This window comes from Zavarzinella formosa DSM 19928, assembly GCF_000255705.1.
Taxonomy (GTDB): domain Bacteria; phylum Planctomycetota; class Planctomycetia; order Gemmatales; family Gemmataceae; genus Zavarzinella; species Zavarzinella formosa.
On sequence record NZ_JH636452.1, the window covers coordinates 116893 to 174161 of the forward strand.

The window sequence follows — 57269 nt, forward strand, 5'->3', positions numbered from 1 at the left end:
GCCGGGCATCATTCCCGGCCCGCCGGGGTTGGTCCCGGTGGTGTCGCCACCGTGTGAATGCAACAACACGCGAATGATCACGTATTCAGCGTGAGCGGCCGCTTGCACCGCCAAGGCGGCAACCACGGCCCAAAGCCATCGTTTCATGAAACACCTTTTCTGTTCGCGCCGAAACCGGCCCGGTTCAAGACTTGTGTGTGATTATCATACACGGATTCTCCCAAGGATCGACGTCCCGCACAAGGGAGAAGTTTGTAACCTGAACAAACAAGGGCGGAATTCTTCCCGACTTGGAAACCGGAACCATTGAACAACGAAAACCGGCAAGGTTCGTTTGTTCGTGTTTTTCGTTCCAAGTGACGAATTCCAAGTCCGGGGTTGGAACGCGATGCTGAAACTCGTGATTTCCGGTGGACAGACGGGGGCGGACCGGGGCGGGCTGATCGCCGCCAAAGCCTGCGGATTGCCGACCGGCGGGTGGATGCCCAAGGGATTTCTCGCCCACGACGGTCGCCGCCCGGACTTGGCCGCCGAGTTTGGATTGCAAGAACACACGAGCGTGAAATACCCGCCCCGGACGCGGATGAATGTCCAACATGCGGACGCGACCATCCGGATTGCCCGGAATTGGGCCAGTTGGGGCGAACTACTGACAATGCGGTTCATCCAACAATATGCGAAACCTTGGTGTGATGTGGACGCGGCCAAACCCGTCACGACGCCCGAAGACATCGCTGAATTTCTCGTCCGGCATCGCGTGGCGGTGTTGAACATCGCCGGCAACTCGGAATCGGCCGCGCCGGGCATCGAACAGTTCGCCGTGGAGTTTCTCGTTCGGGTGTTTCAATTATCGCGGGGCTGAACCCCGGGTGCGGGCCGCGTGTCCCACCCGACCGCTCTTCCTCCAAACTCGGAGTCGTCATGATTTGGGAAATCGGGGACCGTCGCTTTGAATCCTGCAACGTGATTTACAAGGTGGACGGGGAGTACGGCGACCTCTCCAACATGTCCAACGCCCACCCGCTGACGGTCAACGGCGTCATCGTGAAATCCAGCGAGGCGCTTTATCAAGTTTGCAAATATCCATCCCATCCCGACTGGCAGCAGGACATTCTGGACGCCCCGCACGCCATGCAATGCAAGATGAAGGCAGGCAAAGCCGGCCGGCCCAAGGAGATTCGGACGGACTGGCTTCAAGTGAACGTGAGCATCATGCGTTGGGTGTTGCGGGTAAAATTGGCCTGCCACCCGCAGCGGATGGCCGCCCTCTTGCGCTGGTCCGGCCAGGCTCCGTTTGTGGAGCTATCCCGCAAGGATGCCTTCTGGGGGGCCGTCGAAGAAAAAGAAGGAGTGTTGAAGGGGGAAAATCACCTCGGCCGATTGCTGACCGAACTCCGCGAAAACGTCCGAACGAAGTTTGCCGAGGGCAAGGAGGCCGAACTGCTGAAAGTGGAACCCCTCGCCATCCCCGACTTTAATTTGCTCGGCCACCCCATCACCGAACTGGCCGGCACTGGCAGTTTTGGAAGCCCTAAACCCCACCGCGAACCGAAACCAGCCCCGGCCGCCGATTCTCAATCCGGGAAATGATCCCCGCCAGACTGGTTCTTCGGCCCGAAAATCCGAAGAACTAATCCGGACGATGCCTTTCCCCGCCAGCATCAAATCACAGTCTTCATTTCCCACTGCTGAAGCCCCGCCCCCTTTCCGGCGTCTACCATCGGCCCAATCTCTCCTCGACTCGGAAAACAGTCATGCCCTCACGACTCCTGACGGCACTGCTCTTCCTCGGATGCTCCTTCCCCGCTCTCGCCGAGGACTGGCCGCAGTTTGGCCGGGACAAGACGCGAAACGCCGTCAGCCCGGAGAAAAACCCGCCCACTTGGTGGCAGTATCCGGAGAAAGAAGACGGCAAGATCATACCGGGCAAGAACATCCGCTGGGTGTCCGATCTGGACAACCCGTACCAGATCTGCGGCGACCCGATCATCGTGGACGGCTTGGTCTGGGTGGGGGTGCAACACACAGACTGGCGAACAGAAGAAACCCCGAATCGAAAAGAAGACGAACACTTTTCAGCCTTGTATTGTTTGGACGAGAAAACTGGCAAGACGCTTTATCGCCGTCTTTGTCCCACCCAAAGGGGTTACTGGGAGAACGGGGCATGGTGGCATAGCCACACCTCGGTGCCGCTGATCGAAGGAGACACGCTCTGGGTCGTGATGAATAACAGCGAAGTCGTCTGCATGGACATCGGGCCGCTGAAGAAGCGAACAGGGTTGCCCAAGGATAAATGGGTGCTGGACATGCGAAAGGAACTCGGCATCGTCCCTCGCTATTGCCTGCACTTCGGCCGCCGATGTTCCATCGCCGGACACAAGGATTGGATCTATGTCATCACCGGCACCGGTCACACATTTGACAAAGATCGAGAGACTGCCGCAGCCAGGGCGCCGAGCCTTGTCTGTCTTGAAAAAGCGAGCGGCAAAGTCGTCTGGCGGGACGACACCCCCGGCAAAGACATCCGAATGGGCCAGTTCGCCAGTCCGACCGTGATCGAAGTCAAAGGTCAAACCCAGGTCATCGCCCCGCAGGGAGACGGATGGGTGCGCTCTTTCGACGCAGCCACCGGAAAGTTGCTTTGGAAGTTTGACACGAATCCTCACGATGTGCCCGACGAACCCGGTGGTCTTGCCCGGAATCGTGAGCGTCACGAATTGCCTTCGACGGCCGTGTTCCATGACGGACGTCTTTATATCGGCAACGGGAGCGTGTATGACAGCCCCGACCCCACGTCGGCTTGGCTGTATTGCATCGACCCGTCGAAGACGGGCGACATCAGCCCGGAATTCACCAGCGGACCTGACAAGGGCAAGCCGAACCCCAACTCCGGCATGGTCTGGCGGTACGGCGGGTTGGACAACTCAGTAAAGCCGGACAACAAAGAGAAATGGCGGCCGGAGATTTTTCACGGCACCGTGTCCAATGTCGCCATTGACAAGGGATTTCTCTTGGCAACGGACGTCGCAGGCGACGTGCATTGCCTTGATGCGAAAACCGGCCGACGCCATTGGAAGCATGAGACAACAAGCGAAATTAACGGATCGCCGTTGATTGTTGACGACAAAGTTTACGTCGGTTCTTTTGAGGAAGTTTGGGTATTCGACCTCGCCAAGGAAAAGAGGGCAACCACCCAAATCAAGGGCGAGCCTGTCGTGTGTTCCCCTGTCTTCGCCAACGGTGTCTTGTATGTGGCAGCAGGTCATCACCTGTATGCCATTTCGGGCAATGAGAAACAACCGAAGAAGGAGTTACAGCCATGACAGTAGCCCCTGTTCGGCCATTACTTCCCGGTCTAATGTTACTCGCTTTCGTTGCCTCGGCCCCCGCTGAAGACTGGCCGCAATTCGGCCGGGACAAGTCCCGGAACGCCGTCAGTCCAGAGAAGAACCCGCCCACTTGGTGGCAGTATGAGGAGAAGGAAAACGGCAAGGTTGTAAAGACCCAAAAAAACATCCGATGGGCCGCCGAACTGAATCAGATGGGCGGCATGGGGCAAATTTACGGTGATCCCGTCATCGTCGATGGGTTGATTTGGGTGGGCACGAATGAAACCATCTCGCTTGGCGAGGAAAAATACGAGTTTGCCGCCTCATTGGTCTGTCTGGATGAGAAATCCGGCAAGGAACAATACCGCCGTCGTGCCAAGCCGCTTTATGACGACACCGAAGGATTGCGTTGGCTCGGTCACTCCAGTTCGCCGCACATCGAAGGCGACACGCTTTGGGTGGTCAACAACCGGGCCGAAGTTATCTGCATGGACATCGGACCGCTCAAGAAACGGACGGGAAAGCCAAGGGATTTATGGACGCTGGACATGCGGAAAGAACTTGGTGTTCTGCCGCGAGCCGCCCGGCATGGCAATCGCCGATGTTCAATCGCCGCCCACAAAGACTGGATCTATGTCATCACCGGCAACGGAGTCGTTTGGGGCAGGGAAGGCGATATCATTGCGGACAAAGCCCCAAGCCTGCTCTGTCTGGAAAAGACCACCGGCAAAATCGTCTGGCAGGACAACTCTCCCGGCAAGAACATCATTTTTGGCCAGTTCGCCAGTCCGACCGTCATTGAGGTCGGGGGCCAAACGCAGGTGGTGGCTCCCCAAGGAGACGGGTGGGTCCGGTCCTTCAACGCGGCCACCGGAAAGCTCTTGTGGAAGTTTAACACCAACCCGCATGACGCCATTCTTCCACAAGGGACTGGTGATGGAACTGCGAATTTTCTTCCCGCCACCGCCGTCTTCCACAACGGATTGCTTTACATCGGCAACGGTCGTGATGCGGGTCAGGTATCCGGGGATGCATTTCTCTACTGCATCAACCCGGACAAGACCGGGGACATCAGCCCGGAATTCTCGGACGGACCGGAGAAGGGAAAACCAAACCCGAACTCCGGCATGGTCTGGCGGTATGGCGAACGGCGGGCCAGAGACCAATGGAATCGGGACTCGTTCAACCGAACCCTGTCCAATGTGGTCATTGACAAGGGACTGTTGATTGCGGCCGACGCGAGCGGGCATGTGTATTGCCTCGACGCTCGAACCGGCCGGGTTTATTGGAAGCACGACACCAAAAGCCAGATCGAAAACTCCCCGTTGATTGTGGACGGCAAAGTGTTCGTCGGCGCCGTTGGTGACGACATGTGGGTGTTCGAGCTTGCCAGGGAAAAGAAACTGGTGAGTCAAATCATCGGGATGGGAACACAGTGTTCCCCTGTCTTCGCCAACGGCGTGCTGTATGCCTCGGACAGCCAGCGGCTATATGCGATCGCGGGAAACGAGAAGCCACCGAAGCAGGAGTCAAAGCCATGACGCAATCCGCTGTTCGCCCTCTGATTCTCGCCTTGGTGTTGTTCGCCCTGCCCGCTTCGGTCCCAGCCGAAGACTGGCCGCAGTTCGGCCGGGACAAGTCGAGGAACGCCGTCAGCCCCGAGAAGAACCCGCCCACTTGGTGGGAGTATCCGAAGAAAGACGAAGACGGCAAACTGATCTCGCCGGGCAAGAACATCCGTTGGATGTCCAATTTGGACAACCCATACCAGATTGGCGGCGCTCCGATCGTCGTGGATGGCTTGGTCTGGGTGGGAGCGCAGTGTGATCAGGCAAAAGATGGCAGCTTCTCTGTCTTGCACTGTTTGGACGAGAAAACAGGCAAGACACTTTATCGCCGCCTCAGTCCCAACGGAAATTCGTGGGAAATCGGCATGCACTGGCACAGCCACACCTCGGCTCCGCTGATCGAAGGAAACACGCTCTGGGTCGTGATGAACAACAGCGAAGTTGTCTGCATGGACATCGGCCCGCTGAAGAAAGGGACCGGCCCGCCCAAGGACAAATGGGTGTTGGACATGCGCAAGGAACTCGGCATCGTTCCCCGCGTTTGTCTGCATTTCTCGCGGCGTTGCTCCATCGCCGGACACAAGGATCGGATCTACGTCATCACCGGCACCGGCATCACGTTGGAGAAAGACAGGCGGGCCGCTGCCGACAAGGCGCCGAGTCTCGTTTGCCTGGAGAAGGCGACCGGCAAACTTGTCTGGCGGGACGACACCCCCGGCAAAGACATCCGCGAGAGCCAGTTCGCCAGCCCGACGGTGATCGAGGTCAAAGGGCAGACGCAAGTGATCGCGCCGCAAGGAGACGGATGGGTCCGGTCATTCGACGCGGACACCGGAAAGCTGATTTGGAAGTTCGACACCAATCCCCATGACGCCCCCGCCGATCCCGGCTACGGCATGCGGAATCGGGAGCGCAACGAGCTTCCGGCGACGGCCGTGTTCCATGACGGACTTCTCTACATCGGCAACGGGAGCGTGTTCGACAGTCCCCTCAATCATCCGGCCTGGCTGCACTGCATCGACCCCGGCAAGAAGGGTGACATCAGCCCGGAATTCACGACCGGGCCCGACAAGGGCAAGCCGAACCCGAACTCTGGAATGGTCTGGAGGTACGGCGGGCCGGACACGTCTGTCAAACCAAGCAAGAACGGATATTACCCGGATAACTTTCATTCCACCGTGTCCAATGTCGCCATCGACAAGGGATTGCTCATTGCGGCGGACGGTAATGGCGAAGTCCATTGCCTCGACGCGAAAACCGGCAAGCGATATTGGAAGCACGCCACAAGGAATTATGAAATTTGCGGATCGCCATTGATCGTGGACGGAAAGGTTTACGTCGGCACATTTGAAAACATGTGGGTGTTTGACTTGGCCAAGGAAAAGAGGGTGATCAGCCAAATGGAGGGCGACACCATGAGGTGTTCCCCCGTCTTCGCCAACGGCGTCTTGTATTTGGCAGCCGGTCATTACCTGTATGCCATCGCGGGAAATGAGAAACCGTCGAAGAAAGAGTGACCGCCGGTTTCACACAACCTTAACAGATTACGCCAGCGCTTCCTTCACGACCTCCCCGGCCACGTCGGTCAACCGGAAGTCGCGGCCGCCGAAGCGGAAGGTTAGTTTTTTGTGATCCACGCCCATCAGTTGCAGAATGGTGGCGTGCAGGTCGTTCACATGGACCGGGCGTTCGGCGACATTGTAGCCGAAGTCGTCGGTCTTGCCGATCACGGTTCCCTTTTTCACGCCGCCGCCGGCGAGCCACATGCTGAAGCAGCGCGGGTGGTGGTCCCGGCCGAATCCTCCTGACAAATTGCCCTGGCCGTAGGCGGTGCGGCCGAACTCGCCGCCCCAGATCACGAGGGTTTCATCCAAGAGGCCGTTGTTCTTCAGGTCTTGCAGCAGGGCGGCCGCCGGTTGGTCGGTGGCGCCGGCCTGACGTTTGACGCCGCCGGTCACGTCGCCGTGCTGGTCCCAACCACGATGGAAGAGTTGCACGAAGCGGGTGCCGCGTTGCACCAATCGCCGGGCCAGGAGGCAATGCCGGGCGAACGAGCCGGGGGTCTTCACCTCGGGGCCGTAGAGTTCGAGTGTCTTGGCGCTTTCCTTGGTGATGTCCATCAGTTCCGGCACGGAGGATTGCATCTTGAACGCGAGTTCAAAGCTCTTGATGCGGGCCTCGATCTCCGGGTCTTTCACCTCGCCGTGCCGAAGTCGGTTCAGTTCGTTGATGCCACCGACGAGTTCACCCCGCGTTTCGGGGCTGACCCCTTGCGGGTTGGACAGATACAGCACCGGATCATTTCCGGCGAGGAATTGCACCCCTTGATGCTGGCTCGGCAGAAAACCGCTATGGAAATACCGCGACGGAATCGGCTGGTCCATCGGCCCGGAGATCATCACAGTGAACGCGGGCAAATCCTTGTTGACGGAGCCGAGGCCGTAGCTCATCCACGACCCCATGCACGGCAGGCCCGGTTGCGGCCGGCCCGTTTGCATGAAGGTGACGGCCGGGTCGTGGTTGATCGGCTCTGAGTGAATGGAGCGGATCAGGCACAGGTCGTCGGCCATCTTGCCAAGGTGCGGCAACGCTTCCGACACTTCCAAGCCAGACTGGCCGTGCTTGGTCCACTTATAGCCGGTGCTGGCGGTCTTGAAGTGCCCTTGATTGCGGGTCATTAGCGTCACCCGCTGATCGCCGAGGATGCTCTTGGGCATGTCCTGCCCGTGCATCTCCTTCAGCCTCGGCTTGTGGTCCCAGAGATCGACATGGGACGGCCCCCCCGCCATGAACAGGTAAATGACGTTCTTGACCTTTGGCGGGAAGTGCGTTTTCCCCAACGATCCGGGCACCGCCACCGGCTCGGTCGACGGGGCCGCATGACCTTGCTCCGTCAACAAGGAAGCCAAGGCAGCATAACCGATACCCGAAGAAACTTGGGTGAGAAACCGGCGGCGATTTGATTCGGGGGAGAACAACATAAGACACTCGGCTTCCGAAGAAAAAGCATTAACCACAAAGGCACGAAGATCACACAAAACTTCACGAAGAAAACCAAAAACGATCGAGAAGCAAAGGAAGACAAGAAAAGACATCGACCGCAAAGAAAGATTTTTTCAACAAGACTTCAGCCGGGCGTTGGCCCTTTGTGAAACTTTGTGTGATCTTTGTGCCTTTGTGGTTAGTGCCTTTCCTTCTCACTCTCTCGTCAGCGTTTCGTCCAGATTCAGCAACACATTACACACGCCGGTCCAGGCGGCTTGCTCGCTCATATCCAAGTTTTCCGGGCGGGGGGATTGGCCCACGCGGACGACGGCCTCGGCGGATTTCTTGTCCTTCTTGTAGCGGTCGAGCAATGTGGAAAGTTGCTTCTTCAACGCCGCCCGTTCGGCCGGGCTGGGTTCGCGGGTCACGGCCGTGCGGAAAGCCCATGTCAGCCGGGCATCCGTGTCGGCCGGGGCCTTGGTCAAAATCTGTTGGGCGAACACGCGGGCCGATTCCACGAAGGTCGGATCGTTCAGGGTAACCAGCGCTTGAAGCGGCGTGTTGGTCCGGGGACGTTGGGCGGCGCATTCCTCGCGGCTGGGGGCATCGAACAGGGCGAACATCGGATGCAGCGACGTTCGGCGCCAGAAAGCGTAGAGACCTCGGCGATATTGCTCTTCGCCGGTGGCGTTCGACCAAGCCCAGTTTTCATTGCGGCCCTTATAGAAGTCGCCCGGTTGATAAGGCATCACACTCGGGCCGCCGACCTTGGGGCTGAGCAACCCGGAGATGGCCAAGGCGTTGTCCCGCACTTCCTCGGCGCTGATGCGGAATCGCGGCGCCCGGTAGAGCAATCGGTTGTTTGGGTCCACATCGGGGGTGGTCCCGGAGAATGCGGAGGATTGCCGATAGGTGTTTGAGAGGGCGATCTTCTTGAACATCTTCTTCACATCCCAACCAGTCTGGACAAAGTCGGCGGCCAGCCAGTCGAGCAATTCGGGATGAGAGGGGTATTCCCCTTGGGTGCCGAAGTCGCCGAGGGTTTTCACGATGCCTGTGCCGAACATCTGTGCCCACATCCGATTGACGAACACGCGGGCCGTCAGCGGGTGTTCCGGGGAAGCGACCCACTCGGCCAGATCAAGCCGGGAGGGCTGTTTCCAACTCATCAGCCAGTGCTTGGACTTCTTCAGCGGCGGGAACACCGCCGGCACGCCCCGGCCAACTTTTTCGCCTTTTTGGAGAAAGTCCCCGCGAATCAAGATGTAAGAGTCGCGGGCTTTCGGCATCTCCTCCGTCACCAGCGTGTACGGAATCGCTTTTTCGGTGTCGGTGATCGTTTTGTCGGCTTCGTCGAGTTGCTTTTGCAGCGGCTCGAATGTTGGCCGGGTGCCGGAATAAACGAATCGCAGATAGTGTTCGCGGATCGTTTTCAGATGAGCGGGGGTGCGTTTGGCTTTCTCGATTTTGATGGCCGCTTGCACGTCACCGGGGATTTTCGTGTCGACCTTGGCTTTCGTTTCCCACGTTTCCAGCGAGGTCAGGTACCGTTCATCGGCGGCGGTGGTGCGAATCCCGGCGGCATCGTAATTCACCGTGCCGTCGGCTTGGGTGAAGGCGAGGCCGTTGATCTTCGCCCCCGGTTTGAGGCCGACTTGTTCACACGTGACTTCCAACCGCACCCATTCGCCGGTCTTGGGCAACGGCCCGGCCTTGCGGTGGTTCACGCTATCGGGTGAGCCGACGAGGAAGGCTTTGTCCTCCCCCCAATAAGCCCGGTGTTCCCAAGTGCCGTCGTTCCATTGCAGCATGACGGTCTTGGGCGGGTCTTTCGGGTCGAGAAACACATGGCCGAAAAGAATGTCCTTCGCGTTGTTCACCGTCAGCGGTTCGGTCGCTCCGGTGAAGTAATCCTGATGCGTGCCCGGCCCGCTGCGGCGAACCGACATCTTCCCTTGTTTGGCGATGGCGGAAACAAACTGCCACTTCGCGGCCCCATCCCCCTGGGCGGCGGCCCCCTTGGGCAAGCCGTCATCCACCCAGACGATATCCTTCGGTTCCGGCGGCTTTGCCTCGGTCGCCTTCGGTTCCTCGTATTTGGCGCCCGCCAAGGCCGTGGCGATGTCCTTCAGCATCTTTTCCTTCTTCGCCTTGGCGTCCGCGATGTTTTTTTCCTGTTCGGGGGTTGGCAGTTTCAACAACGGGGGAAGCGAGGCCCCGTGGTTGCCGCTGGCCATCGGTTCTTGGATACCGGCGAAGAAGGCGAAGAGTTGGTAATACTCCTTGTGCGAAATCGGGTCGTACTTGTGCGTGTGACACTCGGCGCAGCCGAGCGTGAGGCCCAGCCAGGTCTGGCCGAGGGTGTTGGTGCGGTCCACGTTGTAGCGGATCACGAACTCTTCCGGGTCGGCGCCCCCTTCCTCGTTGAAGCGGGAATTGCGGTTGAACCCGGTGGCGATTTTCTGTTCCGTGGTCGGGTTTGGCAGCAGATCCCCGGCCAGTTGTTCGATGGTGAAACGGTCAAACGGCTTGTTCGTGTTGAACGAATTGATGACGTAATCCCGCCACATCCACATTTGCCGGGTGCTGTCGTAGTGGTAACCCGAGGTGTCCCCGAATCGGGCCAAATCGAGCCACAATTGGGCCATTTTTTCGCCATAACGGGGAGAGGCCAGCATCCGGTCGATCATCGCCTCGTAGGCGGCCGGGGATTTGTCCGCAAGGAATTGTTCCACTTCCTGCAATGTCGGCGGCAGGCCGCGAAGGTCGAGGGAGACGCGGCGGATCAACGTCTGCTTGTCGGCTTCCCCGGCGGGCTTGATGCCGGCCCGGTCCAGCCGGTTCAGGATGAACGCATCAATTTCGCCCTTGGCCCACGCCGGATTGCTCGTCGCCGGAAGCGGGCCCTTTACGGGTTTCACGAATGCCCAATGGCTTTGATATTCGGCCCCGGCGGCGATCCACGCTTGCAGCAGGTCTTTTTGCTCGGCCGACAGCGGTTTGCCATGCGACGGCGGGGGCATGATCTCCCCCTTGTCCGCTGTGCGGATGCGGGCGACCAGTTCGCTCTTCTCCGGCTTGCCGGGGACGACGGCGATTCCCTTGCTTGCCAACGCCTTCATGGCCGACTCGGGGAGGTCCAGCCGCAATCCCGCCTTCAGGGCCTTGGGGTCCGGCCCGTGGCACGCGAAGCAATGGTTGGACAGTATTGGCTTGATGTCCCGCGAATAGTCGATCTTGGGGCGGGAGGTCCCGGCCGAACCCGGTTCCGCGAACAGTGCGGAGCCACAAACGAGGGTGAGACACCCGGCAAGGAAGGATCGCATCATGGGGAGTCTGTCAGACAGTTTTTGGGGTGAGGCCGTGTCAAATCAGGCGATGGCGGGTAAGGGGAATCATAACCCATTGGCCTCCCCACTGTCAAATGAATGGTTGACCGGATCGCCGATATCAGTTCTCGCAAAAGGTTTCACGCCGCAGTGTCAGCCGCTAGGGGTTGGCGCCCGGCGAGTGGTGTGTTTTGACCGGCCGGTGGCCTATGGTTGAGGCGTCCCCCGAACTTTTTTACCTTGGCAGGCATGAGACCGACCCTCTTATCCACCGCTTCCGAACAGGCCCGCATTGCCCAACTGTTCATGCACGTTCGGGACGGGGTGGTGATGCTCGACCCCATCGGCGTGGTCGGGTTCTGGAGCGACGGTGCCGCCGAATTGCACAACCGGCCGGCCCCCGATGCGCTTGGCCGGTGTTACCTCGAACTCATCCCGGCGAGAACAATTGCCATTCAATTGCCGTTGATCCAACGCGCCATCGACGGAGAGGAAGCCTCCGGCGAATGGCAGATGACCCGAAGCGATGGTGTCACCCTGTGGGTCGAGGCGGACTTCCGGCCATTATGTGACGACTATGGCCGGCGAATCGGCTGTGTCATCCTGCTGCACGACGTGACCAAATGGCGGGCTGCCGAGCAGGCGAAAAAGGCCAGCGAAGAACAACTTCGCACCATCAGCGACAACATTCCGGGGGCCGTCTTCCAGTTCCGGCTGGGAAAGGATGGCCGCAAATCGTTCCCGTTCATCAGCCGGGGAGTCGAGGAACTGCTTGAACTCACGCCCGAGGAAACCAACCAGCGGGCCATGCTGGGCGAGTTTCAAGTGATCCCGGAAGACCTGCCCGTCTATTGGGACACGCTGGATGAATCTTTCCGGACAATGATGCCTTGGGATTTGGAGTTCCGTTGCCAGACCGTCAAAACCGGGCAATTAAAGTGGATACGCCTGCGGGCCATTCCCGCGAAACAGGCCGACGGGGGCACGCTTTGGAACGGCGTGATGATGGATGTCAGTGATCGTGTGTTTGTCAACGACGCCCTGCGGGAGAGCGAGGCCCGTTATCGCCTCCTCACCGAGAACGCCACCGACCTCATCAGCCGGATCAATCTGGACGGCGAATATCTGTATGTCTCGCCCGCCAGCCACACGTTGTTCGGAATCGATCCGGAGGAAATGACTGGCCGGCATATCCGGGATTTTGTGTGGGAATCGGATTTGCCGCGAATGGTCGAGATTCTGGAGAGGGTGATCTCGGCCCCGGCGATCCAGACATACGCCCACCGCTCCCTCCGCCAGGATGGTTCTTATGTGTGGTGCGAGACGACCGCCCGAGGCGTGCATGACGAGATGGGGAACGTGATGGAGGTCATCACCGTCACCCGGAGCATTGAGGAGCGGAAACGGCTTGAGGGTCGCATGCAAAACTCCATGAAGATGGAGGCCGTCGGCCGGCTGGCCGGGGGCATTGCCCACGACTTCAACAATTTGCTGACCGTCATCAACGGTTTCAGCGAGATGATCCTCCGCAATTTGAACACCCAAGACCCGAACCGCACGGCCGGACAAGTCCGCGAAATTCGCAAGGCGGGCGAACGGGCCTCGGCCCTCACCCGGCAACTGCTCGCGTTCGGGCGGCAACAAATTCAGGCCCGCGTCCGTCTCAATCTCAATTCGGTGGTGACGGACACCGAAAAGATGCTCACCCGGCTCATCGGCGAAGACATCGAGATCGAACTGGAACTGAACCCTGATCTCGGTTTCGTGAACGCCGACATGTCGCAAATCGAGCAGGTGTTGATGAACCTCGTCGTGAACGCCCGTGACGCGATGGAGGACGGCGGGGATATTTTCATCCGCACCGGCAATGTGACTTTCGACCGGCCGCCTGAAGAAGACGCCAAGGCCGGCGAGTATGTGATGATCGAGGTGGCGGACACCGGTTGCGGCATGGACGAGCAAACGCGGTCCCGCATCTTCGAGCCGTTCTTCACCACCAAGGAAATGGGCAAGGGAACCGGCCTCGGCCTGGCGATGGTGTACGGGATTGTCAAACAGAGCGAGGGAATCATCACCTGCGACAGCGAAGTGGATCGCGGGACGACCTTCCGCGTCTACTTCCCGCGATGCACAGCCCCGACCGCGGAACCGGAGGGCCGAAGTCGCTTTGGCTCCTCGATCATGCTCGGGAAGGAAACCGTGCTGCTGGCCGAGGATGATGTCGGTGTGCGAAACGTGACGGCGGGGATGCTGCGAACGCTTGGCTATCAAGTGATCGAAGCCGCCGGCGGTTTGGAAGCCTTGCGATTATGCCGCGAACACCACGGACCAATTCATCTTTTGTTGACGGATGTGGTGATGCCCCTGATGAACGGCCGCGAACTTGCCGACCGGGTCCGGGCCATCCTTCCGGGCATCCGGGTGTTGTTCGTCTCCGGCTACACGGACGACTCCATCCTGCGGCACGGCGTGCTGGACGAAAATGTGGCTTTCCTGAACAAACCCCTCTCGCACGAATCCCTGAGTCGCAAGGTCCGCGAAGTGTTGGAGCCCGTCAGCCTGCACACGATGAAACCAGCCGGTGTGGCGGGTTGAAGCGAAGAAAAGACTTCATGCAAAGCTCGCAAAGGGGACGCAAAGTTCGCCAAGAGTCAACGAAAAATGATTCTCGAATCATCCGGCCCCGGAGTCATCATTTATTTCGTCGACTCTTGGCGAACTTTGCGTCCCCTTTGCGAGCTTTGCGTGAAGTCTTTTCTTTCTCTTCGCTTCTCTTTTACTGGATAATCGCGTCGGCTTCGATCTCGACGAGGATTTCCGGGGAGATGAGTTTCCGCACTTCGACCATTGCGGTGGCCGGACGAATCTCGCCGAAGAATTCGCCGTGTGCCTTGCCCACCAGTTCCCACTCGGCGATGTTCACCAGAAAAATCCGCGTGCGGACGACATCGGACATCTTCGCCCCGGCCTTGCCCAGCGCGGTCTCGATGTTCTTGAGGATCTGCACCGTCTGGGCGTAGACATCCCCCTCGCCGACAAACTTCCCGTCCGGGCCGCTGGCCGTCGTTCCGGAGACGGCCACAAACTGCCCCACGCGAACCGCCCGCGAATAGCCAATGATCGGTTCCCACTTGCTGCCGGTCGAGATATTCTGTCGTTCCATGTTGGCCCTGATGGTGTTGGAAAGAAGAACATTTTCAAAGATGCGCGGCTGATGTCAACCTCATAGCCTCCCGTTCCAGAAGTCCAAACAAATACAAGAGATAACTGTTACCCCTCACACCGGAGTCGCCCGTTTGCGGATGGCCGTCATCAGGTTGGTGACAATTGTGTCCGTCGAATCGCGGATTTGTTTGGGGTCGGTGGCCGGGTCGGCTTCCAGTTTTTGCAATTGTTCATCCAGTTTCGCGGCCCAGAGGGCGCAGCGTTCCTTCAGCCAGGCTTGGTCGGCGGGGGGGAGGGGTTCGTGGGAGGCCGTCAGCAGGGCGGTGCAGCCCTGGCGGAATTCGCCGATGCGTTTGGCGAGGGCGGCCTTGTCCTCCGGGCGTTTCTTGAACCATTCGTTTGCGGAGTCGGCCAGCCGGTTCAGATATTCCTCGCGGGTGGGAGCCGGGGCGAAGGCGTCCGGCTTTTGCCAGCCCCATGCCGCAGCCACTTCCGGGCCGGTTTGCGATTTGTCCCCGAAGGGTTTCAGCACAAACACGGCAATTAATATGGCGGCGGCCGTCGCGAACACGGAACCGGCCATCACCCACTTCCCGAACCCGGATTTTCCGGCCGGTTTGACGCTTTCCACCGGCGGCAAGGCTTGCTTAAGGCGCTCCCAACCGGCTGCGACATCGTCCGTCATGTCCGGCACGGCATTGAGTTTGGCATCCCAATACGCCCCGCCGTTCATCAATAGATACTTGGCCAGTTCCAACAAATCACCGGGCCGGATCAGCAACCGACGCAGCAGATGGGCCGGGAGTGTTTTCAACCCGGATTGCTCCGCTTGAGGCAAATGGATTTCGTAGGCTTCCAGCGACGAAGACTCCGATACATCGCCGTGAATCACCCGGAGTTCCGAGGCTAGGCGGGCGACGTCCCCGGACACGATGGCGTCTTCAAGCCACCGGGCCAGTTCGACGGGATCGTCCGGGATGGTCATGGCGAACACGATTGGTCCTTTGTCGCTCCGAGACAGGTTTGAAGTTTGGTTTTGGCCCGGTTAAAGGTGGCATACACCTGTTCGGGCGTGATTTGCAACGTGTTGGCGACATCCTGGCTGGACTGCCCCTCCAGCCGCCACCGGACCACTTCTCGTTCACGGTCGGAGAGATCGCCGAAGCAATGTTGCAGTTGCGCGGTGTCCTCGGCGTCCGGCCGCCATTTTTGATCCCGCTCGGCCGGGTCGGCATCGTCGGCCAGCGGCAGGGCCTTGCGTTTCCGCAGCATGTCCTTGCCCGTGTTCTCGCCGATGCGAAACAGCCAGCCTCGAAAGTTCCCCTCGAAGGGATTGCCCTTGCCAAGATGGGTGTACACCTTGAGCCAGGTTTCCTGACTCAGATCCGGGATTGCGGACGGGGAATGATTGAGCGTTTTGAGGAATCCACGCAACCGGGCGTCATACCGGCGATGCAATTCTTCAAAGGCAGACTGGTCCCGGCACACACGGGAAACCAGTTCCTCATCCGTGGGAGGAGTGGCGTTCATCCTGATGAGGATGAACGCCGCAGGGGACATTGTCAAGCTTTGAATTTCACACATGGCGGTTGCTCATTCATACGACCGGCCATGCGAATAAACCGGAACTTGTTTTTGGACCGGAACTTGGATGATCTTGTGCTTCGTCACCGTCACCGTGTACGGGTGGCCGTAGGAGTCGTATTTCACCACGTTGACCGTGTATGGAACCTGCTTTTCCACATAAACGGTGACCGTCTTGTAGGTCACCGCCTTCTTGTACTCGTGCCCGTATTCGGTGGCCGAGGCCGAACCGGTGAAGAGGGCCAAAACCGCCGCCAGAATGATGAACTTTTTCATGATCGTGTCTCCCGTTTCCCGCATTTGGGGAAGTGTGTTGTTGGTTACGGAAGGCACAACGGCGACCGCCGGGAAATCTTCTTTGGTATTTGTGAAAAAATCAGTTCCGGCGAATCGAAATAGCAATTTGCCATCGACACCTTGCCCTCACGGGGCTTTTTCGCCATGATGGGGGCTGACGGTCGTTCTCGGACACAAACTCTTCACCCGTATGGGTTCCCGACGATCCAACCACTCGCTCCCCCGGCTCGCTTTGGAGATCGGAATGGCGTTTTGCCGTTTGTTACCGCTTCTGGGTTTGTTGATCGGCGGCCTCGCTTGGGGCCAAGACCCCGATCCCGCGCGTCTCACACTGGATCGCATCTTCTCCTCGGAGGACTTTCGCCCGGAACCGGGACGGCCGTTTCGGTGGATCGATGCGAAGAGTTATGCCGAACTGGAGCCGTCGACCAAGTTCAAAGGAGCCGGCGAACTGTTTCAAGTGGAGGCGGCGACCGGAAAAAAGACCCTTCTCATCCCCGTGGACAAACTGATTCTGCCGGGGGCGAAAGAGCCTCTGAAAGTGCAAGATTTTGCGTTTTCCAAAGACCTTGATCTGGCGCTGATCTTCACCAACTCGGCCCGTGTCTGGCGCCGAAACACGCGGGGCGATTACTGGACGTTCCGGCGTTCGACCGGGAAACTCGTCAAGCTCGGCGGCGACGCCAAACCCTCCAGCCTGATGTTCGCCAAACTCTCCCCCGATGGGCAAGCCGTGGGCTATGTCCGGGAGAATAATCTGTTTGTCGAACCGGCCGATGGCGGGGCCGCCGTCAAGCTCACGGCTGATGGTTCGGAGGAGATCATCAACGGAACCTTCGATTGGGTTTACGAGGAGGAATTCGACTGCCGCGATGGCTGGCGCTGGAGTCCCGATGGCAAGCAGATCGCCTATTGGCAGCTTGACACTCGCGGCGTTCCCCGCTTCACGATGATCGACCACACCGGCGGGAACTATCCGAAATTGACGACCTTCGCTTACCCCAAAACCGGCGAACGAAATTCGGCCTGCCGAACGGGCGTTGTCTCCGCAACAGGCGGGCCGACCCGCTGGCTCGACGTGCCGGGGGACACCAAAACGGATTACTACATTCCGCGCATGGAGTGGGCGGAGAACCCAACGGAGATTGTCCTGCAACGGGTTAATCGGTTGCAAAACTCCAACGATGTGATGCTGGCCAACCCGGACACCGGGCGGGTGCGGACGGTCTTCACCGAACGCGACGGGGCCTGGCTGGACATGAACGACGACGCTTTGCATTGGATTGATGGCGGCAAGGCGTTCACCTGGATCAGCGAACGCGACGGCTGGCGGCATCTCTATGTCGTTTCCCGCGATGGCAACACCATTCGCCGGGTCACCGCCGGGGCGTTCGATGTGATTCGCGTGCTGAAAATTGATGAAAAGGCTGACTGTGTTTACTTCCTCGCTTCCCCCGATCAGGCGACGAGGCAATACCTCTACCGGACATCCCTGAAAGAAACCGGGGAACCGGAACGGCTGACCCCGGCCGACCAAACCGGCTGGAATGACTACCAAGTCCGGCCGGACAATGACTTCGCCATCTGGACACACTCCAAGTTCGGCGTTCCCCCGCAGACCCGGTTGATCGAACTGGCCAAACACACGCCGGTTCGCCCGCTGCAGACCAACGACAAACTGGCGGCCGCCGTGGGTAAATTAGCCCGAACGCCGGTTGAGTTCTTCAAAGTCGATATCGGCGGCGGTATCCAACTGGACGGCTGGCTGATGAAGCCACCAGGATTTGACGAAACGAAGAAGTATCCGATTCTATTCCACGTCTACGGCGAACCGGCCGGGCAAACGGTGGTTGATCGCTGGGGCGGCAACAACTACCTCTGGCATTTGATGCTCGCCCAGCAGGGTTATTTGGTGGCCAGCGTGGATAACCGGGGAACTCATGCTCCGCGAGGCCGGGATTGGCGCAAGAGCGTCTATCGCAAGATCGGCACACTGGCTTCGCAAGACCAATCAGCGGCGGCCCGCGAACTGCTCAAGCGACCCTACATCGACCCGGCCCGGCTGGGCGTGTGGGGTTGGAGCGGCGGCGGGTCGATGAGCCTGAATCTACTGTTCCGCCACCCGGATTTGTACCACACGGGGATGGCTGTCGCCGCCGTGCCGGACATGCGGTTGTACGACACCATCTATCAGGAACGATACATGGGGCTGCCGCAGGCCAACGCCGAGGATTACAAGGAGGGATCGCCACTGACCCACGCGGCGAAGTTGAAGGGAAACCTGCTGATTGTCCACGGCACCGGGGACGACAACGTCCATTATCAGGGGGCCGAGAAACTGGTCGATCTGCTGATTGCGGAGAACAAGACGTTCACCGTGATGCCTTACCCCAACCGTTCGCATTCGATCAACGAAGGCAAAAACACCTCGCGGCATCTGTACGGCTTGCTGACCCGATACCTGACGGAGCATCTGCCGGCCGGGCCGAAGTCGTGACCGGCACGAATGTCGGTTCAACGGGGCAGGACAAAACACGACAGATGGCCCTCGCGATCACGGCAGAACAGTCGGCCATCCGAGAGGGCGACATGGGGCCAGGCGGCCGAGCGGAACAAACCGTCCACGGCCGTCAACTCCTCATATTTCGCGGGCGACCGCACGGCCGTTTCAACGACCGACAGTTTGCCATTTTTGCCGAAAACAATCAGCCGGTCGTCGGCGGTCACAATGCAAGAGCCGGGATCGCCGATGGTTCCCCCCTCCCATTTCAATTCGCCGGTTTCCCAACTGAGGCAGCGCACTTTTTGCCAGGCAACATACACATGGTCCTTGTGAATGACCGGCGTGCAAACCTTGGAGGGGAACTTTTGCCGCCATAATTCGCGGGCTTCTTTCAGGGTGAACTTCACCTTGCAAATCGAGTTTTGGTTGTAGGCGGCCGTGACCAGCACGCAGTCATCGCGCACGGCCGGGCTGGCGATGTTGTTGGCGAAATCGGTGACCCAAGGAAAGACGGCCACCGTCTTCCCCGCCTTGTCCCCGTCAAGCCTGATGACGGCCAGATTCCGCTGGGTGACGACGGCCACGCACGGCACGCCCTCCACCCGCATGGGGGCCATCCCGCCGGTGTGACCGGCCTCGTCCCGCAATTCCGAGGCCCAGACTTGTTTGCCGGTCATCTTGTCGAACGCAATGACCGTCCCGCTCTTCGTGGAACCGACTTCCGCCAGCAACCAGTCGCCATGCACAAGGGGACTGCTCGTGTACCCATAATCCCGAAGAGGCGCCCGCGTGAGTTTCGGGCGGCGACCAACTTGGTAATCGTCGTACAAGTTTCGCTTCCAAATATTCTTCCCGTTCTGGCGGGTGTCCCAACAGTTGAGATGACCGTCGGCGCTGAGGGTGTGCAGATATTTGGTGGCCGGGTCGTACTCGGGCGTGGAGGATGGCCCGGAATAAATCCCCTCGTCCCCTTCGTGAAACCGGCCGTACAATCTGCAGGCGTAATTGACCGACCAAACCTCCTTGCCATCGGCGGCCGAGAGACAGCGAAGAACATCCCGTCCATCGGCATTTCCGAGCAAAAAGACCTGCCCGCCGACGACAACCGGACTGCTGGCCCCGACACCCAAAGTCGCCCGCCAGGCGGGTTCGGCCGGAAGCCAGGCTTCCTTCGACCAGCGGGAAGACTCCTCTGTGTGGCCGTCGCGGGCGGGACCTCGCCAGAACGGCCAATCGGCCGCGTGCGATTGACAGTGGCAGGCCGTCGCCGCCAGCAACAAGCAAAGCACGCGAATCAAAAAAGGGTTATCGGAAGACACTCGGGAACCTGTCGTCGGTGGTTTTGTCGCGGCCTATTTCCACATGGACATTTCACGTTGGCCGCTTTTCCCGGCTCTCACGAACCGGGCGGGCGGGCCGTCAGATCAGAAATTCTGGGCATTGAGCGGCACAGAGGGGTCGTCGGCTACGTTGATCCAGATGTGAACGTGCGGGTGTCCCCGGAAATACCAGACGAACGACGGCCCTTCCAGACGCCAGTTGTCCCATTCGCCGTCGTTGCCGATGTCGCCGTCCTTGTAGAACGTCAGCCGGCACTTGTCGAGGCCCCCCTGCTTCTTGAGGCACTCCATCACCTTGTCCCGATCCTCGGTGCGGTAAGGTTCCAGCAGGCTCGCCAGCGTCTTCTTCACCGCGTCTTTCTGATCACCTGACATTTCCGAACAAGGCAGCCCGTCGAGCTTCGCGTCGGCTCCCCGGAAGGGGACGGTGAACTCGTCCTTCGGCCGGTGTTCCACGAGGGCCAATTTTTGCTGTTTGCCGTCGAGAATCGCGTAGACCTTGTTGGCCTGCTCCCCCTGATTCCAAAAGATGTTGCCCGGATGATGGACTTTCTCGGTGTAGCCGGAGGCCGCGTGACCGTGGAATATCGGGCCGCCGAGCGCGACGTGGGATGCGCTGTTGCCATCCGCGCGGATCGTCATGTGCCGGCCGGTCATCGCAAACTGAAACTGGTCCGTTCCCGGCTGGCCGAAGATCGCGCAAGTCAGACCGGCCCCCCACGGCTTGCCGTCGTGGTCGTCCTTGAGTTGTTTGATCATCTTCTCATGCCAGTCGGGGTTGAACACGCCCTTGAAGATGTCGAACAGGATCGTTTGCTGGTCCTTCGTGTAGAAGTTGCTTGTCAACTTCGGTTCCGTGATGTGCCAGAAATTCGAGATGTGCGTGCGAAGGAGGCCCCGTTCGGGATGCTTGTGGTCCCAGGCGAAACAGATGGTTTTCTTCTGGGCGTCGGTGAGGGTGTCGTGGAAAACCTTGACGGCGGTTTCCGCCGCGCTCTTCGCGCTCGGCGCGGCCAATGCCGATGTTGGTTTCAGTAGCGTCGGCCCGCCGACGGCCACCGCCGTCGCAGTCGTCGCCAGGGATGACAAAAATCCCCGGCGATCAAGAGCACCTTGATGATCGGGACCATTCCGGTTCGAGTCGTGCCGCATGACGTCCCCTGGAGAGAGAGCGGATCGGGTGTTTTTCAAAACAGCCCGATTCTACCCGATCATCATCAGAGAACCGCACGGATTATTTTTCAAATGACAATGGGAGGGGCATCAATCAGGGGGAATCAACACCTCGCGGTTGTCGTTTCCCTTACGCCGCCTGCCGGGCTTTCGCCGGGAGGGCCATTTCGCGGCGGACGGCGTCTTCGGCGAATTGTTCCGAGCTGGCCATGCCGATGCCGGTGCGGACGCCTGTTTTCACCAGCAACTTCCGGCGCAGTTGCCGGAACGGTTTGGCGACCACGCGGTGGGCGCGAATCCACCACGGCCGGACGGCGTCCAGTTCCCGTTCGGCGATGGCCGCCTGATCGGGGCGGTGTTTGATGACGTGCTTCAACAAATGGTAATCGTCCGACCGGCACAGATAGCTCAACAGCGTCCGCACACCCGGAATCCAGCGCAATCGGGGGTTGGTGGCGTCGAAGCAAATCTGGAAGTCAATGAGGTACGGCCGGCCGTCATCCCCCACGATGATGTTTTCCCGCTTGTGCAGATCGACATAGGCCAGCCCGCGATGGTGCATGGCCGCGAGGAGCGTCTTCAACGAGGGGAAGAAACCGCTGTTCACCACTTCGCCGGAGGTGAGCGGGTGCCCGTTCAAAAACTCCCTCGCGGCGGCATTCGGCAATAACCGGCCATTGGCCCGAACTTCCCGGCACGGACGCGGCAAATTCGGCAGATCGGCCAGGCGTTCAAGGGCCTTGCGTTCCCGGTCGGCGAGACGCTTGCCCAGCCATTTCATGTCGATGAAGCCAATCGGCTGGACACGGTTGAACTTGCAGATGATCGACTTGTTGAGACCGCGATAGATGGCCGTCGCCGCCCAGGAATCGTGCTTGAGCAGTTCAAGGAGGCAATAGGGCTGGCCGTCCACGTCGATTTCCGGCGGTGGTTCGCTTGCCCCGAGGGCGCGGAAGATCGGCGGCCGGGGTTTGGACTTCTTCGCATGCAGGGGCAAGGTAGCCATGAAAATCGTCCCGAACTCTGGGGGCAAATACCGCGGGCCATCCTCCATCGGCCATCGCGGTACGTCGTCTTCGGGGATTCGGCCTTACGCTCCGTGGCCTGTTTTCAGGGGATTCGTCACAACCGGCGGGGTTTCCCTTGCTTGCGCAACCTCGCTTGGAATTGAGCAATCAAACACTTCTTATTCCGGAAAATCACGTCCCAGCCGTTCGTAGGGCACGGTGAAAAAGTAATCGAGTGTTTTCTTCGAGGCATCGCCCCGTTGAAGCCCCGTCTTCAGGAAAAACTCCCGCTGTTTGGATGTCCCGTGGGTGAAACTTTCCGGCCGAACAGCCCGGCCGGCTCCCTGCTGCAACTTGTCGTCGCCGATGCCTTGGGCTGCCTGCAAACCCGACTCGATATCGCCGGGTTCGAGGATTTTCTTCTGCTTGTTCGCATGATACCCCCACACCCCGGCCAGGTAATCAGCCTGAAGTTCAAGCCGCACCGAGAGTTGGTTCATGGCTTCCTTGCTCACACGGCCCCGTTGCGAATCCACTTTCTGGCTGTAACCCATCAGGTTCTGAACATGGTGGCCGACTTCGTGGGCGATCACATACGCCCGCGCAAAGTCAGCGCTGGTTCCGGTCAGTTTTCGCAACTCGGCGAAGAAGTCGAGGTCGATATACACCTGTTGATCGCCCGGACAGTAGAACGGCCCCATTGCCGACTCGCCCTGACCGCAGGCCGTGTTGGTCACTCCGTTGAAGACGACCAATTTGGGCTTTTTGTACCGCATCCCCTGCTCGCGAAACTGCTCTTCCCACACATCTTCGGTGAGATGCAACACCTTGCTCACAAACACCTTTTCCGCGTCGTTCTGCTTCGCGGAAACATGGCCTTGCTGCGCCCCTTGCTGTTGCTGCACTTTGTCCAGAATCTGCTTGGGGTCGCCCCCTTGGATCAGAAAAATGATGATCCCGATGATGGACAGGCCGCCGAGGCCGCCGCCGACCGCCATCGGGCCGCCCATGCCGCGACGGTCTTCCACGTTTTCACTTTCTGTTTCATCTGACATCTGCATATCGGCATCTCCCCAAGATCGAGAGTCGAAGTTTGTGGTTATGTCCCAACGGACGAACTTAGTTTAGACACGCGGTCCAACGCTTCCAGTTCGCAACCGGTGATGGCCGCGGATCGGGGTGAGAAAAGTGAAGAACAGAAGAATTTTCAGTCACAGATGAACACGGATAATGCCATGAATTTCAATGGCTAACCCTTCAAAATCCATCAGCAGCTCTTGCAAACATTCTCTTTGTGTTGGGTAAATATAACTGAGCCAGCGAACGGCAACGATATTGTCATGCAAAACAAAACGTAAGTTGTGTTCCCCAAACGAAAGGGTTTCCGCATGAACGGGCTCACAAACAAAATCGCCCTCGTCACCGGCGGCAGTCGCGGGCTTGGCCGCAACACTGCTTTGCGGCTGGCTCGGAATGGCGCCGACATCATCCTCACCTATCGCAGCAAAAAGCAGGAAGGAGAAGCCGTCGTCGCGGAAATCGAACAACTCGGCCGCAAGGCGGTCTTGCTACCCTTGGATGTCGCCGACACGAAGCAGCTCGGGCAGTTCTCCGAAGCGGTGGCCGAGGCGTTGCAAAAGACCTGGGGCCGGAAGAATTTTGATTTTCTCGTCAACAATGCGGGCGTTGGCATCACCAGCCCGTTCGCGCAAACCAGCGAGGAGGCATTCGATAGCCTGATGAATATTCACTTTCGCGGCACATTCTTTCTCACGCAACAGATGCTGCCGTTGCTGGCCGACGGCGGCCGCATTATCAACACCTCCACGGGGCTGACTCGCTTCGCCACTCCGGGATATTCGGCCTACGCCTCGATGAAAGGGGCGATGGAGGTGCTGACCAAGTATCTGGCGAAAGAACTCGGCTCACGCGGCATCACCGCCAACATCGTCGCTCCGGGGGTGGTGGAAACCGATTTCACCTCGGCCTCGTTTGAGCGCCCCGGCGTGAAGGATTTCCTGGCCTCGCAAACCGCCCTCGGCCGAGTCGGCCAGCCGGATGACATCAGCGGGGTCGTGGTCTTTCTGTGTTCTGATGAGGGCCGATGGGTCAACGCCCAGCGCTTGGAAGCCTCTGGCGGCATGTTCCTGTGAAACCCGCCCGCACCCCGGATTTCAAATCGAAGCATGGTCTTGACAATGCCCGACGCCGGGCTGAAATGGGGAGGGATTCGCCGTTTCTGACAGTCAGGGAGAGAGACATGAGGAACGTGGCCGTTATTGTCATCACCACGATGTTGGTTGCCGTCACCGGCCGGGCGGCCGCGTCGGAAGGCCAGGCCCCGGAGGCGGCCCGGCGGCATCTTCAGGAGGCGTTCGGCAAGCAGTTTGTCGTCTTTCGCGGCAAGGTGCAGGAAGAACTGGTACTGTCGGATGAGCAGAAGAAAAAGGTCGAAGACGAGCTTGAGGAACGGCTTCGGGACGGCATGAAGTTGTTCCAGAAGTTGGAAGGGCTGGGCCAGGAAGAACGGGAGAAGGAACTGGCCGAGTATCGCCCGAAAGTGCGGGAGAAACTGGCCGCATTTTTGAAGGCGACCTTGAAGGAAGACCAACTCAAGCGATTGCGGCAAATCGAACTTCAGTTGGAGGGGGCCTTCGCCTTGGGCCAGCCGGAGATCCGGAAGGAACTTCAAATCACGGACGAACAGGTCATGAAATTCATGGCCGTGGTGAAAGAACTTCAGAAGACAGTCGAGCCACTGATGAAAGAGGCCCGCTCGGGCGGCAATCCCGAGGAAATCCGGCCCAAAGTGATGAAGATTCGCAAAGAACATGAGGGAAAAATCGAGGCCCTTCTCACCGATGCCCAGAAGAAACAGTGGCAGGAAATGCTCGGCAAAGCGGTGAGTCTGGACGACTGATTTTCCGGGCGATTATTTCTTCGTGTCGTCCTTGGCGCCCTTCGTGATCCAATCGCGGACCATGTCAATTTCTTCCTTCGTCGGCTTGGCCGGGGCCTTCTTCGGCGGCATCGCTTTCGCCCCGCCGGTCATCGTCAGTACCAACATGCTCTTTTCCGGCTTCTCGGGGACCACGGCGGCCCCCTTTTTGCCTGCCTTGGTCAGCCCGGCAAAATCATCGAAATTGTAACCGGCTTTCGCCTGTTTGGCCGAGTGGCATTCAATGCAATACTTGGTCAAAAACGGCTTCACATCCTTGGTGTAACTCGGATCGGCCGCCGAGGCGGAATTCAAGCAACCGAAGACAAACACCAAACCGAAGGCAACGCGCATCAACACTGGCAAACTCCGTCGAGAATTTGATGAGTAACGAGGGTGGAGAGAAGTGAGGTTTCTATACAGCATAGGTTTGGCCGAGTCGAGGAAAATCATTCGGACGATGATTTCCATTCCCCGGAAAAGGCTTGCATGATTTTGCATTTGACCGGGAAGTTTTGCCTGCATATACATCTTTCATGAGCCATTCACATTCTTCACCGGCCAATTCGGCTTCCACCCCGACAGCCACACCCTGTCTTTGCACGGCTCTCCGGCGGGCCTCTCGGGCGGTGACGCGGATCTACGACACGGAATTTCGTGACACCGGCCTGCGGGTCACCCAATATGCCCTGTTGAGCGCGCTGAGCCGGTCGGGCGAGGTTCGTCAAAGCGATCTGAGTGAGATGACATTTCTTGAAGAAACCTCGCTAACCCGTGCGTTGGCTGTGCTTCATCAATCAGATTGGGTGTCCATCCGACCCGGCGCTGATCGGCGGGAGAAGCGGGTGTCGATCACGGAGGCGGGAAAAGCCAAACTCGCGCAAGCCCGCCCGGCGTGGTTGAAAGCCCAAGAGCGGTTGCGTCAGGCCATGCCGGAGGCCGTTTGGGCCACGCTTTTCGCGGTGTTGCCAAGCGTGGCCCAAACCGCGTCAGAGATTTGATTGTTTTGCCTGAAAAACATGTATGCACAAGTATTTTGCGGTTCAACGAAGGGGATATTGATGCTCGCCACTACCCGTCGCCTCCACCCGGCCTGGACTGTCGCCGGGGCGACGTTTCTTATTCTCCTCGCTACAGCGGGTGTGCGCTCAACCCCCGGCGTGTTGATTGTGCCGCTTGAACGGGAATTTGGCTGGAGCCGGGCTACGATCTCGGTGGCGGTTTCGGTCAATCTGTTCCTTTATGGCCTGATTGGCCCGTTCGCCGCCGCGTTGATGGACCGGCTCGGCGTTCGCAAAACGGTTCTCATTTCATTGGCGACCGTGACGGCGGGTGTCAGCCTGACCACCCACATGTCGGCTTCGTGGCAATTGGTGATGTTGTGGGGCGTGGTCGTTGGCGGGGGCACGGGGATGACGGCGCTCGTTCTGGCGACCACGGTGGTGAATCGCTGGTTTGTCACCCGTCGCGGGTTGGTCCTTGGCGTGCTGACCGCCAGTTCGGCCACGGGGCAACTGGTCTTCCTCCCGTTGATGGCCGCTCTTGTCGAACACTTTGGCTGGCGGGCCGCCGCCTTTCTGGTGGCGGGGGCTTTGGTGTTGGTGATTCCGCTGGTGGCGTTGTTTCTGCGGGAACACCCCTCGGATTTGGGGGTCGGTCCCTATGGCGGCGAACTCGAACCGGTTTCAATTGCAGTCCCCAAGGCCAATCCGGCATTGGAGGCGATTCGCGGATTGCGCGATGGTTTTCGGTCTCGCGATTTCTGGTTGTTGTCGGGGAGTTTCTTCGTGTGCGGAGCCAGTACGAACGGGCTGATCGGCACCCATTTGATTCCTGCCTGTCTGGATCAGGGGATTCCCGAAGTGACCGCCGCCGGGTTGCTGGCATTGATGGGGCTGTTCGATCTGGCGGGCACCACCGCCTCCGGCTGGCTGTCGGATCGCCTCGATAACCGGACTTTATTGAGTTGGTATTACGCCTTGCGCGGCTTGTCGCTGATCTGCCTGCCGTTCGGGCTGGCGGATGCCTCATGGGGCCTGACGATCTTCGCCGTTTTCTACGGTCTTGACTGGATTGCCACCGTGCCGCCGACCGTGCGACTGACGGCAGACACGTTCGGGCGGGCGCGGGCCGCGATCATGTTCGGCTGGATCGTGGCCGCCCACCAGTGCGGGGCGGCCGTGGCGGCTTTCGGAGCCGGGGCCATCCGCTCATGGAGCGGCAATTACGAACGGGCGTTTCTCACCTCGGGGGCGCTCTGTCTGGTCACCGCCGCGATGGTCTTGCAAATTCGCCGGCCGGTGTCGGTTTCCAAGGAAGAACCTCTTCCCGAACCGGAAGCAATTTCCCCGGCGGAGGCCGTCGCATGAGACGCTTTTCCACGACTGCGTTATTGGTCGCCGCGACCGCCGCGATGGCAGCCGCCTTCCTGATTCAACCGGGCACCGGTCATCCCGTGACCCCGTGGATGGCCGACTCTGCCCAAGCCGAAACCGGGCGTGAGATTCCCGCGTTGCCGGGGATGGCTTCCGATCGCCCGACGGTGGTGATCTTCATTCTGCCGGGCTGCCCGTGCAGCGAAGCCTATGAACAACAGACCCATGAGTTGTTCAGGGCTTGCGGATCACAGGCTCATTTCATCGGCGTCGTGGCTGGTGACGACCAAGAGGCGATTGAATGGCAGCGCGAACATCAAACGCCATATCTGGTGATCGCGGATGCCGACCGCTCGATCTCGCGCGGCTTCGGAGCCAAACGCTCGGCCTACACGGCGCTGGCACTTGACGGAAAAACGATCTGCCGCCTCTGGCCGGGTTACTCGGCCGGGATGCTGCAAGAGCTTGGTTCGCAAATCGCCACTGCCACCGGCGCCCGGCCGTTTTCACTGCAATTCCCCGATGCGCCAGCCACCCTTGCTTCGGGTTGTCCCCTTGATTGATCGGAGCCGCATTCAACACAAACTCTTCGGGCGGTTACTTTCCGGAAGGTTGAATAGAGGCTTGAAGTTTGATCAATGGCTCGTGATTGACCCGCACCAGTCCGCGACGCGGGCGGTCGAAATCCAGAATCACGAACAACACAAGAGCCATCAAGACGTTTAATGACAGCCACAGCCCCGCGTGACATTTCCCCGCCTGGCCCGATGAATGTCCCATGAGCAGGCACGACACGATCACGCATGCGACCAAAAGGCCGAGAATCGGCATGGGCAGATGGCTGTCGTCTGCCCACGCTCGCGTTCCGTCCAAATCAATCATTTCGTTGGTGGCGGGCACAATCTGGCTGGTCAAAGCGGTTTGCTGGTTTGCTTTGACGGCCGCCTCGACTCGCTCCCATAGTTCGTCGAGCAGGCGGCCCATCTCTTGGGTGGCCTGCCGGTTTTCCGCCGGGTCGATGCCTTTTTCGTAAAACTCCAGCCGAACGCTCACGTATCGTCGCAACGTCTCTCGAATTCGATCACGGTCGGAAGGGGGGAGCAATCCGGCCCGCAAATAGCAGGTGCCGATGGCGTTCGCCTCGCTCAACACCACTTTTCGCCGGTTGTCGTGCCGGCTGACGGTCATGGAGAAAGAAAAGCCCATGAGCAAGGCGACCAGCCCAAACACGCTTCCCTTGAGCATGTTGGAAACGTTTCGAGACGGCTCGGACTCTCCGAACCGATGGCGTTTGCCGACGACATATCCGATCACGTTGGAGATTGTCATGGCCGCCAGCATGATCGAAATCAGAAGCCATGTCGGTTCGTTTCGGATCAGGTCGCTCATGGGCTTGTCGCTTCCCTCGTCGGATTTTTAAGACGCAGACCGGAAGATCAATCGCACAATGGGGGATTGGCCGGTCGGCGGCCATCGAACTGGTGATGTTTGCCATCCTATTGAACGGCCGTGTTCCGCGCCCCGCGCCATCGGGAATGATTCACGGGGCAAGGTTGGGAAACGCCCCACACGTTACTCGCGAGGGTGGAATTTCATTTTGCGATCAAAAAACGCAAACAGGCCGGAGTTTTCCGGCGAGCAACACGCTACAGAACTTGGAGTTTCCGGATTTCAAAACCGGTCAAAATCGGCTCCAAAAGTGACCGAAAACTGTGAAAAACACCCTTCCGGCGACCATTTTTGGACAGTTGGACACCCACCCAGGTGGTCAAAACCAGTGGGCCAACTGAACACCATTTTTCAAAACCCCCGGCAAATCGACACATCGCCTAATGATTTTGGAGTAATCCGGGGCCTTTTGGCAGTCTTTTTCATGGCCCAATATGGTCGCCCAAAGTTGATTCCGGGCCGGTTGAAAAGAGCCACATGGCCCAAATACTGATTTGGCCCAAAGGGGCAAACAGAAAGACCGATCCGTGCGGCATGAGAAATTGATTAGTGAGGTGATTGCTCTCATCTCTCATCGCCCACACGAGGCCGGATCAGCCTCGAAGATACTCGCTGGTAAGCGATTGCTTCGCCTTGAGCAAATCCTTGGGCGTGCCTTCAAACATGATCGTGCCCCCTTTGCTGCCGCCTTCAGGGCCGATGTCGATGATCCAGTCGGCGTTTTTGATGACGTGGAGATTATGCTCGATCACGATCACCGTGTTGCCCGCGTCCACCAGACGGTTCATGACGGCCAGCAGGTGGCTGATGTCGGACATGTGCAAGCCCGTGGTGGGTTCGTCCATCACGTAGACGCTGCCCTTTTTGTGCAGTTCGCTGGCCAGCTTGATGCGCTGGCATTCTCCGCCCGAGAGCGTGCTGAGCGGCTGGCCGAGGCTTAAATAATCCAGCCCCACATCGCTCATCGCTTGCAGTTTGCGAAGCACTTCCTTGATTTTGAAATATTCCAGCGCCTGCCGAACGTTCATGGCCAGCACGTCGCTGATGGATTTGCCATTCAGTTGATAAGCCAGCACTTCGTCCTTGAAACGCTTGCCGCCGCAGACTTCGCAAGGTGTTTTCACTTCGCTCAGAAAAGCCAGGTCGGTGTAGATTACGCCGAGTCCCTGGCAGTTTTCACAGGCGCCTTTGGAATTGAAACTGAACAACGACGCATTGACTTTGTTGGCCGTGGCGAACGCCTTGCGCACATCATCCAAGATACCTGTGTAAGTGGCCGGGTTGGATCGGCTGGAAACGCCCACGGCTGATTGGTCGATGACGATGGCGTCGGGATGTTGCCGCAAGAAGACTTGGTTGATTAACGAGCTTTTTCCCGAACCCGCCACGCCGGTCAACACCGTCAACACGCCGGTGGGGAAATCCACGCTGAGATTCTTCAGATTATTCACATTGGCATTGCTGACAGACAATTTGCCTTTTGGCTTGCGAAATTCATCCTTCAATGGAATCTTTTGTTTGATGTGTTTTCCGGTCAACGTGTCGGCGCACAGCAAATCTTGATAGCTGCCCTCGAAAACGATCTCGCCCCCCAACCGCCCGGCATGGGGGCCGACATCGACGATGTGGTCAGCCACTTTGATCACGTCCGGATCATGCTCCACGACGATGACGGTGTTGCCCTTGTCCCGCAGTTTTTGCAGCAATTCATTCATCCGATGCACGTCTCGCGGGTGCATGCCCACGCTCGGCTCGTCGAAGACATACATCACATCCATCAGGCTGCTGCTGAGATGTTTGACAATCTTGATACGCTGGGATTCCCCGCCGGAGAGCGTGTCGGTTTCACGGTTCAGGCTGAGGTATTCAAGGCCGATGTCCACAAGGTGTGTCAGGCGTTCCGCCAGTGTGTTGATAATCGGTTTGGCAATCGGGTCTTTGACGGCCTTCACGAACTCGATCAATTCGGCAATCTCCATGCCGGCCAGTTCCGCAATGTTGCGGCCTTCGATCTTGCATTGCAAGACCGGCTGGCTGAGTCGCGCGCCCTTGCAGATAGAGCACGGGCCGATGGTCATATACGGAGCGACGGCGTTTTGCGTGCGCTCCGACATTGTTTTGACATCACCCTTGATGTATTTGGATTCAAATTTGGCGATGATGCCTTGAAAGGTCAGGTTGATATCCTTGGCGCCGACTTTTGTTTTGACCTTCATTGGCTCGCTGTGCAACAGCAAGTCCATTTCCTTTTGAGTGTATTTGGCAAGCTTCTTATCCGGGTCGAACAATCCGGTTTGAATGCAGAGGCTCCAGCCCCATGAATCCACCGCATATTCCGGGAACAGAATGGCCCCTTCGTTGAGCGATTTGGATTTGTCCAAAAACTTGTCCATATCCACGCCCAGCTTGCGGCCAAGCCCGTTGCAATTCGGGCACATGCCCTGCGGGTCGTTGAAGCTGAAGACGTTGACCGGCCCGACAAACGGCTGGCCGACTCGCCAATAGAGGCGGCGCAGGATGCTGTAAATATCGGTGACCGTCCCCACGGTCGAATGGGAGCCGCCGCCCAGCCGTCGTTGATCGACGACGATGGCCATGCTCAGGTTTTCGATGGCATCCGCCTCGGGCTGGGGATAGCGAGGCAGAAAATTGCGGATGAACAGACTGAAGTTTTCGTTCAACAGTCGTTGGGCTTCGTTGGCGATGGTGTCAAACACAATCGACGACTTCCCGGAACCGGATACACCCGTGAAAATCGTGATCTTGCGTTTGGGAATCCGCAACGAAACATTCTTTAAATTGTTCTCGCGGGCACCGCGAATCTCGATGTATTCCTGGGGCATCATCCATTCCTCAAGAGGTGTCTCGTTCCGTTTCACCAATCTGGATGATTTAACGGCGCATCGGGCCAGTCGGCGCGGATTTTGTGAGTTCAGTCGGCGTCCGCTTTGGGTTCCGTGAGAAGCCGCACCGCCTCGGCGATACTCCGTCGCAAAGCGGCCTGCCGCTTCAGCGCGTCGGGGTCAATCAGCGGACCATAGGGGTTTGCCGGTGTCCAGGCCGTGGCGATTGCCATGATGGCCGTCAGGATGAAGCCCGGCGAGAAAGTCTTCCCGACCTGACCGGCGTTTTGCGCCTTCAACAAGGCGGCGAGTTTGGCGTTCTTGGCCGCGCCTCGCGCGGTTGGCTCGTTCGCTTTTTGTTCCAAGCCGAACCAAGTCATCAGCCGAAACAGATCGGGATTGGCCATCGCGAAATCGAAAAGGCGTCCCGCGTAACCCGGCAAATCGTCGGCGGTGAATTGAACTTCCTCAAAGGCTCGGGCGAGATGCTTCTGCAAAACGGTCGTGAAAAGCGTCTCCTTGTTCTCGAAGTAGATGTAAATCAGGTTTTTGTTGCACCCGGCGTTCTTGGCGATGCGATCCACCCTCGCGCCGGCAATTCCATACGCGGAAAACTCCGCCGTGGCCGCCTCCAGAATTCGTTCGCGTGTCGCCTCGGCATTCCGCATCGAATGGCCCTTTTCGTTTTTTCAATCCTACCGCTTGACTAACCGGTTAGACAAGTCTAATGCTAAACTAACCGGTTAGTTAGTTATCCGGAAAATCTCGTTTGCCACTCGAAAGGAGCAGGACAATGAGCAAAGCGAATGAATCCACGCTCGGCGGCCCGTTTACGTTTCCCGGCACCTCCCTGACGGTTCGCCGGGTGGGCTATGGCGCGATGCAACTCGCCGGCCCCGGCGTGTGGGGGCCGCCCAAGAACCCGGAGGGCGCCGTTGCTGTTCTCCGCGAGGCAGTCGCGGCCGGCGTGAATCACATCGACACGGCTGATTTCTACGGCCCGCACATCACCAACCAGATCATCCGGCAAGCCCTGCACCCGTACCCGGCGGGGTTGGTGATCGTCACCAAGCTCGGGGCGCGCCGCCCGGCCGACGGATCGTGGCAACCGGCCATTTCGCCCCAAGAACTAACCGACGGCGTCCACGACAACCTCCGCAATCTGAGTCTGGATGCGCTCGACATCGTCAACTATCGCGCGATGGGGTCGATTCACGGCCCTAAGGAAGGTTCCATCGCCGAACAGGTGACTGCGCTGGCCGATCTCCAAAAGAAGGGGCTGATCCGTCACGTCGGTTTGAGCAATGTCACGTCTGCCCAAGTGGCCGAAGCGAAGTCGATCACGGATATCGTTTGCGTCCAGAACAACTACAATCTGGCCAACCGTCAGGACGACGCTTTGATTGAAGAACTGGCCGGGCAGGGCATCGCTTATGTGCCGTTCTTTCCGCTTGGCGGGTTCACGCCGTTGCAATCGTCCACCCTCTCCGATGTGGCGACCCGGCTCGGGGCCACGCCAATGCAAGTCGCGCTGGCGTGGTTGCTGCACCGCTCGCCAAACATCCTGCTCATCCCCGGCACCTCATCGGTCGCCCATTTGCGCGAGAATCTGGCCGCCGGGCAGTTGTCGCTGACGCCCCAAACGTTGACGGAGTTGGACGGAATCGGCGTTGATATCCGAGCTTGATCAGATGCGGTATTCTGAAATACTGAAACAGAAAGACATCCGTGCCAGAAGAACACGCTCAAACGCTCTTTGGTTTCTTCAGAGTGCGGGCCGGGCGGGCGGTTGTCTGTACTGATGTGTTCAACGCCACGGCGGCACGAATCAGCTCCTTCAGTGCCTTTTCATCAATCGTGTCGCCCTCATGCAAATCAATTGCCCGTCGTGTGTTGCCTTCAAGGCTGGAATTGAAAAGGCCGGAAGGATCTTCCAGCGAGGCCCCCTTGGCAAAGGTCAGCTTCACGGCATTCTTGTACGTCTCCCCGGTGCAAATAATCCCGCCATGCGACCACACCGGAACCCCTAACATCGAGTTTGACGGCTTCCTCCACTTTACCTCCTCAACCACCTCCGGATCGGCCTGCTTGATGATCATCCGAACCCGAGCAATCATCTCGCCCCGCCAGTCACTCAGTTTCTTGATTGTCGTATCGATCAATTGAGAAGGAGATTCTTCTTCTACTTGTTCTGCCTTCGGGTCGCTCTTTTTCTTCTTCATGACCGTCTCTTTCTCATGTGGCTACAACGCTTCTTTCTCCGGGAAATCAATGCCCATCTCGGCAAACTGCTCACGGCATTGCTTCATTGCTTTTTGAGCTTCCGCCGCCGTGTCGATCGAATGCCACCATTTCGGCGAATTGGAATTGCCATCGGTATCCGGCCCTTTGAATCCGAGCTTGTCCAACTGATCATAACGGATTTTCGGGTCTTCAAATGTCGACTCCAGCCATGCCGCTTCATCGCGGGATAGTTCAAAGTAGTCGGCGGGGCGGGCCAGTTTCCGCTTGAAGACAGATTGGACAAATGCAGACTGCTCCTCGGATAGATCGTAATCCGCTTGGAAAGCGGCAAGAGCGACATCATGGTCTTCCATCAATTCTGCGGTTATCAAGTCCACGCCATTGGCAAGTTGCGTGTCCCAATTATCCGATGCGATGACTCGGTCTCCATCGTCCCAAAAGGCCGCCGTTACCTGGATGTCCTTTGGTCCGTCAAATAACAGATATCGAAGCGCGCCGCCGTTCGCGAGGGATCGCTGATACGCCGGACAACCGAGAAAACAGTGTTCCAACAGGGCATTGTCGTTGAAATTCCTTCCGTGAACGTCGAAAAAAGCTCCCGCCAAGGGGGCATCGGGATACCAATGGCCGCTCGCAAAGGTAATTGCCCCGTCACGGCCATCACCCCCTCTGAGGACATAGGTATTACGTGACCAACCTCTGAAACCAAAACCCGGGTCTTTCGCCGACATGACGGCGTTGACAATCCCACCCATGATGGCTCCCGTCCAGACAGTCGCTTTCTTGGGGAACGGTGTGCTCATGAGCATTCCAACCTTTGAACTGAAGAAAAAGGTGCGTGTGATTTCAGGCCAATCATCGGCTCGCTTTGTTCATTTTCCTTTTCCTGGAGGCTTTGTCGTCCGCTTGCGCCAGACGCAATCGCTCACAACCGTTCGCCAGGCAATTGGCTGGCTTGTCTCACCCAATTGGCGAATTGAGCTTCGTCGAACTGGCCGTCCTCGTGGATGTGGAAGTAACGGGTATCCTTGCTTTTGGACTCGACGGGGGGGAGGGGACTCAATGACAAACCGCGAAAGAAAGCCACCTTGATGTACTTCGTGATGCAATGGAAGCCGAGGAACCAACCTTGACCCTCGATTCCGTAGAAGGGCGTGTTCCATTTGACCGCTTTGCAAACACCGGGAACGGTGCGATCAATGATCGCATCAAGCCGCCGCCCGACATCGCTTTTCCAACCCGGCATGGCCGCAATGTAAGCCTGTACGGGAGCATCGCCATCGGCCTTCGCAATCTGAGGGTTGCCGCCGGAGAGAAGGGCCGGTTTCGTGGTTACCCGCTTGGCGGCGGCCTTCTTTGGGGCTTTTCCTGACTTCTCGGACTCCTTGCCGGCCATTGTGTTCGCTCCCGTATTGCGGTGATTTCGTCATCAAAAAAGGGCGCTGACACCTTTTTTCGCCATGAATCACAGGTCTTCAGGCCATGCGGTGATCACGGCCTCGACGAGTCCGACCGCCGGGCCATCCTCGTCGGTGGTCACGCGGGACACTAAGCCCCGGATGCGAATCGTCTTTCCACGGTCGATGGCGAATGCCCGTCCCAGGTGATTGCCTTTTTTCGGGAGATGTGCGGTGACTCGCGTTGATCCCCCGTTTGGTCCGGGAACATTCAGGACGAGAATGGCGTCCTCGATTTCGGGACGCGGAGGTTTTTCGCCGGGGTGATCGGCCAGCCATTGCGGATATCCAAGCAGGCGGTCGAACTCGGCCAACCCCGGACCCAATGACTCGACCTGTCCCTTATAGACCGCAAGTTGGCCCACGCGGACGCGAGTGGGATTCGGTCCCCGTCGTTCGGCCTCGGCGATGAGCAAGGCATTCGAGTCTGGTTTCGGCTCCCGGCTTCGCACCCCGCCGACAATCAAGGCGACACCGAACCCGCCGCCAACGATGACCCACAACGCCAAGGCGATCTTGAACGTGGAGAGATTGCGGAAGCCGAGAGTGGACATGGGCAAGCCAAATAAAGGGTTGGGGAAGTGTGCGAGTATTTCATCACCGGGCGGAAAGGGGCGACTGGCCCCCTTCCGCCCGCGTTCCATTCGCGTTACTTCGGGCCAATTGCCCACAGGAAACCGTAGCCACGGAAGTAGAGGCGGCCGCCCGCGATGGCCGGGGAGCCGAAGATCTTGTCGGGCAGTTTGTTGGTGGCGAGTTTCTTGAACTCCCGGCCGGCCTGTAGCACGTCCGTGACGCCTTCCTGGCTGGTCGCGTAAATCTTGCCGTCGCCGGCGACCATGTTGGCCCAGTGGTATCCCTTGGTGATGTCTCCTTTGGCGATTTGGTCGCCGGTCTTGGCGTCGTGCAACGTGAACGGTCCGTGGCCGCACAGAAAGATCACGTCGCCGACGCGGATCGGGGAGACCACGTCCGGCGTCGTCTTGATGCGCCAGACTTCGGCCCGGTTGTCCGGGGTGATGTCCCCCTTCGCGCCGACCGGGTTCACGCCGACAGTCGGCCCGTTCTTGCAGGAGGGCACGACGATCAGGTCCGGCGTGACCAGCGGGTCCGAGACGAACCGCCAATTGCGGTTGTTCGTCGGGTTCAGACCCTGCACCCGCCAGACTTCGCCGCCATCCGTCAGCCGGTGGGCCGTGCAGAAGTCGTTGCCGTGCGAGATGAGAAGCGGGCCGCCCTGGCCCTCCCAAATGAAGGCGGACGCATACACGTCCGGGCTTTCGCCCTTGCCGGCGCCGGCGCGGTCAACCGCCCAGTCTTCCTTGCCGGTGAACGCATCGTATCGGACGAGCTTCTGCGCCGTGCGGTGCATCACTTGGAGGTACAGTTTGTCCTTGTGCAATACCGGGGTCCAGTGCGCGCCAAACGCGATGTCGATCTTCCCGAACTTTGAAACGTCGGTTGCCCACACGAGCGCGCCGTCCACGGTGAAACAAGCCAGCGAGCCATTGCCGGCGAAGGCCCACACGTGCTTGCCGTCCGTGGAGCAAGAGGCCGAGGCGTCCGACACGTCGGCCCCGGACGGGTTCTTGTACCGCTTCGCCCCGGTGTTCGAGAGCTTTGCTTTCCATTTCTCCTTGCCGTCGGTTCCGACGCAGATCGTCACCACGTCGTCGCCATCCACCGAGGTCACGAAGACCTTGTCGCCCCACACGGCCGGGGTGCCGGCGCCGATGCCCGGCATCTTGAGTTTCCAGACGATGTTCTTTTCGGCATCCCATTCGGCCGGCAGGTCTTTTTCGGCGGAGTGGCCGTCGTTCTTCGGCCCCCGCCACTGCGGCCATTCGCCGGCGTTCGCAACTGCTCCACAAACGAACGCGACCAGAAATATGCGGATCCAGATCATCGGTGTCCTGACAAAAATGGGGAACCGGGCGGGTGTCATGTGAATATAGCAGGCATCAGTATATTCATCACCACGGATTCACGCAGAGTCGCAAGTCGTCAAGCTCGGCTTCCGAGTGGAGTTGATTGACGTTCGGCAGGCCGGGCCACGCAAACGTCCGTTTGCTCGCCACGTCCGTCTCAATTTCTTCCTTGGGGCCAACGTTACTCAGTGGCAGGCTCGCCTCCCTCGGCCCGGCAGGCAGCGAGGCGGCGGCGTAAAAATTCCTGATCGGCGCGGGCGGTGGTCAATCTCAACGCTTCGCGCCAAGCACATTCGGCGGCGGAACGCTGGTCGAGGCGAAAGTGGAGTTCGCCGAGGACAGCGTGCCAGCCGGGGTAGCGGGCGGGGATGTTTTCCGGGAGGACGGTGGCCAGGTGGTCGAGGCCGGATTGCGGGCCGTGTAGGTAGGACCCGGCGACGGCGCGGTTAAGGGCGTGGAGCGGCGACGGCGCGATGCGGTCGAGCATGTCGTACAAGTCGGTGATTCGGCGCCAGTCGGTTTCGGCGACGGTCGGCGCGCGGCAATGCTCCCACGCGATGCCGGCTTCAACGTGATAGCGTGTCAGTTCATCTCCGGCGGCTGACTTGGCGAGCCACTCCATGCCTTCGCGCACGTCGGTCCAGTTCCAGGCAGAGCGATCTTGTTCTTCGAGCAGAACGATAGCGCCGTCGAGATCGACGCGCGAGTCGAAACGGGCTCCGTGGAAGCACATCAGCGCGAGCAGGGCATGGACCGCCGGGATGTCGCCGACACTTTGGGCGGCGAGCATCCGCGCCAGTCGGCGGGCTTCGTCGCACAGGTCGTGACGGATCGGCAGGTCGCCATGCGTGACGTGACAACCCTGGCTGAACAGGAGGTAGATGACCGCGAGGACGGCGTCCAGCCGAGCGCCAAGTTGGTCCGACGCCGGGGTGTCAAAATCCACGTCCAGTTCGCGAAGCCGCTCCCGCGCCCGCTCGATTCGCTTCTGGATGTTGGCGTCGGTGGTGAGCAACGCGCGGGCGATCTCGGCCGTGCTGAATCCGCACAACGTCTTGAGCGCGATCGCGACACGGGATTCGACCGGCACCGCCTCGTGGCAGCAGACGAAAAGCAGGCGAAGCGGTTCGTCACCGATTTCATCGGCGAAATGCGCCTCGGGCGGCGGCGATTCCTGCCCGGCCTCTTCGACCACGCGCGGCAATGCCCGGTCGTGGATTCGTTCCCGCCGCAGCGCGTCGATCGCGAGATTGCGGGCGGTTCGATATAGCCACCCGGCCGGGTCTTCGGGCACGCCCCGACGCGACCATGTTTCCAGAGCCTGTGTAAGCGCGGCCTGAACGACATCCTCAACCAAGTCGAGCCGGCGCACGCCAAGCGACCGGGTCAGCACGGCGACAAGCCGGCCGGACTCGTGGCGAAAAAAGTGCTCCACCAGAGCTTGGGGTTCATTCATGCGTCATTGACTGATCTTGCCCGGCCGGTCTTTTTGAAATCAGTCGTCGAAGGACATGGCCCTTCCACATCCACAATCCCGAAAAGACAAGCATCGGAAGGAAGACAAACCGAACAGCCGGGGCATACTGCGGAATTTCTTCAAACGGACTATACACATAACCGATGATCGGAATGCTAAAGACAATGTGAACCCAGCGAAGAATCGAACGTTTGATGGCAGTGTTCATAATTCGTTTGTAAATCCAGATATCGGAAAGTCCGCATTGTCTGCTCTGGCCCTGGCGAATGCGTTTGCATTTCGGGCCAAATGCAGTCACACGTGTCACAAAAACCGCAAAGCGAATTCGCTCAGGCGTAGCCGCCCAATTCGCGGATTTCGATCACGTTGTCCCCCGGACATTCTTTGGCGATGGCGACGGCCGCATCGTAGTTGTCGGCTTGGATCAGGCTGAAACTGGCGACGAATTCCTTGGCTTCGACATAGGGGCCATCGGTCACGATTCCCTCTTTGAGGAGCCGCCCGCTCGGTTTTAACCCGTCGCCGCCGGGCATGATCGACGCGCTGAACTTCTGCATCCAAGCATACCATTGGCCCCCCAGAACTTGCATTTCCTCCGGAGACGGCCGCGATTGGGGATCGGTGGAATGGCGAAAGATAAACAGATACTTCGGCATGAGACGGTTCTCCAGAAGGTTTTCACAGATACGGGCGGGGACTTTTCCCCGCCTTGTGTGACTACAACGAACAAGCGTTGACGGTTCGGACACCGATTTGGCAAAAATGCCGAAATATGTTCGCAAGGCGACTTTGCCGGGCCGGACGGTTGCTCCGGTTGCGATGGCCGGGCCGGCATCCTCGCAAATTCGGCCGCATTTGCTGTTGTCCGCAAAGCGGCCGAGTAGAGGTTATCGTCGGCCGAATCGGGCCTTGGTCGGGTCCGTTCGGTCGGCGCCTTGAACCCCGAGCATCCATCCCGGATACTCCGGCGGCAGGGCACTTGCCTCGTCGAGTCGTTGAATTTCGTCCGGAGTCAGTTGGAAGCCCACGGCCGCCAAGTTATCCGTCAACTGGTCGAGTCGCTTGGCCCCGATGATGATCGACGTGACCACAGGCTTGGCCAGGAGCCATGCCAGCGAGATCCGGGCCGCGCTGCACCCTCGCGCCTGCGCCATCGGTGCCATCACATCGAGAATCTTCCACGCCCGCTCTTTGTCCACGACAGGGAAGTCAAACTCGCTGCGGCGGGAATCCGCTGGCTTTTGGTTGTCCCGGCTGAACTTCCCGGACAGCAAGCCGCCGGCCAGCGGACTCCAGACGAGCAGGCCGACTTTTTCGGCTTCCAGCAGGGGAACGATTTCCCGTTCAAGTTCGCGGCTGGCGATCGAATAGTAAGCTTGAAGTGTGTCGAAACGGGCCAGATTCTTGAATTCGGAGATACCGAGGGCCTTGGCGATTTTCCATGCCTGCCAGTTCGAGCAGCCGATATAGCGGACTTTCCCTTGCTGCACGAGGGTGTCGAGGGCGCGGAGCGTTTCTTCAACCGGGGTGACGGCGTCGTTGGCATGGATTTGGTACAGGTCGATATGGTCGGTCTGCAACCGGTGGAGACTGGCCTCCACTCCGTCCATGATGTGGCCGCGCGAGGCGCCAATGTCGTTTCGGCCCGGACCGACTCGCCCGTAAACCTTCGTCGCGATGACAATATCCTTGCGGGCGACGTTGAGATTCTTCAGCGATTGCCCGAGAATCTTTTCGCTCTCGCCCTCGGTGTACACGTCGGCCGTGTCAAAGAAATTGATGCCAGCCTCGATCGATGTCTTGACAAGGGCGTCGGCGTCAGCCTGTCCCTGGGCGCCGATCATCTTGAAGAGCCCTCGGCCATCGCCGAAGGTCATGGTCCCGAAGCAGAGCTTTGAGACCAACAGGCCCGTGCCGCCGAGTGTGGTGTATTCCATGCCGTCTCCTTGATCGAAACGAATGTCGAAAGATTCAGACCAAAACATCATAGGTAGGACGGCGTCACCAGTGCCTCTACTGCTCGCAACGACAGGAAGATTCGCCCGGCTGCTGATGGTGGTTTGGCCCGAACATGGTTGGCCGGGGATGACTCTTTCTCAGATGTAACGTGTATAACGATGTCACGCGAGGAGACTGGTCCATGCGACATGAGAAATTGCTTGGCGAGGCGATTGCCGTCATCCATGAGTTTCTAACTGCCGGGGAATGCGGCCTGTTGATTGACCGGGCCGAGGGGGCGGGGTTTCAACTCGCCGGAGTCGGCGGCCACCAGCACGAATCCATCGCCACCCATATCCGCAACAACGACCGGGCAACTATCACAGACCCGGAACTTGCGGCGTTCTTATGGGAACGCTTTGCCCCGTTCGCCCCGGAGCAAATTCGCGGGTGGAAGCCCTTCGGGCTGGACCCCCGAATGCGGTTCTACCGCTACGACGCGGGTCAACGATTCGCCCCCCATTACGATGGCAGCACCATCTGGGAAGACGGCGCCCGCAGTTGGCTGACGTTCATGGTCTACCTGAGCGGCGGGACGGTCGGCGGCGAAACCCTTTTCCGACCCGCCGGGATTGCCGTCGTCCCGGAGGCGGGCAAGGCGTTGATCTTTGAACATCACATTCTTCACGAAGGCTCGGCCGTCGTCGGGGGCCGCAAGTATGTCGTGCGGTCTGATGTGATGTGCCGGTTGTGAGCGCCGTCGGCTTATTCGACGATCACCAGCGGCTTCCCGATCACGTCCATTCGCGGCGTGATACCCAGCCCCGGTGCCAACGAAGCGGCTAACCGGCCGTTCTGGCGTTTCGGGGCGCCGTCGGCGAAATCGACGGTCACGTAGCTGTTAAAATCGGTCGAGCTGAACAGGAATTCCGTCGGCGTGCTGTGGGCCAGATGGGAGATGGCCGCCGTCACGATGTCACCGCCCCAACTGTCTTCGAGGGTCATCGCCACGCCGAGGGACACGCACAAATCGCGGGCTTGCTTCGCCTTCGTCAGCCCGCCGAACTTGCTGATCTTGATGTTCACCACGTCCATCGCCTGGTCGGCATGGCCGCGCAACAGGACATCCATGCCGTCGATCACTTCGTCCAGCACGAACGGATGATCGGTATGCTTGCGAACCGTCAGGCATTCCTCATAAGTGAGGCAGGGCTGTTCGATGTATACATCCACATCCTGCACGGCCTTCACCACCCGCAAGGCGTCGTGCATCAGCCAGCCGGTGTTGGCGTCGGCCACCAGCCGATCCCCCGGCCGAAGTTCGGCCGCGACGGCTTTGATGCGTTCCACGTCCACGTCGGCCGCCCCGCCGACTTTGAGCTGGAACCGCCGATAACCCTCGGCCCGATAACCCGCCACCTTCGCGGCCATCTGCTCCGGGGATTCTTGGGAAATGGCCCGATAGAGGCCGACATCATCGCCGTAGCGCCCGCCGAGCAACACGCAGACGGGCTGGTTTGCCGCCTTGCCGAGAAGATCCCAACAGGCCATGTCGATGCCGGATTTCACATAAGCGTGCCCCTTGAGGGCGGCATCCATCCGGCGGTTGAGTTTGCCAAGCTCCAGCGCGTTTTCACCCAACAAGTGCGGCCCGAGTTCCGCCAGCCCCGACCGCACCCCGGCCGCGTAAGCCGGCAGATAAAACGGCCCGAGCGGGCACACCTCGCCCCATCCGGTCAGCCCGGTGTCGGTGTCCACGCGAATGATGGTGCTGTCAAAAACATTGACCGCCTTGCCGCCGGACCATTTGTAACTGCCCTCTTTGAGAGGAAGGTCAACCCGATAAGCCGAGAGTCGTGTGATGCGCATTCGTTGCCCGATGGTTGTGGGAGTTTACAAGGCAACTGTGTCCTTAATGCAAATTCAACTGCCATGTTGTGTGACATTCTCAAGAGCCCCACTGCGTCAGCGGTGGGGGTGGCCGCCACTCACCGGAAGCCACCCCCACCGCTGACGCAGTGGGGCTCTTGAGAATCATTTGCAACTGTTGCCGCTTGGTTTTGTATTAATCGTGTTCCTCGGCCTTCGCTGCTTTCTCCATTTTCTTCCTCGGCAACCGCACGCGGAAGGTCGAACCCTTCCCGAGCGTTGATTCGCAAGAGATCGTCCCGCCGTGGGCTTCGACGATGCTTTTACAAATGGCAAGGCCGAGGCCGGTGCCGCCGGTGGAGCGGGTGCGGGCTTTGTCCACGCGGTAGAACCGCTCGAAGATCCGGCGGCGGTCTTCGGGGCCGATGCCCGGCCCGGAGTCCTTCACGCTCAGCACGGCGTCCGTCCCGTCGAGTTTCACTTTGACGCGAACTTGCCCGCCGGGTTTGTTGTACTGGATCGCGTTGGCAATCAAGTTCCCGGCCACTTGGGCGAGCGCCACCGCGTCGGCGGAAACCGGGACGGGGACAAAGTCGGTCGTCAAAGTCACTTCTTTTTCAACCGCCAGCGGTTTCAACTGGGCGATCACCTCGGCCACCACCCGTTCGAGGGCGACGGGCGAGCGGGTTCCCCCCGGCAGACCGGCGTCCGCGCGGGCGAGCAGAAGCAGGCGTTCCACCAAGTCGGTCATCCGGGTCGCGGCCCGCAGGCAGGCTTCGATGGCCAGTCGGTATTCCTCGGGAGTTCGCGCGCGGGAGAGGGTGAGTTCCGCCTGCGACTTGATGACCGCCAGCGGCGTGCGAAGCTCATGCGAGGCATCGGCGGTGAAACGGGCCTGCCGGTCAAACGCTCCTTGGAGGCGGTCGAAAGCCTCGTTCAACACATCGGCCAGTTCGGCCAGTTCGGTGTCCACATTCGACGTGTCGATTCGCTCGGTAAGACTCACCCCGGAGATTCGAGAAGCGGTCGCGGCGATGGCCGAGATCGGCCGGAGGATTCGCCGGGAGATGAGCCACCCGCCGAGCAGGCCGACCGCCAGCACGACGGCGCCGGTTCCGATCAGCCGCCAGATGAACGCGGTCAGTTCGGCCGGGACATTGCCGCTGTCCCGGCCGACGAGAATCGTCGATGCGTTTGGGCCGCGTCCCAGCCGTTCCCGATACGGGCCGCGAAAATACGTGACCGCCTCTCCGGCGACCGACGGCATCACTTCCTCGCCGGGAGGGAGGTCGCTTCCCTTGATAAGGGTTCCGTTCGGCCGCCAGACGGCAAAGTAAGTGGGCGTCCCTTCGCCGGCCTGTCTCGGCGGGCCGGGGAGATTCAGACTGTTCAGCAATCGTTCGCGATTGGGGCCGTCCGGTGGGTCGTTCCACTTGGGCGACTGGGGATCGTTCCACTTGGGGAATTCGTTCTTCTTCGGCGGCGGACCCTCGCCTTTTTTGGGGGGCGGTTGCTTTTTGGGCGGCGGGGCCGGAGGCGGTTCGCCGTTGAATTCGTGGGGAGGAAAGAGCCGCAGAGAGGCTTCCAAACCGGCGGCGGTCGATTCCAGATGGGCATCAAGTTCGGCAAGGCGGGCGGCGCGCACCTCGTAGTAAAGCAGCACGGCAAACCCGCCGACCACTCCCGTCAGCACGGCCGCGTACCAGATCAGCAAGCGCAAACGGATGGATTTAACCATCAACCACATACCCCTGTCCCCGCCGGGTGGCGATGAAATCCCGGCCGAGTTTTTTGCGAATGTTCATCACATGAACCTCCACGAGATTGGACAACGAGTCGTCCGTCTCGTCGAAAATGTGATCGTAAATCTGCGTCTTGGTGACGACCTCCCCCCGGCGGCTGGCGAGCATTTCCAAGATGGCATACTCGCGGGCCGTGAGGACGATGGCCAACCCGGCTTGAGTGACCGTCCGCCGGGCGGTGTCGATGATGACATCGCCCATTTCGATCTTCGAGTCCCCCCGCCCGGCCGAGCGGCGAATCAATGCCCGGACCCGAGCCAAGACTTCGGCAAGATTAAATGGCTTGACCACATAATCATCTGCCCCGACATCCAATCCCCTGATGCGGTCGGTGATGGCATCACGGGCCGTCAGGACCAACACCGGCGTGGTCTTCTTTTTTCGCAGTTGAGTCAATACTTCCCAACCATTGAGGCCGGGAAGCATCATGTCGAGCAGGATCGCGTCATAATCCCACGCGTTCGCCTTGTACAACCCATCCGGCCCGTCCCCGGCCTCATCCACGGCGTATCCCTCTTCGCGGAGAGCTTGGGCCAGCACTCGCCGAAGTTCGGGTTCGTCCTCGACGACCAACATACGCATCGGGAAATCTCAAAAGGCAACCTAACCCCCCGACCCCCTTCCCTAAGAAGGAAGGGGGAGCAAGTGGGCGAAAATCGTCTTCAAGTAGGTCAGCCTTTCTAGGCTGACAGGTCTGTCAGCCTAGAAAGGCTGACCTACTTTCTCAGAACCATCCACCCACTTGCTCCCCCTTCCTTCTTAGGGAAGGGGGACGGGGGGTTAGGTCGCACGCCAGCGATTTTTCTCACACTCTCAACTTCATGCTTCCTAAATCAAAGCCCATCACGATGGTGTCGCCGCTGACAATCGAAATCGGCCGGTCCGGCGAGGTGGTGGGGACGACTCCTTGCGGCAACACCTGTCGCACCGTGTAACGGCCGGTGCGCAGGCCGTCGGCGACGGTGAATTTGTAATTGCCCCGCGCGTCGGTGACTTTGGTGGCGACGACTTCGTTGGTGGACAGGTCCACCAGTTGCACGGTGATTCCGGCCAGTCCGATCTCCGGCCCGTTCAGGCGGCCGTCGCCGTTCCGGTCGCCGAAGGCCCGGCCGGAGATTTCGGCCTTGAAGAAGAAGGTGTTTCGTTGCACCGTCGTCAGGGAGGTGTCGAGACGAATCAGCCCGGCGAGGGTGGTTCCTTCCAGTTGTTGCAGTTGCGCGCCGCTGAATTCTCGTTGATACCAGAAGCGGTCGCCATCCCTCAATCTTGAGAATTGATCGGTGATAATGGCCTTGAGCGTCGGCCCGACACTGCCGCCGGGGACGTGTTTCTCGGCCAATACCCCGATCCAGAGATCGATATTGTTCACGTTGCCGTAAAGCTGTTTGAGTTTCGCCTGCGTGGCCGGATCGTTGGTGATCTGATTGAAATTCGTGACCTTTGGAAGATGGTAAGCGGCTCGTGTGGTGTTGTAATCCGAGAGGCCGTGATCACGGCCGCGCTGGATGTTCAAACTGGCCAGGTCCATGCCGCCGGAACCGGGGGCGCCGAACAGGAAGTTCCGCACGCTGTCCACCACCTTCGTGTCCACCTCGGAGGAGGGATCGGAGGCGAGATATTTCAAGACGGGGTCGATGCCGTTGGTCTTCACCAGTTCCGGATTGAAGAACGAATCCGCCAGCGAAACCGTGTCAGCCACTTTTTGACCGTCATTCCCGAGGAAGTCGATGTCGTCCCCCAGCAGACTGTGGCCAAACCGGAAACCGGCGGCCGCGAATTCGTTGGCAATGCCAGGGTTCACCTTGGGATTGTATCCCCGATAAGCGGGAATTGGCGTCCCCAGCAAAGCGGGGAGCCATTCCTTGTAAGTGATGACTTGAATCTCGGCGATCACCCACGCGCGGGCTTGTTGGTAAACGTCCTCATCGCTCAGTTTCGGGTTCACCCGGCTGATCTGGGCGGCCATGCGGTTGTGTTCCCGGACGAACAGCGTTTGCATGCTGGTCAGTTCCGGGTTCTCGTCCACACGAGTATCCCCGGCGACAAAGAAGCCGGTGTTGTCTGTCGGCAACAGGTTGCCAGCGCTGGTTTTCATCTGGCCGCCGACCATCGTTCGCAGTGACGCGGCCGTCGCCGCATCCGACCCGTAGACCATCGAACCGTCGAGCCAGGCGGTGATGGAATTGATCTGCTGACGCGGGTTGCCGGGGGCGGTGCCCGTGGCGGGGTCGTAGGCGGATCGTGTTAGCGGAATGGTTTGCGTTCCGGTTCCGGTGGGATCGAAAGAAGGATCGCCGGTTGGCACGGGGACGGGGAAGTCTCCCGTTCCCGTGGGCGTGAGGTCGAGATCGTGATCGATGAATTGGCCCCATGCGTAAATCATCGCGGAGAGTTGCCGGTCACTGACAATGTCCTGCCCGGCCTGATCGGACAGGACATTGCTCACTTCGCGGGCGCTCGGCCGGCTGGCCCCGGCGGGACTGGAGACGCCGTCGGCATAAGCGGCCGGGGCGTTGCGAAGAAAATCAACACCGGCCGTGCCCCAATTGGGGTTGGCGATGTTGTTGCCCGTGCCGTCGATGGGACGGACGGCCAGCGCGGCGGGAACGGTGCGATCTTCCATACTCTCCACTCGCAGGGTGGTTCGCCGGACGATACGGACGGACGGTTTGGCCTTCCTGAAATGGGCCAGTGCGTGGAACGGCTTCATCAGACACCTCGAAAAGACATGAGTAAGTGACGGGTGCGGCCGGACATCAGCCCGAACCGTGCGGACACTTTACCGAGGCTTGGCTGAAGCCAACGTGAAGAGGTGAGAAAATGATGAGGGAAAATCGAACGGTTTTTGATTTCTTCTTTGCGTTCTTTGCGGCTTTGTGCGAGGCATTCTTCTTCTGTCGATGATGGCTGACGGCGAGACTATTCACGACTTGTATGGAATTCCGTTGGCCTCCAGCCACATCGCGGCCTCCTTCGCCAGCCATTTCAGGTGGAAGCCATGCCACGCATCCTCAATGCCGAATTGATGAATGGCCGCCCTGAAGCGTCCGAAGGCCCCTCGCCCGCTGATGGCCGCCAGCAAGTCCTGTTGTCTTCGGCCCGAACAATGCGTCAGGCAAAATTGTTCCATGACCCGGTGATCCTCATGGCTGCCTCGTCGCGGCAACTCCAGCCAATCCGGAGACCCGAGAATTTCCCGGAGGCGGCGAATCGCCTCCCTTTCCCACTCGGGTGACTTTTCATCGTCGTTCCCTATTGCCTTGTCGATTTGCTCGTCCATCCCGCCATACAATTCGCCGGTATGCCTGTTCAAGAAAGCATGCGCCTCGCCCGCCCCAAGCAACTCCATCTCATCAACAACCGACTGTAATGTGATGATGGCGGCCATGAGATTCTCGTCTTTCCAATGTTGAGGACAGCATTGCATGGTCAGTTATGTTTATTGTGCCATAACCGCCCCGCCAGTTCGCTGGTCGCCGCCACCACCGCCGGCAAATCGCAACGATACAACCATGAGCCGCTGAAGCTGTTCAATTCGACCAGCCACAACTGGCCGGCCGATTCGCACACGTCCAGCATGAACACCGGGTCGGGCCGCCATTTTACTTCGGCAAGCATCGACTCGGCAAACGACTTCACCGCCGCCGGGCAATCCGGCGTGATCGACCGAGCGCCATTTACGGCATATTGTCCGCCCGAGATCACCCGGTCGCCGACCACCACCAGACGCCATTCGCGGTCAATCGGTTGCGGGGCGGCAATGACGACCAGCGTGGCCGGGTCATATCGGGTCGGAGCGAGAGCGGTGGCAAACGCCGCCTGATCCACGCATCGGCCGACAAACAATTTGAGACAACTCGTCGGCCGGACAAACACCTGCTCCTCGCGGCCGAACACCGAAAATAACCAATCACGCTGGCGAATGGCCTCGACACCCGGCATCATCACGTATTGCTGATTCAACAGATAGCGGCCAAAACGGGCATAGTAAGTCACGCAATCCAAGTTCTCGGCCGAACACCAAGCCCCCAGTGTCCAATCGTGATGAAGCAAGATTTGTTGCGCAAACGGATAGGTTCCGTATCCGATGACACACGCACCCGGCTCCAAAACTTGTCCTCCGGCAATGACCGGACTGGCCCCTTTCCGGAGAGCCTGATGGGGCACAATTTCAGCGACCATCCCCTGCCGCCGGATCTCGCCCAACAGTGGAGCAGCCTCCTCCCCGTAGACCCCGGCCTCGATCAGCCACACCGGACGCATTCGCTTCTCCGATTGTCCGCCTTCATGATTTCTCTTCTTTGCGGCTTTGCGCGAGATATGCTTCTTCCGCCCGACGCTCGACCGCCCGGATCAGATGTGGCCGCCCGGATGTGGCCGCCATCGCCAACACCTCTTCCGGGCACTCGGGTTGACGCACAATGACCGCCATCATGGCGCCGCCCATGCCTTGGTCGGCGTCGGTCGCACCCAGTTCGTAGAGGGCAATCGCCAGTTCGGGGGACAGCGGTTGTTTCGCGGCCAAGAATTCACAGAAGGCCCGGTAGCGGTAGTGTTCGGGGTTGTTGTCTTCGCCCTTGTCCCACTCGGCCCTCGCCCGTTCGAGGAATGCGGCATCCGCCACCCCGAAGGCGTGCCATGCGGGGGTGAAGCCGAGTCGTTCTCCGAAATCAGTGGTGTCAGACAAATTTTCTTCCATAGCCAGTCAGGTTTTACGATGGCTGGCGGCGATTGGTCAGGCGGTCGCAACAAGCAGATACGAAACATCGGTGCGGATCTTGGACGGATCGTTGTTCCATTCGTCGATCCAGTGGCCGTAAGTCTCCCAGCTGGGACCGGCGAGCGCGTGGCCGTTGTCGCGGCACCATCGGAGAATCGCCTCGTGCGCCCCGTGGAGCAGGCCGTATGGCCCATAATGAGTCGTCGAGGCAACGAGTCCCGCCGGGGTGGCCGAGCGGACCACTTCACCGTGCCCGGCAAACGGGGTGTCCAGTTCGACGCCCACTTCAAGATTGATCTGGCCATCCAGATAAACCGCGACATGCCGGCCGGCTCCGGTGATTTGCTGTGAGCGGATGACCCCCCACACCAAGCCGCAGGCGGCGGGAACCACTTTGGAAAGCTCCCCGCTTTTCGCGAGACGGCGCACCACCGCCAGCGGACGTCCGCTGAGTTGTTCGAGTCGGATATCGTATTCCATGCCGTTGTCCGGTGATGTTTCAGTTTTCCAGAACACTCCGCAGGCTAACCCGCCGGAATGTGTCTGTCAAAGTCATTCGCGGCGGATTCTATCACTCCGACATCAAGAGAAAGATGAAATAAGGCGGTGAAGAGGTTTGGCAAATCTTCCGGACAACCTTAAACAGCTTGTGACAAAAGACATCCCCGGCCTGACAGGCCTTGCCGTGGGTCGTGGCTTCCGTGTAGAGCAATTCCAACGGTCAGACTGGAACGCCTGATCTGTGTCCTCCCGAGTATTTTGGTTTGGGTCATGGCTTTTATGAAAATCCTTCTCACCAACGACGATGGCATTGATGCCCCCGGTCTTCAGGCTCTGCTTGCGGCGTTGCCCGCCGGGTGGATGCCGATTGTCATCGCCCCGGTCGGACCGCAGTCTGGTTGTTCGCACTCGGCCACCACGGGACGGGGGGTGCGGATCGAGGAGCGGGGAGAGAATCGTTACGCCATCCACGGCACGCCGGTCGATTGCGTCCGGCTTGGATTGCACACCATTGCCCCGGATGTGAAATGGATTCTCTCCGGGGTGAACCACGGCGGCAATCTCGGGGCCGACGTGCATTACTCCGGCACGGTGGCCGCCGCCCGCGAGGGGGCGATCCACTCGAAACCCGGCATCTCGTTCTCGCATTACAAGAAGAAAACCCGCGAGTTTGACTGGCACAATATCACCCGTTACACGCAACGCCTGCTCGCGGAACTCATGTCCCGCCCGCTGGAAGTCGGCGAATTCTGGAACGTGAATTATCCACATCTTGGCGCTGAAGAACCCGCTCCCCGACTGGTGGACTGCATCACCGACCGCCACCCTTTGCCGCTGGACTATATCCCGGACGCCGTCGGCCTGCTTTACAGCGGCGACTACCACAACCGGGCAAGGGCCAAGGGTTCCGACGTGGATGTGTGCTTCGGCGGGAATATCGCCGTGGCGAAGTTGTCGATTTGATGTTCAGGGCGCCCAAACAACTCCGGGTCGGCCAAAAATAATGTTCATCGGAAGTGTTCGTCCTTTGGGTCTGCCCCGAGCGCGTCGAGGGGGCCGGCCCGGCGGACCCAGGCGCTTGTTCGCCAGTTGTCCGGGCCTTCGTCAACCGGCCAGATTCCGGGAACTTTCAGCCGGTAATGTCGGCCAAGGCCCGTCACGAACGGTTCGTACAAGGCTCGCAATTCGGCCAGTTTGGCCCGAGTCGTCTCGTCGTCCCGAACCACCACGCCGGCCGCGCGAATTTCCGTCAAAAGTTCAGCCAGTCTCGCGTCCGAGAGCCGGTCCTCTGCCGAGGGAGCCGGCGGCCGACGGATGACCAAGCCGAGATCCACCACGGTGTGCCGGGCCATTGCGAAAGTCAGCCGGGCTTGGGCGCGGCTGCCGCGATCCACCACCGTGAGCAACAAGGCGGCGGTGTCAAGAACGCAGGTCAGAGCAGCCAGCCAGGATTGGTTGTCATGCTGGCTCCGATAGTGACCCAGAACCGGAAATGACAGATGGGCTTCGAGTATCTCGGCCGCCCATCGCTCGGCCTCGGCCAGAAAGCCGGTCATGCACGAACCACCGTCTTCTGTCGGCGGTGTCCGCAACAACAACCGCCCGGCCGCCGGAGGGGAACCGGCTCGGGCGTCGAGGAGGGCGATGAAAACTTCGCGTCGGCCGAAGGCTTGGTAAAGAACCGGCAGATAGCCGACCACCACGGCGAAGAAGCCAAACCCGGTCGCGGCTTCCACAACGGCCAACGTCCGAGCGAACGGGGTGGACGGTGTGAGGTCTCCGTATCCGAGCGTGGTGAACGTCGTGCCGCTGAGGTACAAACCGTCGGCAAATCCCCCTTCTCTCGGGGCGATGCCGTGGTGGGTCATTCCGAATCCGACAATCAGGGCCGCCGCCCACACGGCGAAGAGAACGAGTAACGAAAGGGGGCCAAACAGGCTCAGAAAGGTCTGCCGCTGTCGGCCAACCGGGAAGATGAAGGCAACCGTCGCCCAAGCCCGCCATGTGTGGCGGTAGTAAAAGCTGGTGAACCGGAACGGGCGAACCACCCTGCGAGGCAGGACAAGAGCCTCGAACGCTTCCGTCATCACGAACAGAACAAGGGCGAGGCCAAAAACGACCGCAGCGGAATGCATCAGGCAGGCTCCGGCAACGCACCCGACGGGATCGCCCCGCCCGAGACCGATCTTACTGCTCTACGACATGAATAGGCGCCGATCATATTGAGAGACCGACGCCGGGCTTCCTCCAGATCATTCATAGGGCCGCCGTCGGGGGGGCGTCTTGATCCGGGGGGTTCGATTCGCGGAGGATCTCGTAATACGAAAACACATCCTCGCATTTTTCCTTTGCATCTTCACCCAAGTCCACCCTCACCTGATCCCGTTCCTTCCAGATCGCATACACGCGGGCCACCCGGCCACCATGTTTGCGAGTCAGAATGAGGACGTAATCTCCGATTTGATAAGGAGCGCCGTTCGCGAGTCCTTGAGAATGGTAGAGTGGCGCCAGAATTGGCCATCCCGCGATGACCGCACCATACCACCCGACTGCCCATGAAAGAACCATCACCCCCGCGAACATCATCGGATTCAGCCAATCATCGAACAACCAAATCAGCGGGCTGGTCCGCCAGCACACCGCGAGCGGCACAGACAGAGGAACCACCCCCATCCAAATCTTGATCGGCCAGAGATTCGCGATGAATTGTCGCATCTGTTGCCCTCCGCCGGTGATCCGGGAAAACGTGACAGCCCTTTCGGTCTTTCTTAAACAGCGATTTTCATTGAAGTTGTGGAGGCGGCTTGCAATCAACGCGGGGTCTCCTGATGAGAATTTTTAGTGAGTTGGCTGACTCTGTCAGAACGTTGATTGACTTGAGATTCGCATCAATATAATGAGATTATGGTGCGTGTAAGATTATTGTTCTTGATCGAGATTGAGTCTCTTTCCTGCTTAAGACAAATGAATCATGAAGCCGCCGGGAGCAACGAATAACGTTTCGCATCAAGATGGCATTTGCCAAGAGTACCATGAATGGTTGTCCGGCTGGCACGTCCAGTACGGCGAACAAGCGACGTTTTTCAAATGATCTCCCCGTGATCGGAGCAAACAGTCATGGTTCAGTTGCGATGCGTATGCCTCTTGTTGATGGTTGCCCCCGTGGCTCTCGCCGGGGACTGGCCGCAATGGCTTGGCCCCAAGCGGGATGGCGGGACCGACGAAAAAGTGAAGGCTTGGGAGGAAGCCCCCAAGGTTCTTTGGAAGCTCCCCGTCGGGGCCGGGCATAGCGTTCCGGTGGTGGCTGATGGCCGCGTTTTCGTTCATGCCCAATTGCCGGGCAAGGAGGCCGAGGAAGTGATTGCTGTCGATGCCACGACCGGCAAGGAAATCTGGCGGCAAAATTACACTCGCGCCCCATACAAGAGCGTGCTAAACACCGGGCCGCAATCAACGCCCGTGGTTTCCGGCGGCAAGCTGTTTACCTTCGGGATCACCGGCGTGCTGACTTGCTTCGATGCTTCCGGCGGCAAGCAACTTTGGCAGACCGATGTTTACAAGACCTTCAAGGCTGACCTGCCCCGGTTCGGCGTCTGTTGTTCGCCGCTGGTTGTCGGCAACCGCGTGCTTGTTCCCGTCGGCGGCAAGGGGGCGGGCGTGGTCGCCTTTGACACCGAGAAGGGTGCCGTCCAATGGCAGGCCCTCGACGACCCGGCCAGCACGGCCTCCCCGGTATTGGTCGCCGGGATTAACGGGCCGGATGTCGTGTTCATGACGAGTCTGCGGTTGGTCGCCCTCAATCCGCTCGACGGCGAAGTGAGTTGGGAATATCCGCTCGTGTTCCAACCGGCCGGGGCGTCGCCCACGCCCTTGGTCGTTGGGGACAAGCTGTTCGCCAGCACAATGACGAACGGAACAACGGCCATCCGCATCGGCAAGAAAGAAGACAAGCCCGCCGCCGATCAGGTGTGGCAGGAGAAGGAGATGAAGGGATACTTCTCCTCCGGCACTTCGGCCAACAAGGAACGGCTGTACCTGATTACCAACACCCTGAAGCCGATTCCCTCCGCCGCCCTGACCTGCGTGGATTTGAAAACCGGCAAACAATTGTGGGCAAGGCGGGGAGTCGGCTATTTTCACGCCGCCCCGCTTCGCACTGGCGACGGCAATTTGCTGGTGCTGAGCGACAGCGGCAGCCTGACGCTCGTGGCCGATGACCCCAAGGAATACCGTGAACTTGCCCGCGCCAAGGTTTGCGGCGGCACACTGACGGGCATGGCGTTTTCGGACGGAAAACTCTTCGTCCGCGACGCCAAGGAAGTGACCGCCCTCCGTTTGAATGACTGACGCTTGAATCCCACCCACGCCCTGTTCATTTTTATTTCACACCCTGTGAGAAGGCCCCGCCATGTTGCGAGCTATTGATTCCCGCCGTCGGAAGGCGTTTACCCTGATCGAACTGTTGGTGGTGATCGCCATCATCGCCATCCTGATCGGGCTGTTATTGCCCGCCGTTCAAAAGATCCGCGAAGCCGCGAACCGGATGAAATGCTCCAACAACATGAAACAACTGGGGCTGGCTTATCACAATTATGAATCCTCCAACGGTGGCCTGGCTCCGTATGCGATCCAGCCGGACCCGGCGAACTTTGCCGGGACGGCCGCGCTGGCGCAAAAGACCGTGGGCTGGGGCGTGCCGCTGCTGAGCTACTTGGAACAAAACGCATTGTCCCAGAACTACAACGTCAACTCGTACTTTTACTCGGCCGGCGCCAACCAAACGGGTTCCAACACGCATCTGAAAATGATGCAATGCCCGTCCACTCCCACGCAGGACAGGCTTTACACGGCCAAGAGCAGCTTTGCGGCCCTGACCGGGTTGCCTGACACGTGGACGGCGTCGGCCGCCGATTACACGCCGGTTTCCAACGTCAACACCACGCTCCAAACGACGGCCGGCATCAGCCCGACCAGTTCCACCAGTTATGCCGGGGCGTTGCAACTAAACGTCGTCTCCCCATTCTCGAACATCACGGATGGCACGTCGAACACAATCCTGCTGGCCGAGGCCGCTGGCCGGCCGCAAGTGTGGCAGAACGGCAAACTCGGGACAACAGACTTGGGCACGCCAACCAAGACCGGCAACGATCTCGGATCGGCCGCCAGCCCGTGGACGGACCGCTACGGCGGCGGTTGGGCCGACGCCTCTGCCGGCGGTTACACGATCAAGGGAAGCGCCCAAGACGGGTCCTACGCCAGCGCCGGCGGATCGTGCCTCATGAACTGCAACAACGACTTGGGACTGTACAGCTTCCACACCGGCGGGATTAACACGCTGATGTGCGACGGCTCCGTTCGATTTGTCCGCTCCAGCGTCACGCCTGTCAGTTTCATTGCGGCGGTCAGTCGCAGCGGCGGCGAAGCTCGCGGGCTTGATAATTGAACAAGCGGGCTTGTTTCAAGATGTTTACGACGGGCTTGGGCGGGTGAGAACGGGAGTTTGAAGATGCGTTCTTTGGTGTTGGGCGGCTTGTTGGGCATTCTCATGATCGCCCTCACCGGATGCGGCGACGGCAAGCCGACGTTGTATCCAGTATCCGGTCAGATCAATGTGAAGGGGAAAGGGGCGGGCTTTGCCCATGTCGTTTTCCACCCGGACCAAGTGAACGACAAAATCCCCCGGCCTTACGCGAAAACCGACGCGGATGGCAAATTCACCCTGACAACTTACACCACCGGGGATGGCGCACCGGCCGGCAGTTATAAGGTGACGGTCACTTGGCGGCCTGTTCCCAAAAGTTCCACGGAAGCCGACGGGCCGGACAAGCTCAATGGCCGCTATGCGGACGCGGCCACCTCCAAAACAAGCGTAACGGTCGATAAGAAACCAACGGTTCTTGAACCGATCAACCTGGATTAACGTGAGCATCGCACCCGGTCTTGCCCCGCAACAATCGCCAAGAACCATCATCAGTCTCCCGTTCTATTACGGGTGGGTCGTGCTGGTGATGGCGTCCTTCGCAATGACGGCGACCCTTCCGGGACGCACTCACGGCCTCGGCCTCATCACCAAACCAATCCTTGATGATTCGGCTTTCAACATCACGGAGGTGGGCTTCACCACCATCAACATGTGGGCCGTCATCGTTGGCGGGGCGTTCTGCATTCCCATTGGCCGGTTGATCGACCGTTTTGGCGTGCGGGTCGCGCTCGTCGGGGTGTCGGCCGCGTTGGGGTTGTCGGTGTTGTTGATGGCCGGGTCGATTTCCCTCGTCATGTTGGTTGTGTCGCTTACGCTGGTTCGTGGTTTCGGGCAAGGGGCGTTGTCGGTCGTCAGCATGGCAATGGTCGGCAAATGGTTTACCCGCCGAATCGGCTTGGCGATGGCAGTGTTCACCGTGTTGTTGTCCATCGGGTTCATCGCCTCGACCCTTGGCGTCGGCGGGGCGGTCGAAAAATTCGGCTGGCGGCCGGTGTGGAACGGCGTCGGCTTGGTTTTGCTGCTCGGGCTGGCACCGCTTGGCTGGCTGTTGGTGCGCCGCACGCCGGAATCGGTCGGATTGCCGCCGGATGCACCCGAAGAAGCCATAATCGCTGAGCCATCGCTTGATTTGCCGCTGTCGGCCGCCCTGTGCTCCGTGGCGTTCTGGACATTCACATTGTCAGCTTCGCTTTACAACCTGATCTGGTCGGCGATTACGCTGTTAAGCAAGCCAATGATGGCTGAGCGGGGACTGGACGATGAAACTTATCTGACCGTCATGTCGATGATGGTTGCCGGGGGGCTTCCCGCCAACCTCGTCTGCGGCTGGCTGGCCCGCCGGGTCAGTCTTGGCTTGTTATTGTTCGTCGGCATGACCGCCCTTGCGGGGTCGCTGGTGGCTTTCCCGCATGTGGCGAACAACATGCATGCGGTTCTCTATGGCCTCGGGTTGGGCGTTGCCGGGGGGATCGTCACGGTGGTGTTCTTCTCGATCAACGCCGCCGCTTTTGGCCGACTCCATCTGGGGGCGATTCAAGGGACGGCGCAAGTTGTTTCGGTCATCGCCTCGGCCATCGGGCCGGTGATTGCCGCCGTGGTGCGGGATCAGACCGGTTCGTCGGCCGCGATGTTTTATGCCTGCGCCCCGCTGGCCGTGTTGCTCGGTTTGGTTGCCTGGGTGGCTCCGTTGCCGAAACGGGGTTTGGAGGAAATTTCCAAATGACGACATTTCACCTGTCGCTGAACGTGACCGACCTCACGCGGTCGGTGGAGTTCTACCAGCAATTTTTCGGCCTGCCCCCGGCCAAACGGCATGATGATTACGCCAAGTTCGAGCTGCCCGACCCGCCGGTGATCTTTTCGTTGGTGCCACACCCGCCCGGTTCGGGGTGTTCGTTGAGCCATGTCGGCCTGCGGATGCCGCACACGGCGGCCGTCCATGCCTATGCCGAGCGGTTGGAGGCCG

52 protein-coding genes (1 of these 52 running past the window's edge) are annotated in these 57269 nt (G+C 59.4%); 20 read left to right on the top strand and 32 right to left on the bottom strand.

All coding sequences use genetic code 11. From position 1 onward, the window contains the following. Positions 1 to 388 precede the first annotated feature (388 nt). The 5 genes from BGIM_RS0144160 (at position 389) to BGIM_RS0144180 (ending at position 6414) form a co-directional block, all read left to right on the top strand. Entirely contained in the window at positions 389 to 862 is a 474-nt protein-coding gene (locus BGIM_RS0144160; protein WP_063607971.1) for a YpsA SLOG family protein, read from the top strand. A 59-nt stretch (positions 863 to 921) separates the two neighbouring features. Then, on the top strand, positions 922 to 1590 hold the full coding sequence (locus BGIM_RS55810; RefSeq protein ID WP_020475989.1) for an NADAR family protein: 669 nt from the start codon (positions 922 to 924) through the stop codon (positions 1588 to 1590). 164 nt (positions 1591 to 1754) lie between these two features. Beyond that, positions 1755 to 3323 (top strand): outer membrane protein assembly factor BamB family protein, encoded by a 1569-nt coding sequence (locus BGIM_RS0144170; RefSeq protein ID WP_020475990.1) that lies wholly within the window; start codon positions 1755 to 1757, stop codon positions 3321 to 3323. Continuing rightward, positions 3320 to 4870 carry an outer membrane protein assembly factor BamB family protein gene (locus BGIM_RS0144175; protein WP_157369903.1) on the top strand — a complete coding sequence of 517 codons (1551 nt, stop codon included), beginning with the start codon at positions 3320 to 3322 and terminating at the stop codon, positions 4868 to 4870. The genes BGIM_RS0144170 and BGIM_RS0144175 overlap by 4 nt, the downstream gene beginning before the upstream one ends. After that, a complete protein-coding gene (locus BGIM_RS0144180; RefSeq protein WP_020475992.1) occupies positions 4867 to 6414 on the top strand; it encodes an outer membrane protein assembly factor BamB family protein in 1548 nt (515 codons plus the stop codon). Before BGIM_RS0144175 ends, BGIM_RS0144180 begins: the two co-directional genes overlap by 4 nt. A 27-nt stretch (positions 6415 to 6441) precedes the next feature. Here BGIM_RS0144180 and BGIM_RS0144185 read toward each other — a convergent pair whose 3' ends face one another. Together BGIM_RS0144185 and BGIM_RS0144195 are read right to left on the bottom strand one after the other, a co-directional pair. Continuing rightward, positions 6442 to 7878 (bottom strand): DUF1501 domain-containing protein, encoded by a 1437-nt coding sequence (locus tag BGIM_RS0144185; protein ID WP_020475993.1) that lies wholly within the window; start codon positions 7876 to 7878, stop codon positions 6442 to 6444. Positions 7879 to 8094: 216 nt separating this feature from the next. After that, complete coding sequence (locus tag BGIM_RS0144195; protein ID WP_020475994.1) at positions 8095 to 11211, bottom strand: PSD1 and planctomycete cytochrome C domain-containing protein; 3117 nt, start codon at positions 11209 to 11211, stop codon at positions 8095 to 8097. A 249-nt stretch (positions 11212 to 11460) separates the two neighbouring features. On the opposite strand from BGIM_RS0144195, the gene BGIM_RS59410 reads away from it, so the two are divergent. After that, positions 11461 to 13806: a PAS domain S-box protein gene (locus tag BGIM_RS59410; protein ID WP_020475995.1), complete on the top strand. Its 2346-nt coding sequence runs from the start codon at positions 11461 to 11463 to the stop codon at positions 13804 to 13806. Between the two features lie 181 nt (positions 13807 to 13987). Here the strand turns inward: BGIM_RS59410 and BGIM_RS0144205 are convergent, their stop codons facing one another. From BGIM_RS0144205 to BGIM_RS0144220, 4 genes are all read right to left on the bottom strand, one after another. Continuing rightward, positions 13988 to 14374, bottom strand: coding sequence for a RidA family protein (locus BGIM_RS0144205; RefSeq protein ID WP_020475996.1), 387 nt, complete (start codon positions 14372 to 14374; stop codon positions 13988 to 13990). A gap of 114 nt (positions 14375 to 14488) precedes the next feature. Further along, a complete protein-coding gene (locus BGIM_RS0144210; RefSeq protein WP_020475997.1) occupies positions 14489 to 15370 on the bottom strand; it encodes a hypothetical protein in 882 nt (293 codons plus the stop codon). After that, complete coding sequence (locus BGIM_RS0144215; protein WP_020475998.1) at positions 15358 to 15936, bottom strand: RNA polymerase sigma factor; 579 nt, start codon at positions 15934 to 15936, stop codon at positions 15358 to 15360. Before BGIM_RS0144215 ends, BGIM_RS0144210 begins: the two co-directional genes overlap by 13 nt. Positions 15937 to 15969: 33 nt before the next feature. Then, the gene (locus tag BGIM_RS0144220; RefSeq protein WP_157369905.1) at positions 15970 to 16236 is read right to left on the bottom strand and encodes a hypothetical protein; all 267 of its coding nucleotides are present in this window, start codon (positions 16234 to 16236) and stop codon (positions 15970 to 15972) included. 265 nt (positions 16237 to 16501) lie between these two features. Here BGIM_RS0144220 and BGIM_RS0144225 point away from each other — a divergent pair, with 265 nt between their 5' ends. Beyond that, positions 16502 to 18754 (top strand): S9 family peptidase, encoded by a 2253-nt coding sequence (locus BGIM_RS0144225; RefSeq protein WP_020476000.1) that lies wholly within the window; start codon positions 16502 to 16504, stop codon positions 18752 to 18754. Positions 18755 to 18771: 17 nt separating this feature from the next. Here BGIM_RS0144225 and BGIM_RS0144230 read toward each other — a convergent pair whose 3' ends face one another. The 4 genes from BGIM_RS0144230 to ypfJ all read right to left on the bottom strand — a co-directional run bounded on the left by BGIM_RS0144230 (position 18772) and on the right by ypfJ (position 23341). After that, positions 18772 to 20049, bottom strand: coding sequence for an outer membrane protein assembly factor BamB family protein (locus tag BGIM_RS0144230; RefSeq protein WP_029631952.1), 1278 nt, complete (start codon positions 20047 to 20049; stop codon positions 18772 to 18774). 135 nt (positions 20050 to 20184) lie between these two features. Then, complete coding sequence (locus BGIM_RS0144235) at positions 20185 to 21252, bottom strand: DUF3500 domain-containing protein (protein WP_020476002.1); 1068 nt, start codon at positions 21250 to 21252, stop codon at positions 20185 to 20187. Positions 21253 to 21403: 151 nt separating this feature from the next. Then, on the bottom strand, positions 21404 to 22279 hold the full coding sequence (locus tag BGIM_RS59415) for a protein kinase family protein (RefSeq protein ID WP_157369906.1): 876 nt from the start codon (positions 22277 to 22279) through the stop codon (positions 21404 to 21406). Positions 22280 to 22459: 180 nt separating this feature from the next. After that, positions 22460 to 23341: a KPN_02809 family neutral zinc metallopeptidase gene (gene ypfJ, locus BGIM_RS0144245; RefSeq protein WP_020476004.1), complete on the bottom strand. Its 882-nt coding sequence runs from the start codon at positions 23339 to 23341 to the stop codon at positions 22460 to 22462. Between the two features lie 327 nt (positions 23342 to 23668). Between ypfJ and BGIM_RS0144255 the strand changes: the two genes are divergently transcribed. Together BGIM_RS0144255 and BGIM_RS55825 are read left to right on the top strand one after the other, a co-directional pair. Next, positions 23669 to 24433 (top strand): SDR family NAD(P)-dependent oxidoreductase, encoded by a 765-nt coding sequence (locus BGIM_RS0144255; protein WP_020476006.1) that lies wholly within the window; start codon positions 23669 to 23671, stop codon positions 24431 to 24433. Positions 24434 to 24540: 107 nt separating this feature from the next. Beyond that, positions 24541 to 25200, top strand: coding sequence for a hypothetical protein (locus BGIM_RS55825; protein ID WP_202947401.1), 660 nt, complete (start codon positions 24541 to 24543; stop codon positions 25198 to 25200). Positions 25201 to 25212: 12 nt separating this feature from the next. Here BGIM_RS55825 and BGIM_RS55830 read toward each other — a convergent pair whose 3' ends face one another. Next, on the bottom strand, positions 25213 to 25572 hold the full coding sequence (locus BGIM_RS55830; RefSeq protein WP_029631954.1) for a c-type cytochrome domain-containing protein: 360 nt from the start codon (positions 25570 to 25572) through the stop codon (positions 25213 to 25215). A 182-nt stretch (positions 25573 to 25754) separates the two neighbouring features. Between BGIM_RS55830 and BGIM_RS0144270 the strand changes: the two genes are divergently transcribed. Genes BGIM_RS0144270 through BGIM_RS55840 form a run of 3 tightly spaced genes read left to right on the top strand, consistent with a single transcriptional unit; the run spans position 25755 to position 28156 of the window. Next, a complete protein-coding gene (locus BGIM_RS0144270) occupies positions 25755 to 26219 on the top strand; it encodes a MarR family winged helix-turn-helix transcriptional regulator (RefSeq protein ID WP_020476009.1) in 465 nt (154 codons plus the stop codon). A 60-nt stretch (positions 26220 to 26279) separates the two neighbouring features. Next, positions 26280 to 27587 (top strand): MFS transporter, encoded by a 1308-nt coding sequence (locus BGIM_RS55835; protein WP_040892183.1) that lies wholly within the window; start codon positions 26280 to 26282, stop codon positions 27585 to 27587. After that, positions 27584 to 28156: a peroxiredoxin family protein gene (locus BGIM_RS55840; protein ID WP_020476011.1), complete on the top strand. Its 573-nt coding sequence runs from the start codon at positions 27584 to 27586 to the stop codon at positions 28154 to 28156. Before BGIM_RS55835 ends, BGIM_RS55840 begins: the two co-directional genes overlap by 4 nt. 34 nt (positions 28157 to 28190) lie before the next feature. On the opposite strand, the gene BGIM_RS0144285 is transcribed toward BGIM_RS55840, so the two are convergent. The 3 genes from BGIM_RS0144285 to BGIM_RS0144300 all read right to left on the bottom strand — a co-directional run bounded on the left by BGIM_RS0144285 (position 28191) and on the right by BGIM_RS0144300 (position 32553). Continuing rightward, the gene (locus BGIM_RS0144285) at positions 28191 to 28982 is read right to left on the bottom strand and encodes a bestrophin-like domain (protein WP_020476012.1); all 792 of its coding nucleotides are present in this window, start codon (positions 28980 to 28982) and stop codon (positions 28191 to 28193) included. 653 nt (positions 28983 to 29635) lie between these two features. Then, entirely contained in the window at positions 29636 to 31888 is a 2253-nt protein-coding gene (locus tag BGIM_RS0144295; RefSeq protein ID WP_020476014.1) for an ATP-binding cassette domain-containing protein, read from the bottom strand. Positions 31889 to 31974: 86 nt separating this feature from the next. After that, a complete protein-coding gene (locus BGIM_RS0144300) occupies positions 31975 to 32553 on the bottom strand; it encodes a TetR/AcrR family transcriptional regulator (RefSeq protein ID WP_020476015.1) in 579 nt (192 codons plus the stop codon). 125 nt (positions 32554 to 32678) lie between these two features. On the opposite strand from BGIM_RS0144300, the gene BGIM_RS0144305 reads away from it, so the two are divergent. Beyond that, positions 32679 to 33572, top strand: a complete 894-nt coding sequence (locus BGIM_RS0144305; RefSeq protein WP_020476016.1) for an aldo/keto reductase family oxidoreductase — start codon at positions 32679 to 32681, stop codon at positions 33570 to 33572. A gap of 58 nt (positions 33573 to 33630) precedes the next feature. Here the strand turns inward: BGIM_RS0144305 and BGIM_RS0144310 are convergent, their stop codons facing one another. The 8 genes from BGIM_RS0144310 to BGIM_RS0144350 all read right to left on the bottom strand — a co-directional run bounded on the left by BGIM_RS0144310 (position 33631) and on the right by BGIM_RS0144350 (position 40928). Further along, positions 33631 to 34107, bottom strand: coding sequence for a DUF1801 domain-containing protein (locus BGIM_RS0144310; protein ID WP_020476017.1), 477 nt, complete (start codon positions 34105 to 34107; stop codon positions 33631 to 33633). 21 nt (positions 34108 to 34128) lie between these two features. Beyond that, positions 34129 to 34884 (bottom strand): hypothetical protein, encoded by a 756-nt coding sequence (locus tag BGIM_RS0144315; RefSeq protein WP_157369908.1) that lies wholly within the window; start codon positions 34882 to 34884, stop codon positions 34129 to 34131. Between the two features lie 170 nt (positions 34885 to 35054). After that, positions 35055 to 35525 (bottom strand): DUF1801 domain-containing protein, encoded by a 471-nt coding sequence (locus BGIM_RS0144320; protein ID WP_020476019.1) that lies wholly within the window; start codon positions 35523 to 35525, stop codon positions 35055 to 35057. 69 nt (positions 35526 to 35594) lie between these two features. Further along, entirely contained in the window at positions 35595 to 36140 is a 546-nt protein-coding gene (locus tag BGIM_RS0144325) for a hypothetical protein (protein ID WP_029631957.1), read from the bottom strand. Positions 36141 to 36235: 95 nt separating this feature from the next. Beyond that, on the bottom strand, positions 36236 to 37492 hold the full coding sequence (locus BGIM_RS0144330) for an outer membrane protein assembly factor BamB family protein (RefSeq protein ID WP_020476021.1): 1257 nt from the start codon (positions 37490 to 37492) through the stop codon (positions 36236 to 36238). Positions 37493 to 37695: 203 nt separating this feature from the next. Continuing rightward, complete coding sequence (locus BGIM_RS0144335) at positions 37696 to 38970, bottom strand: RNA polymerase sigma factor (protein WP_020476022.1); 1275 nt, start codon at positions 38968 to 38970, stop codon at positions 37696 to 37698. Positions 38971 to 39320: 350 nt separating this feature from the next. Then, positions 39321 to 39647, bottom strand: a complete 327-nt coding sequence (locus BGIM_RS0144345) for a YciI family protein (protein ID WP_020476024.1) — start codon at positions 39645 to 39647, stop codon at positions 39321 to 39323. 231 nt (positions 39648 to 39878) lie between these two features. After that, positions 39879 to 40928: an aldo/keto reductase gene (locus BGIM_RS0144350; RefSeq protein ID WP_029631959.1), complete on the bottom strand. Its 1050-nt coding sequence runs from the start codon at positions 40926 to 40928 to the stop codon at positions 39879 to 39881. A 203-nt stretch (positions 40929 to 41131) separates the two neighbouring features. Between BGIM_RS0144350 and BGIM_RS0144355 the strand changes: the two genes are divergently transcribed. Next, positions 41132 to 41683, top strand: coding sequence for a 2OG-Fe(II) oxygenase (locus tag BGIM_RS0144355; protein WP_020476026.1), 552 nt, complete (start codon positions 41132 to 41134; stop codon positions 41681 to 41683). Between the two features lie 11 nt (positions 41684 to 41694). On the opposite strand, the gene BGIM_RS0144360 is transcribed toward BGIM_RS0144355, so the two are convergent. From BGIM_RS0144360 to BGIM_RS0144395, 8 genes are all read right to left on the bottom strand, one after another. Further along, positions 41695 to 42798, bottom strand: a complete 1104-nt coding sequence (locus BGIM_RS0144360; protein WP_020476027.1) for a cis-3-hydroxy-L-proline dehydratase — start codon at positions 42796 to 42798, stop codon at positions 41695 to 41697. Between the two features lie 196 nt (positions 42799 to 42994). Beyond that, entirely contained in the window at positions 42995 to 44536 is a 1542-nt protein-coding gene (locus BGIM_RS59420) for a sensor histidine kinase (protein WP_162136353.1), read from the bottom strand. Then, positions 44529 to 45182 carry a response regulator transcription factor gene (locus tag BGIM_RS0144370; protein WP_029631961.1) on the bottom strand — a complete coding sequence of 218 codons (654 nt, stop codon included), beginning with the start codon at positions 45180 to 45182 and terminating at the stop codon, positions 44529 to 44531. The genes BGIM_RS59420 and BGIM_RS0144370 overlap by 8 nt, the downstream gene beginning before the upstream one ends. Positions 45183 to 45405: 223 nt before the next feature. Next, positions 45406 to 47310, bottom strand: a complete 1905-nt coding sequence (locus BGIM_RS55850) for a peroxidase family protein (protein ID WP_020476030.1) — start codon at positions 47308 to 47310, stop codon at positions 45406 to 45408. 213 nt (positions 47311 to 47523) lie between these two features. Next, the gene (locus BGIM_RS0144380) at positions 47524 to 47988 is read right to left on the bottom strand and encodes a hypothetical protein (RefSeq protein ID WP_020476031.1); all 465 of its coding nucleotides are present in this window, start codon (positions 47986 to 47988) and stop codon (positions 47524 to 47526) included. A gap of 41 nt (positions 47989 to 48029) precedes the next feature. Beyond that, entirely contained in the window at positions 48030 to 48863 is an 834-nt protein-coding gene (locus BGIM_RS0144385) for an ATP-grasp domain-containing protein (RefSeq protein ID WP_020476032.1), read from the bottom strand. A gap of 22 nt (positions 48864 to 48885) precedes the next feature. Continuing rightward, positions 48886 to 49287: a hypothetical protein gene (locus BGIM_RS0144390; protein WP_157369909.1), complete on the bottom strand. Its 402-nt coding sequence runs from the start codon at positions 49285 to 49287 to the stop codon at positions 48886 to 48888. 48 nt (positions 49288 to 49335) lie between these two features. After that, a complete protein-coding gene (locus BGIM_RS0144395; RefSeq protein WP_020476034.1) occupies positions 49336 to 49800 on the bottom strand; it encodes a GyrI-like domain-containing protein in 465 nt (154 codons plus the stop codon). A gap of 291 nt (positions 49801 to 50091) precedes the next feature. Between BGIM_RS0144395 and surE the strand changes: the two genes are divergently transcribed. Then, entirely contained in the window at positions 50092 to 50784 is a 693-nt protein-coding gene (gene surE / locus BGIM_RS0144405; protein ID WP_238537834.1) for a 5'/3'-nucleotidase SurE, read from the top strand. A 44-nt stretch (positions 50785 to 50828) separates the two neighbouring features. On the opposite strand, the gene BGIM_RS55855 is transcribed toward surE, so the two are convergent. Next, positions 50829 to 51956 carry a potassium channel family protein gene (locus tag BGIM_RS55855; RefSeq protein ID WP_020476037.1) on the bottom strand — a complete coding sequence of 376 codons (1128 nt, stop codon included), beginning with the start codon at positions 51954 to 51956 and terminating at the stop codon, positions 50829 to 50831. 121 nt (positions 51957 to 52077) lie between these two features. Then, positions 52078 to 52536 carry a hypothetical protein gene (locus BGIM_RS0144415; RefSeq protein ID WP_020476038.1) on the bottom strand — a complete coding sequence of 153 codons (459 nt, stop codon included), beginning with the start codon at positions 52534 to 52536 and terminating at the stop codon, positions 52078 to 52080. 402 nt (positions 52537 to 52938) lie between these two features. Here BGIM_RS0144415 and BGIM_RS0144425 point away from each other — a divergent pair, with 402 nt between their 5' ends. The 5 genes from BGIM_RS0144425 to BGIM_RS59425 all read left to right on the top strand — a co-directional run. After that, positions 52939 to 54168: a PQQ-binding-like beta-propeller repeat protein gene (locus tag BGIM_RS0144425; protein ID WP_020476040.1), complete on the top strand. Its 1230-nt coding sequence runs from the start codon at positions 52939 to 52941 to the stop codon at positions 54166 to 54168. Between the two features lie 61 nt (positions 54169 to 54229). Continuing rightward, the gene (locus tag BGIM_RS0144430) at positions 54230 to 55264 is read left to right on the top strand and encodes a DUF1559 domain-containing protein (protein WP_020476041.1); all 1035 of its coding nucleotides are present in this window, start codon (positions 54230 to 54232) and stop codon (positions 55262 to 55264) included. Between the two features lie 63 nt (positions 55265 to 55327). After that, positions 55328 to 55741, top strand: a complete 414-nt coding sequence (locus BGIM_RS55860; protein ID WP_020476042.1) for a hypothetical protein — start codon at positions 55328 to 55330, stop codon at positions 55739 to 55741. 1 nt (position 55742) lies between these two features. Then, positions 55743 to 57026 (top strand): MFS transporter, encoded by a 1284-nt coding sequence (locus BGIM_RS0144440; RefSeq protein ID WP_029631975.1) that lies wholly within the window; start codon positions 55743 to 55745, stop codon positions 57024 to 57026. Then, positions 57023 to 57269 carry the 5' end (the start) of an ArsI/CadI family heavy metal resistance metalloenzyme gene (locus BGIM_RS59425; RefSeq protein ID WP_020476044.1) on the top strand. Its footprint extends 794 nt past the window's final position, so only the first 247 of its 1041 coding nucleotides appear in the window; it begins with the start codon at positions 57023 to 57025; its stop codon lies off the right edge, out of view. The genes BGIM_RS0144440 and BGIM_RS59425 overlap by 4 nt, the downstream gene beginning before the upstream one ends.

Bases quoted from the DNA above. Each gene is read 5' to 3' on its own strand.
- BGIM_RS55810 (WP_020475989.1), top strand. From the start codon at position 922: ATGATTTGGGAAATCGGGGACCGTCGCTTTGAATCCTGCAACGTGATT.
- ypfJ (WP_020476004.1), bottom strand. From the start codon at position 23,341: ATGCAGATGTCAGATGAAACAGAAAGTGAAAACGTGGAAGACCGTCGC.
- BGIM_RS55830 (WP_029631954.1), bottom strand. From the start codon at position 25,572: ATGCGCGTTGCCTTCGGTTTGGTGTTTGTCTTCGGTTGCTTGAATTCC.
- BGIM_RS0144185 (WP_020475993.1), bottom strand. From the start codon at position 7,878: ATGTTGTTCTCCCCCGAATCAAATCGCCGCCGGTTTCTCACCCAAGTT.
- BGIM_RS0144320 (WP_020476019.1), bottom strand. From the start codon at position 35,525: ATGGCCGGCAAGGAGTCCGAGAAGTCAGGAAAAGCCCCAAAGAAGGCC.
- BGIM_RS0144160 (WP_063607971.1), top strand. From the start codon at position 389: ATGCTGAAACTCGTGATTTCCGGTGGACAGACGGGGGCGGACCGGGGC.
- BGIM_RS0144315 (WP_157369908.1), bottom strand. From the start codon at position 34,884: ATGGGTGGGATTGTCAACGCCGTCATGTCGGCGAAAGACCCGGGTTTT.
- BGIM_RS0144205 (WP_020475996.1), bottom strand. From the start codon at position 14,374: ATGGAACGACAGAATATCTCGACCGGCAGCAAGTGGGAACCGATCATT.
- BGIM_RS0144385 (WP_020476032.1), bottom strand. From the start codon at position 48,863: ATGCGTCCGGTGTGGCTGATCGAGGCCGGGGTCTACGGGGAGGAGGCT.
- BGIM_RS0144325 (WP_029631957.1), bottom strand. From the start codon at position 36,140: ATGTCCACTCTCGGCTTCCGCAATCTCTCCACGTTCAAGATCGCCTTG.
- BGIM_RS0144330 (WP_020476021.1), bottom strand. From the start codon at position 37,492: ATGATCTGGATCCGCATATTTCTGGTCGCGTTCGTTTGTGGAGCAGTT.
- BGIM_RS0144380 (WP_020476031.1), bottom strand. From the start codon at position 47,988: ATGGCCGCCATCATCACATTACAGTCGGTTGTTGATGAGATGGAGTTG.
- BGIM_RS0144195 (WP_020475994.1), bottom strand. From the start codon at position 11,211: ATGATGCGATCCTTCCTTGCCGGGTGTCTCACCCTCGTTTGTGGCTCC.
- BGIM_RS0144355 (WP_020476026.1), top strand. From the start codon at position 41,132: ATGCGACATGAGAAATTGCTTGGCGAGGCGATTGCCGTCATCCATGAG.
- BGIM_RS0144170 (WP_020475990.1), top strand. From the start codon at position 1,755: ATGCCCTCACGACTCCTGACGGCACTGCTCTTCCTCGGATGCTCCTTC.
- BGIM_RS0144235 (WP_020476002.1), bottom strand. From the start codon at position 21,252: ATGCGGCACGACTCGAACCGGAATGGTCCCGATCATCAAGGTGCTCTT.
- BGIM_RS0144295 (WP_020476014.1), bottom strand. From the start codon at position 31,888: ATGATGCCCCAGGAATACATCGAGATTCGCGGTGCCCGCGAGAACAAT.
- BGIM_RS0144220 (WP_157369905.1), bottom strand. From the start codon at position 16,236: ATGAAAAAGTTCATCATTCTGGCGGCGGTTTTGGCCCTCTTCACCGGT.
- BGIM_RS0144285 (WP_020476012.1), bottom strand. From the start codon at position 28,982: ATGAGCGACCTGATCCGAAACGAACCGACATGGCTTCTGATTTCGATC.
- BGIM_RS55860 (WP_020476042.1), top strand. From the start codon at position 55,328: ATGCGTTCTTTGGTGTTGGGCGGCTTGTTGGGCATTCTCATGATCGCC.
- BGIM_RS0144430 (WP_020476041.1), top strand. From the start codon at position 54,230: ATGTTGCGAGCTATTGATTCCCGCCGTCGGAAGGCGTTTACCCTGATC.
- BGIM_RS59420 (WP_162136353.1), bottom strand. From the start codon at position 44,536: ATGGTTAAATCCATCCGTTTGCGCTTGCTGATCTGGTACGCGGCCGTG.
- BGIM_RS0144180 (WP_020475992.1), top strand. From the start codon at position 4,867: ATGACGCAATCCGCTGTTCGCCCTCTGATTCTCGCCTTGGTGTTGTTC.
- BGIM_RS55825 (WP_202947401.1), top strand. From the start codon at position 24,541: ATGAGGAACGTGGCCGTTATTGTCATCACCACGATGTTGGTTGCCGTC.
- BGIM_RS55855 (WP_020476037.1), bottom strand. From the start codon at position 51,956: ATGCATTCCGCTGCGGTCGTTTTTGGCCTCGCCCTTGTTCTGTTCGTG.
- BGIM_RS0144360 (WP_020476027.1), bottom strand. From the start codon at position 42,798: ATGCGCATCACACGACTCTCGGCTTATCGGGTTGACCTTCCTCTCAAA.
- BGIM_RS0144415 (WP_020476038.1), bottom strand. From the start codon at position 52,536: ATGCGACAATTCATCGCGAATCTCTGGCCGATCAAGATTTGGATGGGG.
- BGIM_RS55835 (WP_040892183.1), top strand. From the start codon at position 26,280: ATGCTCGCCACTACCCGTCGCCTCCACCCGGCCTGGACTGTCGCCGGG.
- surE (WP_238537834.1), top strand. From the start codon at position 50,092: ATGGCTTTTATGAAAATCCTTCTCACCAACGACGATGGCATTGATGCC.
- BGIM_RS59410 (WP_020475995.1), top strand. From the start codon at position 11,461: ATGAGACCGACCCTCTTATCCACCGCTTCCGAACAGGCCCGCATTGCC.
- BGIM_RS0144255 (WP_020476006.1), top strand. From the start codon at position 23,669: ATGAACGGGCTCACAAACAAAATCGCCCTCGTCACCGGCGGCAGTCGC.
- BGIM_RS0144310 (WP_020476017.1), bottom strand. From the start codon at position 34,107: ATGAAGAAGAAAAAGAGCGACCCGAAGGCAGAACAAGTAGAAGAAGAA.
- BGIM_RS0144305 (WP_020476016.1), top strand. From the start codon at position 32,679: ATGAGCAAAGCGAATGAATCCACGCTCGGCGGCCCGTTTACGTTTCCC.
- BGIM_RS59415 (WP_157369906.1), bottom strand. From the start codon at position 22,279: ATGGCTACCTTGCCCCTGCATGCGAAGAAGTCCAAACCCCGGCCGCCG.
- BGIM_RS0144350 (WP_029631959.1), bottom strand. From the start codon at position 40,928: ATGGAATACACCACACTCGGCGGCACGGGCCTGTTGGTCTCAAAGCTC.
- BGIM_RS0144225 (WP_020476000.1), top strand. From the start codon at position 16,502: ATGGCGTTTTGCCGTTTGTTACCGCTTCTGGGTTTGTTGATCGGCGGC.
- BGIM_RS0144335 (WP_020476022.1), bottom strand. From the start codon at position 38,970: ATGAATGAACCCCAAGCTCTGGTGGAGCACTTTTTTCGCCACGAGTCC.
- BGIM_RS0144215 (WP_020475998.1), bottom strand. From the start codon at position 15,936: ATGTCCCCTGCGGCGTTCATCCTCATCAGGATGAACGCCACTCCTCCC.
- BGIM_RS55850 (WP_020476030.1), bottom strand. From the start codon at position 47,310: ATGAAGCCGTTCCACGCACTGGCCCATTTCAGGAAGGCCAAACCGTCC.
- BGIM_RS0144370 (WP_029631961.1), bottom strand. From the start codon at position 45,182: ATGCGTATGTTGGTCGTCGAGGACGAACCCGAACTTCGGCGAGTGCTG.
- BGIM_RS0144270 (WP_020476009.1), top strand. From the start codon at position 25,755: ATGAGCCATTCACATTCTTCACCGGCCAATTCGGCTTCCACCCCGACA.
- BGIM_RS55840 (WP_020476011.1), top strand. From the start codon at position 27,584: ATGAGACGCTTTTCCACGACTGCGTTATTGGTCGCCGCGACCGCCGCG.
- BGIM_RS0144395 (WP_020476034.1), bottom strand. From the start codon at position 49,800: ATGGAATACGATATCCGACTCGAACAACTCAGCGGACGTCCGCTGGCG.
- BGIM_RS0144345 (WP_020476024.1), bottom strand. From the start codon at position 39,647: ATGCCGAAGTATCTGTTTATCTTTCGCCATTCCACCGATCCCCAATCG.
- BGIM_RS0144175 (WP_157369903.1), top strand. From the start codon at position 3,320: ATGACAGTAGCCCCTGTTCGGCCATTACTTCCCGGTCTAATGTTACTC.
- BGIM_RS0144300 (WP_020476015.1), bottom strand. From the start codon at position 32,553: ATGCGGAATGCCGAGGCGACACGCGAACGAATTCTGGAGGCGGCCACG.
- BGIM_RS0144425 (WP_020476040.1), top strand. From the start codon at position 52,939: ATGGTTCAGTTGCGATGCGTATGCCTCTTGTTGATGGTTGCCCCCGTG.